Origin of the sequence: Micromonospora profundi, assembly GCF_011927785.1 — a bacterium.
GTDB lineage: Bacteria > Actinomycetota > Actinomycetes > Mycobacteriales > Micromonosporaceae > Micromonospora > Micromonospora profundi.
In genome coordinates this window covers 5,277,738-5,332,267 of the sequence record NZ_JAATJK010000001.1, presented here as the reverse complement: position 1 = coordinate 5,332,267, position 54,530 = coordinate 5,277,738, and the positions used below count along the sequence as shown (strand labels likewise).

Sequence of the window (54,530 nt, the reverse complement as noted above, 5' to 3'; positions counted from 1 at the left end):
TCTTGAGCATGTCCCGCCGGGTGTCCCAGATCGCGCGTCCCTCGCCGTCGGTGCGCACGGTGGAGATGCCGGTCCCCGCGCCGGTGGTGATGGCGTCGTCCCGATAGGTGACGTACAGGTTCCCGCCGCCCACGAACGGGTTGGCGTCGAGCGCCCACCGGCCCGCGTCGGGGCACGCCCATTCGCCCTGGTTCTGGAAGGGGCCACGGGCGCTGTCGGCGACGGCCCGCCCGATGCACTTCTGGCCGGAGCCCTTCCGGGACGCCGTGTAGAACATGAAGAACCGGTCGCCGAAGCGTGCGACGCCGGGTGCCCAGACCGACCCGCCGGGCTCCGCCCAGCCACCCGGGCCGGAGGGCAGGGCGTCGTGCGACGCGCAGTTGGTCATGCCGACGCTGTTGCCGGAGCCGTGGACGAGGACGGGCACGTACAGCTTGCCGGTGGCGCCGCAGCGCGCGCCGGTCCCGGCGCCGACCGTGGTGCCGTAGGTGACGTACGAGCCGTCCTTCGCCAGCACGGTGTCGGGGTCGGCGAGCGGGAACGTGGACGTGCTCGCCAGGGTGGCGAAGTCGTCCTGGGGCACCGCGCCGGCGGGCGGCGCTCCCGTGGTCGCGACCAGTGCGGCCGCCGCGAAGGCGACGATCGCCCCGCGCTTTCGGAGAGATTTCATCATCGGGCAGCCTTCTTCGAGATGGGTGGGTTCGCTGGGGCGGTTCCACCGGTCCGCCAGCAGCACCGCAGTGCCGAAGGCCCTCCGGCCGTTAGTCCGGGTCACGATGACCCTGGTTCGCTCCGCGCCGGCCGCTCGGGCGGTGCCCGCGTCGGCTTAGCCGAGGAATTTCGCCGTCACCGCGTCGGTGACCGGTGCCGGCTCTGCCGTGGGAGGTGCGGTCGCATGGAACCTCCCTATCGACGATCATCGCTGTTGTTTGGAGGCTATCGAAGGGTGTGAAAATTGTCTACGAACCTCGGTGACTTGATGAAGGATCTGTGCATCGAGACGTACCCGGAACCGACCTTCCGGCGGTCGGCGGGCGGCGATTCATCCGACATGGCGCTGTTCTTCGGCGCCCGCAAGCTCGCCGCCGCGCTGGCCGAGATCGCCGCGCTCAACGCGTCCAACCTGGTGTTGCTCGGCCGCGCCGCGCGTGCGGACCGCCTGGCCGGTGCCGCACTGGCTCCGTACGCCGCATGGACCCTCTTCGCCACAGTGCTCAACGGCACCATCGTGGGCCTCAACAGAGGCAGGTGAGCCGGCCGCCGGACGGCATTCCGCCGGCCCGGCGCGAGCGCCACGTCGCGCTTGGCGCGAGCCATGACGTCAACGACCGTCGCTTCCGTTGCGACGTACCCGCACACCTTGGCAGCGGGGCGCGCCTCCGCTACCGTCCATGGAAACGCTCCCATGAACTTAGATACATCGATGTGATCAGGAGGAAACACGTCGTGGCTACCCTGTCCTCGCTACGCCGCAGATCGGTGGCCGCCAGCGTGGCTGCCGTCGCGGGTGCCGCCGTCGTCGGGGCCTGCCTCGCCGTCGGCAGCGCCTCCGCAGGAACGCTGTCCGGATCGCTCTACCGTGACCCCACGTCGGCTGTCGTCCGCTGGGTCGCCGCCAACCCTGGCGACTCGCGTACCGCCGTGATCCGCGACAAGATCGCGAGTCAGCCGCAGGCCCGATGGTTCGCCAACTTCAACCCGTCGACAGTGCAGGCCGAGGTCTCCGAGCACATCAGCGCCGCCAACGCGGCCCAGCAGATCCCGGTGCTGGCGGTATACGAGATCACCAACCGGGACTGCGGCGGGGCCAGCGCGGGCGGGGCACCGGACCTCAACCAGTACCAGACGTGGGTGTCCAACTTCTCCAGAGGGCTGGGCAACCAGACCGTCATCATCATCCTGGAGACCGATTCGCTCGCCCTGCTGACCTGCCTGAGCAGCGCTGAGATCAACGCGCGCAACCAGGCGATCACGACTGCCACCCGGACCATCAAGTCGGGCAACCCCAACGCCAAGGTGTACCTCGACGGCGGCCACTCCACCTGGAACAGCGCAGGTGAGACGGCAAACCGGCTCCGCGCGGCCGGCGTGCAGTACGCCGACGGCTTCTTCACGAACGTGTCGAACTACAACTCCACCTCCAGCGAGGCGAACTTCGGCCGGGCCGTCATCTCCGCCCTCAACGGCATGGGCCTCTCGGGCAAGCGCCAGGTCATCGACACCAGCCGCAACGGTGGCGCCAGCGGTGACTGGTGCGGCGACGACAACACCGACCGGCGCATCGGGCAGTACCCGACGACGAACACCGGCGACAGCAACATCGACGCGTACCTCTGGGTGAAGCCGCCGGGTGAGGCGGACGGCTGCCGCTACACGGCCGGCTCGTTCCAGCCCGACCTGGCCTTCAGCCTGGCCAACGGCGCGCCCAACCCGCCGCCGACGACCGCTCCTCCGACGACCCCGCCGCCGACCACCGCTGCCCCCACCACCCCGCCGCCGACGACGGCTCCCCCCACCACGCCGCCTCCCACCACGCCGCCGCCGACCGGTAACGGCTGCTCCGCTTCGGTGGTGCTCAACCAGTGGCCCGGCGGCTTCACCGCGAGCGTGACGGTCACCGCAGGCTCCGCGGCCATCAACGGCTGGACCGTGACCATCACGCTGCCCGGCGGCGCTGCGGTCACCAGCACCTGGAGCGCCCAGGCCAGCGGTAACAGCGGAACCGTGCGGTTCACGAACGTGAGCTACAACGGACAGGTCGGCGCCGGCCAGTCGACCAACTTCGGCTTCCAGGGCACCGGCACCGGCCCGGGTGCGGCCACCTGCGCGGCCGCCTGACCCCACACCACGGCGGGCCCGGCGCGGAGGAGCACCCTCCGCGCCGGGCCCGCTCCCGTCCCGAGGTACGTCTGCCCCGCCAAGGGCAGGATTGGCCATACTTTTTCGGCGGCTCGTCCAGCCGGGCGGCGCGGGGCCGGTGCCGGTAGGTTCGGGTTTCGAGCACCTTCACTGTCGTCGTCTGGGGGCGCTGGCCACGTGTCGCAGATCGAGAAGATCACCGGTGAACTCCGCGCCTTGATGGCGGGGGTCGAACGCGCGCAGGGGCTGGTGGCCGCCGCCGACAGCCAGGCGCAGGAGGTGGCGTTGCGAGCGGCGGGCGCGGGCTTCGTCGCCGTGGCGGCAGGTGTGACCCGGATACGCAACGCGATCGCGGGCGTCCAGGGCGGCCTGGGAAGTCTTGCCGGGTCGATCGGTGAGGCGACGAAGGCCACCGCGGCGGTGCCGAACGAGGCCAGCGCGCAGGAGACGGTCGCCGGGCTGGCGCCGGTGCGGAGTGCAGTGGATGCCGCCCGTGAGGCGGCGGCCGGGGCCATCACCCAGATCGGCGAGGCGCAGCAGCTCGTCACAGTGGTCCTGCAGGGCGGGCAGCCCGGGCCGCTGTTGCAGGCGCTGGATGCCGTCAAGCAGGTCCTGATGCAGGTCGTTGCGCGTACCGGAGGGGCCGGGCAGGCCATCGACGTGGCGATCGCGCAGGCGCGGCAGTTGGGGGCGTCGGGAAACTGACGAGGCTGGCGGTCATCCATCGGCCAACTCCACCCCTTCCGAGCACGGTGATCCGCCTTCGACAGCGGCTGAAGGAACTGGCGGCCGTAATGCGCGACGGTGCGATCATTCAGCTCGTTCGGCGAGACTGATGAAGGGGCGCAGATGGCTGTCGAGTACCAGCTGACGCTGGCGGGCGACATCCCACTCGATCAGGTGGCGGAGCTGGCTGCTCCCGGAGCGGTCGAGACGTCCACGGCGTCCGGCGGCAGGATGCTCAGCGCCGACCTGAACGACGAGGACGGGTACGTCGTGGACATCACCGGCGGCCGGCACGGCTACTACGGTGCCCAGGACGACGGTGGCGCTCTGTGGCAGTGGGAGCCGGAGACCTACGTCGACGTCAGCTTCTACATGCGCAAGGACACTCTTGTCGACAAGGGCAAGCCCCACATGTTGGCGACAGTGGCCAGGGTCCTCGCCGCCAGGGCCGAGGATGCGGCCCTGACCTTCAACTACGACGTGCTGATGCTGACCCGCGTCGCGGGAGTCATCCAGAAGCACAACATGGACGGCTGGTACGACGACGACTACGACCGGATTCTTCACGTCTGACGGTCGTACGTCCTCGGCGGGCCCCACCGCGGCGAGGCTGCTCGACACGTCGCGCTGTCGCGCGGCGTCACCTCATAATCACGGGCCTCGCTCGTTTCAGGTTGGCGACCAACTCTTCGCGGCTCTGCCCGGGCACGGAATGGTTCCACGCGGTGTGCCGGGAGCGGAGCGCCACGTCTCGCTCAGCGGGCTGTTGTCCACGGTGTCGAACCCGAACTGGTCGTACAGGCAGGTGACGAGGGCGACGACTTCGAGGTAGTCGCTCCGATCAGCGTGAGTACCTCCCGTTCCCGCTCGGTCACCCCGTCCAGCCGTCGCGGCAGCGGCCGGGCAAGCCGAGAGGACCACGACGGCGAGCAGGAGCCACCCGGTTCGAGTGCTTCTGGATACTGTTACGGGCCGCGCACGTCCTGCAGTCCGGTCAGGGTGCCCTCGTAGGCCGAATGTTTGGCTGACCAGCAATCCCAACTGCGGCAACCAGGGGAAACAATGCGGGAAGACGAACTGCGGGACCTGGTCCAGCGCAGCCCCTGGCTGATCCGGGCGCTGGGCGCCGTCCGGGACTCCGGCCTGCCTGACGCATGGATCGGCGCCGGCGCCATCCGCGACCTGGTCTGGGGCGAGCGGTACGGCGATGGATTCGACCCCTCGCTGGTGCGGGACATCGACGTCGTCTTCCACGACCCGACGGACCTGAGCCGCGACAACGATGACCGGGCAACCCAGCAGCTGGTGATGGCCTGGCCGGAGCCGCCATGGGAGGCGAAGAACCAAGCCGCCGTGCACACCTGGTACCCGGCCAAGTTCGGCGGCGGCCCGGTGACGCCGTTGCGCACCATCGCCGACGCGGTCGCCACCTGGCCGGAGTACGCCACCGCCGTGGCGATCCGCCTCGACGCGTACGACCAGATCGCGGTGTGTGCGCCGCACGGCCTCGACGACCTGCTCGACGGAGTGTGGCGGCGCAACCCGACCAGGGTCAGCCCCGAGATCTCCCGGCAGCGACTGGCCCGCCATCGCCCCGCCGAACACTGGCCCGGCGTCCGCGTCGTGATGTGAGCCGGCGTTCGAAGCCCGCTGCCCCTGTCGATCCGCTGCTCGCAGGAGTGCCGTCATGGCGGCAGATGCGTGCGCCTGGCCCCATCTTTCCTCGACACGAGGTGAGCAGCGCCGGCCGGCGATCAGAGCTGCATTGCAATGTCGATCACCTGGATCGGTTCCTGCTTCCAGGCCGCCAGCAGACCGTTGACCACCTCGACCGTGTCTGTCCAGCCGGCACGGCCACTCAGGCCGGCGGCCAGCAGGCTCGGAGGGACCTGCCCGGCACGCAGCAGTTGCTGCCAGCCCGCGACGTCGAGCCGCAGGTATTCCAGCGCGGGCAGCTCGCTGACGGCCGGAAGATTGGCGACGACGGCGGATTCGGTGACCACGGTGCGCAGCCGACGGTGGCCGGCCAGCGCGGACAGGTCAGCGGGCGCCGTTCCGGCCCTGACGTACAGCACCTCGGTCTCCGGCCGGACATCGGCGAGCGTCTTGCTGGTGCGCGATCCGACCCGTAAGAGCAGCCCGCCTTCCGGACCCAGCTTCGCCAGGGTGGCGGGCCGCTCGGTGAGCAGCTCAGTCAGCGAGGGCGCCAGCCAGCGGGCGCCGGCCGACTCTTCGTGGTCGACGAACAGCACCTGGCCGAACGTCCCCTGCGGCCCGGGGGCGAGGTCGATGACGTAGAGGTTTCCGCCGCCGTCGTCTCCGACGACGAACCATGCAGGCGAGGCCGCCAGCGGCTGCACCCGGCCGTGCGGGTCGGGTGCGACGACCTCGGTCGCGCCGTACGTCCAGGACAGGTATCGGGCCTGCGGTTCCAGGTAGGCTCGGGCGGCGGCGTCGGCCAGCGGCACGATTCGCATTCCATAAAAGCGTTCCTGGTCGGCAGGCTGCAGGACGAGGGTGCCCTCGGCTGCGGCGAAATAGAGCGCTCGGACGTCGTCAGGCAGCGCGACGCCGAGGTCCGCCTCCGCCCCGGCCACCTCCGACGGTTCGGCCGGCCGTGCGTCCGGCAGCAGATGTCGGACCAGCGCGTTGACGGTCGCCGCGTCGGCGCCGGCGGAAACGGCCACGTCGTAGCGGGTCGGCTCGCGGCGGTACGGCTCCGGGTGTGCTCCGGCGACCAGGTGCACGTTCTCCAGAAGATCGCTGCCCATCCCGAACGAAACCTGCGGCGCGCTCGGGACGATGCTCACCACCGCCGCCCCGGAGCGGGTCGTGACGCCGCGCACCGCGACGGCCTGTCCGCCGGTCAGCCCGGCCAGCGATCTGAGCATGTCCGTCGGCCGCTCACCTCGCTCCAGGCCCAGCCCGTGGAGGCGGTGGTCGCCGTCGTAGGTGATAGATCCGCCGAACGCGCCCGGGGCCATCGTGCCGCGGAACTCGGCCTCTGCTGCCTCGGGCGGCATGCTGCTGCGCAGCGCGGTGACGAACGGACGCCAGGCACCGGCCTGAAGCAACGTAGCGTCGATCATCGCCTGATCGTAGGCATCGGGTCGGACAACCCGACAGATTCTCCGGTTCGTTTCTCGTAGTCCCACCGCCCCTCACCCGCAGAACCTGCTCCGGGTGTGGTCCTGGGCTGGGAGAACAGGGATGCGGCTAGCGTGGGTGAACGCGGGGCCACCCCTTGCCACCCCAGGTCGCGAGACTGTGCCCTCGCGCCTCGTAGCTCAGGGGATAGAGCATCGGTTTCCTAACCCGACGCCCCGCGTGTAGCCGCAGGCTGATGACCTGCGGCTTCTCTCTTTTCGGGCCTCCTGCCCAGTCGCACGCGCGCGCCGCTGTGATCGCCTGCTGAAGATCAGCAGAGGGGTATAAACGCTGCTCAGTGCCACTTCTGCATGGCTCGCGGCCTCGCTGCTTCGGCGACGTCCGAGTGCCCCGCCGGCTCATGGCAGCCTCATGTCAGGTGTGGTCTCCGACCGAGCTTGTTGCCGAGAGTTGGCAACTGATCGACGGCGCGTCTGGCACTGGTCAGCGGGTCTTTTTCGTTGCTCGCGTGCGGGGTGGGGTCAGCAGGTCGGCGATCGCGGCGATGGCGGACGGCACGAGGCGGTAGTAGGCCCAGACGCCGCGCTTGTCACGCTCGAGCAGGCCGGCCTCGGTGAGGATCCGCAGGTGGTGGCTGACGGTCGGCTGGGAGAGTCCGAGGGGCGCGGTGAGGTCGCTGACGGATGCCTCCCCCTGCGGTGCGGACTGGATCAGGCTGAGCAGTCGCAGCCGGGCCGGGTCGGCGAACGCCTTGAGCACTCCCGCGAGCCGTTCGGCATCGGCGCGATCGATCGGCTCGCCGGCGAGGGGCGAGATGGCGGGCGTCGCACTCTTCATAGTTCCCACGTCGTGCATCGTTGCAGCTGACACCGTCGATCGGCTGGTGAACGAGGGCAGGATCACGGTGAGTTCGTGTGCGGGTCCACCGCTTCTGTCGTCTCGGCATGATGATCTACGGGTCGAGGGAGGTGTCTCGGGTCGCCGAGACCACATGGGTCACCCTGCGTCCGGTGCGGTTCATGCCGGACGACGTCGACGGTCGGGTGCTGTTCGGTGTGGACACCCGTAAGGCCGCCGGCGGTGCCGGTGAGGGTGTGGCGGCAGACTGGCCGGCCCGCTCCCGGCTGAGGTCGTCGGGCGATGAGCCGGCCGCCCGCCAGAGCGAGAGTCCCCCGTCCCCGGGTCGGTCCTGGTAGCCCGTACTCCTGCTTGTCGCATCTCTTCGCATCCCGGCCGTCGGCCGGGATGTTGCTGTTCGTGGCCGGCCGCCGGTGCCCGCGCGCGCGGGCACCGGCGGCCGGCAGGGTCCGACCATGGGCAGCGGCGGACGGACGACGTGGGTGCCGGGTGGCGCACCGCTCGTGGCGCCGACGACGTGGCGTTGTTGTCGGAAAAGATCACCGCTGCACGGGTGACCGCGCTGCGACACGCGGTCGCCGCGGCAGCCCGTTCGGCGCGGCCGGTGCCGGTTGCGGTGTGGAGGGCGTCGAGGACGGTGAGGAGGCCGCGCATCTCGTCGAGGGGAGCGGCGTCACCCACTGTGAGCGCGTCCACGATCGCCAGGCGTGCCGGGTTCGCCGAGCGCGGAGTGGATCCCGGCGCGCCTCCGCAGGGAAGCAAACTCAGTGGCCAGGTCCACACACCGCATCGGATCGACGACGGATCATGTGCTACGGTAACCGAGTTGCAGTTTTGATTTCCGTAGACGTTTTCCGGCGCCTGATGGGGCATCTGAAACCCATCCAGGCGCTTTTCGTTTTTCGTGTCGTTTCGACGCGGGTGATCAACGCGGCGGCGTAAGGGTCCGCACAGTGCGGCCTTTAACAGCCTGCGAAGGAGCAGACATGACCACAGGCACCGTGAAGTGGTTCAACGCCGACAAGGGCTTCGGCTTCATCAGCCCGGACGACGGCGGCGCCGACGTCTTCGCCCACTTCTCCGCGATCTCGGCGAGCGGCTTCCGCAGCCTCGACGAGAATCAGAAGGTGGAGTTCGACGTCACCCAGGGCCAGAAGGGCCCGCAGGCGGAGAACATCCGCCCGCTCTGATCCACATTCTGTGAGCGGCGGCCCGACTGGTTCAGCGGGCCGCCGTTCGGCGTCTCATGCGCTCACCACGCCATCGCGAAAACCGTCTGATCAGCAGAAGGCCGGTCATCTCGGTGTGGAGCCAGCTCAGCATTGGCCCCGTGCTCTCCTCCCTGGATCGATTCGGACCTCGGGCGCTAGTCTGCCAAGCATCGACCCTTATCTCTAACGAGCCGGATTCCGCCTCGCCGCCGGGCTGACGGTCGAGGCACGTACGGTCGCGGTCAGGTGGAGCACGCCATGATCGGACTCGACGCCTTACCTCCTGATGACGTTCAGACAGTCGGGACCCGGGGTGTACGGCGTTACATCCTGAAGGGTTGATGACTATGACGACGACCTACTCCGGTCCTGCGAGGCTGATCCTGGTCGACGGTGCCTGCATCTCCGGCATGGCTTCCCTCAGTACCAACTACCGCGGTGGACTCAACGGCTGGGGCGGCACGTTCCGTCCGGACGAGATCACGACAGACCTTCGCAACGCAGTCCAGGGGCTGCAATTGGAGCTGCCCTACGATCGGGTGGGGACAGTCGACGTCACCGGCATACGCAAGCTACTCGCCACGCAGGTATTGATGTCGTTGGTAGGCCGCGGACCCGCACCATTCTGATCGTACGCCGCTATATCGCCGCCCCGACGCGGTCAATCGGCACGGGGGCGCGGAGACCCTGGTCGAGACGCTGGTCGACGTGTTCCTGCACGGCGTGGTCGATCCTGCGTCCGCTGCCGCGTGAACCGCGGCCACCGAATCTGGGGTGTGGTCGGAGCCGTTGGCATGGCCGCAGCACTGTGGATGGTCGCCGTCCCGCAGCTGGGGCACCGGCTGACCGTCACCGGTGGGCCGCCCGGGCGGGAAAGACTGGAAATCGGTCTTACTCCGGTCGTGATCGCCGCGCTCGCCGCCGCCCTGGCTGGCTGGGCGCTGCTCGCTCTCCTGGAGCGGGTGCTGCCCCGGTCCGCGCGGCTCGTCTGGACGATCACCGCGCTCGGGGTCCCTGCTGGTGTCTTTTGCGCCCCTAACGGCCTCCGGTATGGACGTCGCGACCCGGGTCATCCTCGGTGCTCTGCACGTGGCGGTAGCGACCGTGCTGCTTGCGATCATGACCCGCACCGCCGCCCGCACCGCCCTCAGTACGGTCACCGACGCGTCGGACACGGACGAGATCAGCGCTGATGGCAAAGCGGGCATGGCTCACTTCGGACGATCGACAAAGCGTAGAAACCTCGATGATCATCTGAACGGGTCAGGCCCGCCCTGCTACCACCAGCAAGGGCGCGTCTCTACACCAACCAAATCAAGCCGGGCACCCCACGACTTTGCCGGGGCCCTGCGCCTGGCACACCCGCCAGGCCCGGCAACCGGGCCAGATATCGTCACCCCTGCCCGGCCAGCGGCAGGTAATCACCGCTCCGTCAAAGCGGGAAGCTCACATCGATGATGTGTGACCTGGCCCATCCTGTCTGGGTCGCCGCAGTGTGAACCATGCTGTCGAGTCCGCGTCGCAACAGGTGTCCACAAAGGAAGCGATCGTGTGATCGCTGGGTGGAACCGCCGGTTTCATTCTGGGCACCTTGGGAGATCGAACTTATGACAGTGACGTTGTCACGCGGCCGGAAGCCTGTCGCAATTGCGGCAGTCTTGACCGCGTTAGCCCTGACCACCGCGTTGGCCGTGCTCCCGGCTACCGCCAGCGAGGGCGAGGGCCAGGTTAAGGGCACCGGTACCGTTGCCGATAGCAGAGAATCAGATGGTTCAACGGCGGGTCTCGAGCACATGCGGCGGCAGCACCCGCTGGTTGAGGCGGCCAAAGCCATACGAATCGAGGTTGAGCGTCGCGGGTACGCTTCGCAGTACGCCAGCATCGTATTGCGCGATACCGACCATGTCGACCTGTATTGGAAGGGTGCGGTGCCGGCGACCGTGCGCCGCGTCGTGAACAAGGCGTCGGAGACAGCGCCAGTGCAGGTTCACTCGGCCGCGTACTCGATCGCCGAGCTGCGCAACGCCTCACGGCAGATCGAGGCGAACTGGCGGGGCGAACCCGAAGACCTGTACGCGATCAAGGCGCAGCCCGACGGCAGCGGCCTGATCGTTTCCGCCGCCGCGTCGGCGACCGCCGACCGTGCAGCTTCACTGCCGGACGTCGGTGTGTCACTTACGATCGTCGACGAGGGGCCCATCAAACAAACGATCGACCGCGGAACCGATATCCCTCCGTGGGCTGGAGGCGCAAGGATCGTAAACGCATACCGGGGGAATGGTAGTTGCACGTCCGGATTCGGTGTCCGCAACTCCGCGGGCGCCCAGTACATCCTGACCGCAGCACATTGTGGAATTCCCGGAGATCGATTCCAAAGTGGCACCGGCGCTCTCATCGGTTACATGGGGCCATGGCAACACGTGCACGACGTAGCACTGGTACCGACCTCGAGGGCCGACGCCTACATCTACTCCGGCTGCTACAACTGTGGTGACTCCAGGCCGGTCGGCCGCTGGGAGCACACCTTCGTAGGGGAGTACCTCTGCCAGTCCGGCCAGGCAACTGCCCGAGACACCGGCGACGAACTCTGCGACCTCATCGTGAGGGGTTTTCACACAGATGGCCGGGGTGCTGTCGAGGCGCAGCAGCGATCTGGCTTGCAAGGCTCTCGTCCCGGCGACAGCGGCGGGCCGGTGTACTCGATTCATGAGAACCAGGCGATCGCCAAGGGTACTACGATCGGCGTCGGAGTGAATCGCCCTTCTTTGATGATCTTCCAGGACTTCGCGACCGCATTCGAGGACTTTGGTGGCATCGTTCCAGTCACGTTTTAGGTCGCCCGCGATAACGGCCTGACCATTGGCCGAGCACTGAATGCCGTCGCCCGGGCGCATCCTGGGCGACGGCATTTCTTGTACCGCCGACGCAGGCTGCCCTGTTCTTCCGCGCCAGTTACACGCTGGTGATAACGGGGGGCGCGCGTCCGTCGAGCAAGGTGCATCGAGCCAGGTGTGGGCGATGCCGGCGCGAGCCGATGGGTGCCAGCGCAGCATCTGGCCACATGGCCTCCCGTAGCGCCGCGGCCCAGCCCAGCCGGTACCAGGATCAGGCGATTCGGGAGTAGGCCAGGGCCCCGGCAAAGTCGTGATCATATCCGGCTTGGGTTGACCAGAGTAGAAGCGCCTCGGTTGGCGGCAGCAAGACGGGCATCGCGTGTGGTCATCGGCCACCCCGGCCGGCCGAGACAGCGCAGGTCAACGCGGGCCACTCCCTGCCACCCCGGGTCAACCCGCAGGTCGCTAGACTAGGCCCTCGCGCCCTCGTAGCTCAGGGGATAGAGCATCGGTTTCCTAAACCGTGTGTCGCAGGTTCGAATCCTGCCGGGGGCACCAGTTCAGAGCCGTGACTAACGATCACTATCCCGCCTCCCGGGGCTTGCGTGCCCGATCGCGCCGCCGCTGACCTGCTCACGTCAACGCGGCCCGCAAACCGCCGCGCCGGCCCGGCCCGGCGCCGGCCTGCTGGTGACCTCCGGCTATCAGCCTCGACCGTCATCGTGGGACGTAGCCGGTTGCGGAGTGGACCAACAGGCGGAAGCTCATCGGAACGCGCCATGCCGCAGCGGAGCCAGCATCAGCCCTCCATCGGGAACAGGACAACGATGAACGTGGAGCAGCCCCGTACGTCGTCACCTCACCGTTGAACCTGCTCCATGCCCGGCCACCGGCGCAGCGCCCGCTCGGCCTCGTCGGTCATCGGCACCACCCAAGCGTCCCGTGGCCGGGTCACCGCCCGCCGATGCTGCTTGGTGGCGTCCGCCGAGATGGACAGGTCGATGCTGTCCACTCCCATCCGGTACGCCCACGCGATCGGCTGGTGGAAGACGGTCCCGAAGTACACGGGCGCGCCGTCGCTGGCGACCGCGTCGAAGCCGCCCTGCCGGATGTACGCCGACCGGCCGTGCCGGACGATGGAGGCGAAGGCGACGAGGCGGCCGTCGAGGTGTGCCCTTACCAGTAGGGCGTCCTCGCCGAGGTGCCGCAGGTAGGCCTCGTGCAGCGCCCGCGCCTCGGTGTGTCGGTAGTGGTGCCCGTACTTCTCGTACTGGTCGAGTTCCAGCGGCAGGATCTCGTCGAGATCGTCGGAGGTGAGGGGGCGCAGTTCGATGGTGACGCCCGCGTGGGCGAGTTTGCGTCGCTCGGCGTTGACGTTGGTGCGCCGCCGGTTGGGCATCGACGCCAGCCAGTCGTCGAAGCTGGTGCCCGGTAGGTGCAGCACGTTGAGGCCTGGGGAGGGGAGGCGGACGGCGCCGTGCGCGCGGAACGCGGCGGCCAGGTCCTCGTCGTCGCGATCGCAGTAGAGGGCAGCGAGGGTGGCCGCGCCGGCTGCGGCGGCGGCCTGCGCGGCGGCACCCACCACCTGGGTCAGCAGTGTCCGGCGACGCGGCGCGGGGGCGTCGCAGAGGATCTGGCTGTGCCCGGGCCGCCGGCCGCCGAGCAGGTAGTTGGGGAGTACGGCGGGACCGGTCTCCAGGTCGGCGTGGGCGGCGAGGAACAAATCGAGCCGGCTGGCGGCCCACGGGTTGTCGTCGGCGTCGAAACGGTAGGCGGGAGCGTACGCGGCGTGGCCTTCGTCCTGCGTCCAGGCGTGGAAGGAGGCGTTCGGGTGCGCGTCCTGCTCCACCCGCAGCCACCGTTCGTGCAGGTAGAGATCCTGGCTGGTGCGGATCAGCGCCCACACCGAGGGCGGCAGGTCGGCAAGGGAAGTGGTCGTGGTGGGGGGAGCCAACTGGTCGGTGGTCATGTCGCGGGCACCTTCTCTCGTGGGGTGGCCAGGGTCATGGCGGCCCCGGCGACCACGACGAGGGCGCCGGCGACCGGGAAGACGAGGCGGGACGAGCCGAACCCGCCGATGAGGCCGGCGAGCCCCGACCCCAGCGGCAGGCCGCCGAACGCGAACATCCGGTAGGCGGCCGTCACCCGGCCGAGCATCTCGTCGGGCACGGCGCGCTGCCGGTACGAAACGGTGACGACGCTGATCAGCACCACGGCGCCGGTGGCGACGACACCGAGGGCGACCAGCGGGACCTGATCGGTCACGGCGGGCACGGCGAGCCCGGCCGCCAGCAGCACTGCCGAGGCGGCGATGCAGCGGCGTACGGGATACCGACGGGCCAGAGCCGGCGAAGCCATGCTTGTGAGCAGGCCGCCGATGCCGCCGACGGCCAGCAGCAGGCCGTACCCGCCGGCGGTCAGGCCCAGCCCGCCCGGTTCCAGCGCCAGGATCGGCAGGGCCACGTAGTAGGCGGCGAAGCCGCAGTTCACGGCGCAGCCACCGAGGGCGTACGACAGCAGGGGCCGGTCCCGCCACAACACTGTCAGTCCGGTGCGCAATGCCCGGCCGACGCTCTCCCGGGCCGCCGGCGGCGGCACGTGCGGGATCCGCAGGCCGAGCAGGGCGGTGAACGCGGCGAGGTACAGCGCGCCGACGGCGCCGAAGGCGGCGGCCGTGGCCGCGCCGGCGAGCACGCCGCCCAGGGCTGGGCCGAGGAACCGGTTGGCGACCGTCTCGGTCGCCTGCAACCGGCTGTTCGCCGCCTCCAGCCGTTCACCGGGCACCACCCGGGGGGTGCTGCTGTGCAACGCCGTATCGAAGATCGTCTCGCAGACGCCCAGGGTCAGTGCCACCGCGGCGAGCGCCGCGATGCTGCCCCAGCCCGCGGTGAGCAGCACGGCGAGCAACGCGAGGACGGCGAAGCGTACGCCGCTGACCAGCAGCAGCAGGCGACGTCGGTCGACCCGGTCGACGAGCACGCCGACATGCAGGGAGGCGACCAGCCATGGCGCGCGGGCGGCCATCAGCACCAGGGCGACGCTGCCCGCGCCGCCGCCCAGGTGCAGGGCGGCGACGGGCAGGGCGACCTGGTAGATCCCGTCGGCGAGGGTGCCGGCGCCGAACGCGCCCCACAGCCTGGTGAACGGCCGGTTCCCCGTCGCCGTCGAGGGGGGCAGGGACGCCACCGCGGTGCTGCTCATCGCGCCACCGGCCCGGCGAGTGCCTTGCTGTCCAGCCGCTCGACGAAGCGGGCACGGTCCACCACCGCGCGGATGTGCTCGCCGGTGAAGACGACGTCCCGGTCGTCCTCGGCGGTCACCTCGAAGTGCAGCAGCTTTTTGTCGACCCGGGTGAGGCGGGCGTGCAGGCGTACCGTCCAGCCCTGTGGGGTGGCGGCCAGGTGGGTGGCGGTGTGGCCGTACCCGACGGTCATCTCGCCCTCGGCCAGGTGGTCCTCGACCACCCGCATGGCGGTGATCTCGGCCAGCCAGAGCAGCACCGGCGTGGCCAGTACCGGCAGGTCGTTACCCCAGTTCGTCGCGCAGTCGGCGGCCTGCACCACGTGGGTGTGGGTGGCGCTCGTCCCGACGTCGATCGGTCGCATCGTTCACCGCCCCCGGTTGCTCAGCATCTGGTTCAGGATGTTCTTGCGCTGCATCTCGGACGTCCCGCCCGCGATCAGGGTGCCCAGGGCGTCCTGGAGGTCGCGGGTGGTGTCGCCCCGCATGTAGCCGAGGTGCCCCCGCAGCCGCATCAGGTTCTGCGCGGACTCGACGAGCCCTTCGGAGCCGAGCAGCTTCGCCACCGAGCAGCGCAGCGAGGCCTGCGGGTCGCGGCGCACCAGAGCCTCGATGCCGGCGAGGGCGAGGGCCCGGGACACCTCGATCGCGATGCGGATGTCGGTGAGCCGGCCTTGCACGTACTGGTGGTCGATGATCGGACTGCCGAATGCCTGCCGCTCCCGGGTGTAGCGCACCACCTCGTCCAGGCGGGGCTCCAGGTACGCGGCGGCGACCAGGCCGTACAGCGCGCGGTCGAAGCTGATGATGTCGTACAGGGTGGACAGTCCGTCGCCGGGCCGGCCGAGCACCGCTTCCGCCGGCAGGCGCACGTCGTCGAGGTGCAGCGCCCCGGTGGGGCTGGTCCGCAGCCCCAGCAGCCGCTCCGGGTCACCCCGGCGTACACCGGGGCTGTGCAGGTTCAGCACGAACAGGGTGATGTCCCGGCGACCCAGTTCCGGTACCCGGGCCAGGATGAGGGCCCGGTCGGCGACGGGGGCGTTGGTGATGTGGTCCTTCGAACCGGACAGCACCCAGCCGTCGCCGTCGGCTTGGGCCTGGGTTCGGATCCGGGCGACGTCCGAGCCGCCCTGGGTCTCGGTGAGCGCTGTCGCGCCGACCGCGCCGTTGAGCAGCGACGGCAACACGGTGCGGTGGTGCCAGGCGGTGCCGTGCTCCACCAGGGCGCGGACGAAGCCGGCGTGGGCGATCAGCGAGAGGGTGAAGCCCAGGTCGCGGCCGCCCCGGGCGATGTCGGCCAGGGCCTCGGCGAGGTCGAGCCAGCTACCGCCGTCGCCGCCGAGCGAGGGCGGTACGCCGATCCGCCACAGCCCGTGGTCGGCCATGTCCCGCCAGGAGACGCGGTCGAGGATCTCGGCGTCGTACGCGTAGGCGGCGCGCGGTGACACGCATCGGGCGGCGATCCGGTTGAAGTCGACGGCTGGGCGTGGGGTTGCCGGCTCCTGGCGTACGCCGGGGGTGGCCTCGGGCATGAGGGTGATGGTCATCGGGACTCCGGTCGGTTGTGGATGGTCAGTACCAGCGCAGGACGACGGTTCCCGCGGTCATGCCGCCGCCGACGGAGGCGAGGACGACGATGTCGCCACGGCGCAGCCGGCCCGCTGCCACCGCCTCGTCGAGGGTGATCGGTACGGAGGCGGCGGCGGTGTTGCCGTACCGTTCGACGGTCGTCGGCACCTTCTCGCGGGGCATGCCGAGGCTGTGGGCGACCGCGTCGATGAGCCGGGCGTTCGCCTGGTGGGTGATGAGCAGGTCGACGTCGGCCACACCGAGTCCGGCCACCGCCAGCGCCTGCTTGATGGAGACCGGCAACGCGGTGGTGGCGAAGTCCCAGACCCGTGGCCCGTCCATCCGGAAGTAGTGCCGGCGGGCGGCGACCGTCTCGGCGCTGGCCGGTTCGGTCGTACCTCCGGCGGGGATGCCCACGACGTCCCGTTGGGTCCCGTCGGTGGTCAGGTGCGAGCCGAGGATGCCGTACCTGTCCGGCACCTGGCCGAGGACGACGGCGCCGGCACCGTCGCCGAAGAACACGCACGAGGTGCGGTCCTGGTAGTCCAGGATCTTGCTGTAGACCTCGCAGCCGGTGACGAGCATCCGCCGGTACTGGGCGGAGGCGCACATCAGGCCATGGGCGACGGCCACCCCGTAGACGAACCCGGCGCAGACCGCCGAGACGTCGAACGCCGGCCCGGTCATCAGACCCAGTTCCGCCTGCACCCGGCACGCGGTGGCCGGCTGAACCTGGTCGGGCGAGGAGGTGGCGACGACGAGGCCGTCGATCTGTTCGGTGCTCAGACCAGCCGCCGACACGGCACGCCGGGCGGCCAGGATGCCCAGGTCGGAACTGCTGGTGTCGGTCGTGGCGCGGCGGCGTTGCCGGATGCCGGTGTGCGAGACGATCCATTCGTCGCTGGTGTCGACGATTCGCGCCAGGTCGTCGTTGGTGACGACCTGCTCGGGCAGGTACGCGCCCGTGCCCAGGATGCCGATGCCCATGCCCGCCCCTACTCCGCCGCACCCGCGGGCTCGACGTGGCGGGCCCGGCGGAACCGCTCGTACGCGGTGGCCAGCCGGTCGACCATGCGTTCCAGTTCGTCGTCGGAGCTGATCAGCGGCGGGGCGAAGACCATGGTGTCGCCCATGGCCCGCAGCAGCACCCCTTCGGCGGCGGCGGCCTCCAACAGCGCCGGCCCGACCTGCCCGGTGCCGAGGCCGAAGAACGCCGGATCGACCTCGACGGCGCCGAGCAGCCCGTACGCACGGACGTCGCGGATGCCGTCGGCGCCCCGGAACTTGTCCAGCGCGTTGGCCAGGACCGTGCCGGCGGCCCGGACCCGGCCGGGGATGTCCCGCTCGCGGAGGATGGCGATCGTCTCCCGGGCGACGGCCGCGGCGACCGGGTGGCCGGAGTAGGTGAAGCCATGCCCGAAGGATTGGAACTCCTGCGAGCCTTCGGCGAGCGCGGCGCAGACCCGCTCGCCGACCAGCACCGCCGAGATCGGCAGGTACGCCGAGGAGAGCCCTTTGGCTACGGTGATCAGGTCCGGGCGCAGGTCGAACTCGGTGGTGGCGAACATCGAGCCGGTACGGCCGAAGCCGGTGATCACCTCGTCGGCGATGAACAGGATGTCGTGGCGGGCGAGGACCTCCTGTACCCGCTGGTAGTAGCCGGCCGGGGGGATGATCAGGCCGCCCGCGCCGAGGATGGGCTCGCCGATGAACGCGGCGATGGTCTCCGGTCCCTCCTCGGCGATCAGCTCCTCGAGCTCCTGGACCAGCCAGTCGACGTGGCGTTCCGGGCCGAGGTCCCGGGCGACCGGCGAGAGCGGGTCCGGGCAGTGCACCCGGAGGAAGCCGGGAATCGGGGTGCCGAATCCGGCGTGGATGTGGCTGAGCCCGGTGGCGGAGGCGGCGGCCGTGGTGGTGCCGTGGTAGCCGCACCGGTGCGACAGGATCTTGCGGCGTTGCCGCCGTCCCAACGCCTGGTGGTAGTACCAGGCGAACTTGATGGCGCTGTCGTTGGCCTCGGATCCGGAGTTGGCGAAGAAGGTGCGTCCCATCGGGATCGGGGCGATGTCGGCGATGTCCTCGGCGAGGGCGAGCGCGACGTCGTTGGTGCGGTGGTTGAACGAGCCGTAGAAGGGGAGTCGGGACAACTGCCGGGTGGCGGCCTCCACGAGCCGCGGCTCGCTGTAGCCCAGCGTCACGCACCACAGGCCGGCGACGCCGTCGAGGTATGCGCGGCCGTCGGTGTCCCAGACGGTGACGCCCTCGCCGCGGGTGATGACGTGGGGTGCGGAGGGCAGGTGCACGGGGGTGTGCGGTTCCAGCATGGTGGCACCGAAGGATTCGCTCATGACACTCCTGTCGGGAGGCGGGAGTCGGCGGGCGGTCAGCGACCTCCGCCGACCTCCAGCACGGAACCGGTGATGTACGAAGAGGCGTCGGAGAGGAGGAACCAGACCGCCTCGGCTACCTCGTCCGGTGTGCCGATGCGGCCCAGGGGCACGGTCGGGCGCAGCAGTTCCGGCCGCTGCGGCACACCGTTGTCCCGGTGCAGGTCGGTGTCGATCAGGCCGGGGGCGACCGCGTTGATCCGGATCCGTTCCTCGGCGAGTTCCCGCGCCGCACCCCAGGTGTGTGCGTTGACGGCCGCCTTGAGTGCGGCGTAGTGGACCCATTCCCCCGTTCCACCGGTACGGGCGCCGGTGGAGGAGACGTTGACGATGCGGCCGCCGACACCACCTCGGCTGACGGCCATCCGGCGGGCCGCCTCACGGGTGCACAGCAGCACGCTGCGCAGCACGGTGCGGTACGCCAGGTCGGCCTGGTCCATCGTCAGGTCCATCACGGTGGCCAGGCCACCGGTGCTGGAAGCGTTGTTGACGAGCGCAGTCAGCGGCCCGAGCCGGTCGACGGCGGTGTCGAAGAGCCGGCGTACGTCCTCTTCGACGGAGACGTCGCCGCGGACCGCGACGGCGTCGCCACCCTTGTCCCGGATCTCGGCGGCCAGCGCCTCGGCGGCCCCACTACTACGCAGGTAGTTGATGCAGACGGGCATTCCCGCGCTCGCGGCCCGCCGGGCCACGGCTGCGCCGATCCCGCGCCCAGCACCGGTGACGATGAGCATGGTTGGCCTCACTCACCCGTTCACGACGCCGTACCGGTCCTCCAGGAAGAACTCCTCGAAGGCCTGCAGGCTGTAGACGTTGTGGGTCTTGAGCAGCCACCGGTGCCGCAGCGACTCGACGTCGCGGATCTCGCGTACCTCGCGGCCGTGGATGACGTGGTGGTTGGAGAAGGTGACCGAGTCGCCGGGCCGGGACACCCGCAGCTTCTTGCGCCGGTGCAGCGCGGCGACGAATGCGTCAAGCGCTGCCTGCGCCTCCTCGTCCAGGCCCTCGGTACGCCCTTCGAAGACCTTGGCGCCCTGTCCCTCGATCAGCACCGGGTGGTCCTTGGCTCGGCCGAGCCGGACGTTCGCGCTGTGCTTGGAGACGTCGTCGAAGGGGGTGTAGAAGCGCGGCGAGGAAAGGATCTCGACCTGCCTGTCGGTCAGCTCCTCGACAGCGTGTCGGGTGACGGTGAAGGTGGAGTAGACCTCGTTCTCCGGGGTGTCCCGCAGGGTCAACGTGTTGACGAAGTCGGGGCAGACGAAGTGGTTGGTGAAGTCGCGGTGGAATCGCAGGGTGCCCAGCGTCTTCTGCGACTGGGTGTCGTACATGGACTGCTTGGGGTAGATGTCGTGGAACAGGTCGCCGTCGTTGACGCTGAGGTGACCGATGATCTCGGTGCGGGTGAGCACGGCGTACAGGCCCAGGAAGCCCTCCGCGACAAATGTCTTCTTGCGGCTGCGCTTCTCGGACACCGGGTCGTCGGAGGTGAAGACCGGCAGGTCCCTGTCGATCGGCGCGTTCCCGAGCACGACGAACGGCTCGCGGGAGAAGTCGCGCAGCATGGACATTTCACAGAATTCGACGAATCGGGCGGGCAGCCGGGTGTCGTCCTTGAGCCGGGCAAGCTCGTCGAGGTAGGTGGTGATGTCGCCGTACGGGCTGGCCGTCACGTCGCGCAGGGCGTCGTGCAGGCCGGCCGACTCGGCCGGGGTGAAGACGAAGTCGTAGTCGATGAATTCGGGCTCGGCCATGGTGTTCTCCCAGTCAGGTGTCGGCCTCGGCGGCCGGGTCGGGTGGGGTCGGCTCTTCGGGCGGTCAAGCCGCAGTGGTGAGAGGCTGGTGTTTGTCCAGGCGATACAAGTCCTTCCGCAGTTCCTCGATGTCGTCGTTCCAGAGCAGGACGGAGGCGGCGAAGTCACGGATGTCGCTGGCGGCCGTGGTGAGCTCGCCCACCTCGACATTCCACGTCCAGCGGTGATCGGAGCCCAGGTCGACGGCAGTCCTGTCGACCACCCGCCCACCGGGCTTCGGGAAGTACACGTAGGCGGCGTACGGGCCGCGGCGCGTCGGCACATTGAGCTGCTCGCCGCGTTGCAGGCGGAACAGCGCCTCCTCGACGTTGACGCCGTAGCGGATCTCACTGGTGAAGGGGATGAGGGCCGCGGGGGCCCGGGCTGCGATCTCGAGGAAGACCAGCTCGCCGTCGGGCTGCCGGAACACCTCGTGGTGGAACACGCCCCGGGCGGGCTTGTCGGGCAGCGCGTCGAGGACCCGGCGGTTGAATGCCAGCAGCGGCTCGTACGCCGGGTCGTCCTCGGGCAGGGTGAAGCTGCAGCTCAGTTTGCCGGCGATGTAGTCGTAGCAGGGGTAGAGGTTCTCGTTGACCCCGACGTGCAGGATGCGGCCGTCCTGGACCAGGCTGTCCAGGTGGTAGAGGGTCCCGGTGACGAACTCGTCGATTTCCCACCCGCCGGGGGCGTCGTCGCCGAGCCGTTCGGTGGCCCACTGGGCGAGGTCGGCGCGGGTGTCGATCCGGCGGGTGCCGACGCTGCCGGACTCGTTCGTGGGCTTGACGAAGGCGGGCAGACCCACCTGGTTGACGATGTGGTCGAGGTGGGCCTGCGGGTCAGCCCGGTGTGCCTCGGCGTCCCAGGCCACATGCCGGGGCAGGCGTACGCCGGCGTCGCGGAGCGCGGCCTTCATGGCGAGCTTGTCGACGAAGGGCTGGACGTTGTGCGGGAGATCGCCGGGGATGCCGAGCCGGGCCCGGACCTGCGCGACGGTGCCAAGTGAGTACTCGTCATGGCAGAGCAGGCGAATGTCGTCCCGTTCGGAGGGTGCCAGCGCGTCGCGGATAGTGGTGACGGCCTCGGTCAGACCGTCGGTGTCGAACCGTTCGGGTACGACGATGTGGGCGAAGACGTCCGATCGGTTGCGGCGGCGCAGCCGGTCGAGGTTGACCGGGCTGGTGATCAGCGCGAGACGCCGGTGCGGGCGGGCCAGCAACGCCGGATCGATGCGGAAGGACGCCACGTCCTGGACGACGATGTCTGTTCGCACGGGAACTCCTCATCCGTGACGATCGCGTGGTGGATCACGCGATTGCGGGTGACCGCATCGATCGGCGGTCGTCTCTTCGGATAGGAAGCTAGGCCCCGTCGCTTCGCCTTGTCAACATTTGGCAATGAGCAAGTCAAGACGAGTCAAGATTCTTTTCGTTCCGGCTTGCCGGACACGGGGGGTGGACTTACGGTGGCGCTTGGCAACCCCCGGTCGGGCCGGCAGATCCGCCGGCCTGTTGTCCCGCCGACCCACATTGCGAGGAGCACATGACACCGAAACTGCCGATCGGCCTTATGTTCTGCCTCCTTCTGCTGCTGGCAGCCGCAGGCCCTGCCGCCGCCGCCCACGCGGTGCGGCCCGCGCCCGCCGCGTCCGTCGATGTGGTGCAGATCCATCCAGGCGTCGACGGCGTCGCCGACGGCGACATCGACTGGCCTTGATCGACTTCGGGGCCGGCCGCTTCGGAAATGTGCGGTATGGTGCGGCCGGCCCTTCGCTCGACCCGTCCTGGTGGCAGACCTTTGACAAGGTCTTTCCAATTAGGCAACACTTCAAGCACGAGAGCGGCAGGGGGAGACGCCAGGTAGAAGCAGGTGAGACGTTGACTGACCCACTGGAGCAACCGGAGTTCGGCCAGCGGCTGCGCGCGCTGCGCCGGGAACGCGGCCTGTCCCAGGCCGACGTGGTCGGGCCGGGGATGTCGGCGGCGTACCTCTCGCGGCTGGAGTCCGGCGCCCGACCGCCGACCGCCCGGGCCATCCAGTACCTCGCCGAGAAGCTGAAGGTGCCGTCGTCGGCGTTCGGCGCCGAGCAGTCCGACGACCTCAGCACGGTGCTGGCGACCGTCACCTCCAGCGAGGACGGCAACACCGTGGAGCCGATCATGTCGGCGGTACAGGCGGACGGCCAGGCCCAGGCAGCCACCCGCTGGCACGCCCTGTGGATCCTCGCCCGGCTCCAGATCAAGCAGGGACGGCGCGCCGAGGCCCTCAAGACCCTGGAGGCCCTGGCCGAGCTCAGCACCGAGGTGGCGTCACCGGAACTGGAGATCCGGGCCCGCAACCAGTTGGCCCGCTGTCACCGCTCCCTCGGCGACGTCGCCGCGGCCCGTGCCAACGCGCTCCAGGCACACGCCCTGGTCGCCGCGCACGAGGTCCCCGCCTCCGACATGGCCCGTACGCTGATGACCCTGGTGTCGATCGAGGCCGAGTCCGGCCACTCGGCCGAGGCCCACGTCCACATCACCATGCTGGAGTCGATCATCCCGGAGCTGCCGGTGGTGTTGCGCGTGGAGGCGTTGTGGACCACGGCCTCGGCCCTCACCAGGGAGGGCGACCACAAGGGATCCGCCGAGCTGATCGAGCGGGCCCTCGACGAACTCGACAGCCGCGACGACCTCACCCTGTGGCTGCGGCTGCGACTGGCCGCGGCTTCCCTCTACCTGCAGATGCGCCAGCCCGCCACCCAGGAGGCGCAGTGCCGGCTGGCCCAGGCGGAGAGCGCCCTCGACCTGGTCGGCACCCCCCGCCTCGCGGAGGAGTTCGCCTTCCTCCAGGCGCTGCTCGCCTTCCATCAGGGCGACCTGGAGGTGGCGGGGGAGCGCAGCGAGGAACTGGCCGGCCGGACCCGCTACCTGTCCTTCCGTGACCGGATCCGGCTCGACCTGCTGCGTAACCAGGTGCGGCTGATCCGCGGAGACCGGGCCGCCGCCATCACTGAACTCCGCAGCCTGGCCACGCAGGCGCAGGACGCGGGCTATCGCGACCTGGCCACCGAGATCTGGCGTACGCTCGCCGACCTGCTCTGATTCCCGCCGGGGCGCCCGACGGGGACGGCCCCGCGCCCGGCCGAAGCGGGAGCGCGGGGCCGGCGGGTCAGCGGACCAGCGCTGTCACCAGCGTCCCGATGCAGGCGACGATGGCGGCGATGATCGGACTGAGCGTCTTGACGTACGCCAGGATGATCCGGTGCCTGTCGGACTGCTCGGCAACGGGTTCGTCCTCGTCCCCTGGTGTCTCGAAGTCTGACCCGCGAGGGATTACAGTCAACGTGACTCCTTCCGTTGCAGCGGTGGAGTCGAATGCGGCGTCCGGTGGCAGCCGGGCGCCGCCCTCTGTGTGAGGCGGCGCAGTACCGTTCGACGATTCGAGCATCCTCTCGGCGGACGGCTAGCACAAGAGTCGACATTTCACTGTCGGGTACCTGACAAGCAGATGCATCATATCGAGAAAATTTCGGTGCTACCTCTTGCCAAATGCAATTTTCCGTGAAGCTGTTCTACCGAGCGTGACTGCACTGAAGCGGATGGTGAGCAGGCGGACGGTCCGGTCCGGCGGACAGCTAGCCGCGTTGCGGGTAGTACTGGATCCTGATCGGATGAGCCAGGAGCAAGCGCGGGTGCTGACCCGTGGTGTCAACTGTGCAGTCGTGCAGCTGGTGGGCCGAACATTTCCCGGCATCCATCTGCAGGGCGACACGTTCGCAGGGATCTGGACGCAGCTGGCCGACGCAGCTCGTACCCTGCGCGAGGACCCCGGTAACGGCGAGGCTCTCGACGACCTGGACTACGCCATCGAAGAGCTGAAGGGCTTCCTCGGCTATTACGAGGCGACGCTCTCGGAGCGAGGGATCCGGCGGCCGTATTGACGAGGGCGGTCACCGTGGCACGGTTCCCGGCGCAAACACGAAACGACCCCCGCCGAACACAGCGCCCGGCCCACGAAGCATCGGGCCGGGCGCTGTCGATCGGGCTATGCCACGAAGCGGGAACGGCGTCGGCGTCCGATGAGGTAGCCCGCCCCTCCGAGGAGCAGAAGCGCGCCGCCAACGCTGGCCACGGTCGCGGTGTCGGCACCGGTCACAGGCAGCCCACCGCCATCGCCGCCCGAGGCGCCCGCGCTGTCGGAGGACGAGGGGGTCGGTGCGACGGTCGTCGTGGCGCTCGGTGAGGCGGATGGCGTCGGCGTCGGCTGGGACGTCGGCGTTGGCGTCGGCTGAGCCGCGCAGTCAAGCGCACGTGCGGCGTACACGCCGTCGTTCAGGTAAGCCAGGAAGGCCTCGACGGTGCCCGTGTCGAGCGTCTTCTGCGCGGCTGCCCGCACGTTGACGCCAGCGCCCGTCATCGTCTGGCCCACACCGATCCGCAGATCCGTTGTCCAGATCCTCTGCGCGTCCGTCTTGAGGAACGCGCGGAGATCATCTGAGGTGCCGTTGAGTCGCTCCTGCAGTGCTCCAGGCAGAACGGTCAACTTGTTGGTGTCTGCCTCGTGCAGGATTCGGGCGGCCAACAGCCGCACCTCCACGATGGCGGCGGTGTCCAGGTCGATTGTGTAAAGCGAGCGGATGTCCTTGTACACCTTGCGCTCGACCGTCTGGCAGGCCGCATCCAGCCCGGGCGATTGGGCTTGAGCCACCGCCGGTGCCGCCGGAATCAGAAAGGCCAGCGCTAATAAGGCGCTGGCCGGGGTCTTCCATCGCATGTGTGTTTCCTCCCCCGCTACAGATCAAAACATGGGGATATTACAGGCCGTGGGATGAAAAGCAAGATGGATTGACGTCCTGGAACGCGGCCGTGACCGTCCACTGCCGACTGAGCATTCTCGGAGATGCACGGGAATCGCTTTGAGTGACATCATCACCGCGCACAGTCATCAGGGGGCTGACAAAGGAGAGATGGATGACGGAAACGCGCACCACAGCAAGCCAACAGGTTTCGAGCGTCTCCGGTGATCCTCGACCCCAGCGCAACGGCGTCATCATCGCGGCCAGCGTCGCGGCTGGTGTCCTGCTGGCGGTGCTGTGGTCCTACGAGTTCGTCGACTCGGTCATCGGTGACAACGTCGCCAGCGGCCTTCTCGGTCACGACGCGAAGGAGACCGCGATCGCCGGTACCGCCGCCGGCCTGATCTTCGCGTTCGTGTCGGGCCTGGCGGGCACGTTCACCGCCTGCAACATCGCGATGATCGCGTCGATCGGGCCGCTCAGCGCGGCCAGTAGCGGCACCAGCGCCCGGCTCCGTCTGCTGTTGCGGCCGGTCGCCTACCTCACCCTGGGGATGGTCGTCGTCGCCGCGGTGTACGGGTTCGTCGGAGTCCTGCTGGGGGACAGGCTTCCGCAGTTGTCGACCGAGACCGCAGGCGGGGTGCCGGTTCGCATCATCCAGTCGTCGGTGGTGTTCGGCCTCATCGGGTTGGCCCTCATCTACCTCGGGTTGGCCGCGATCAAGGTGGTGCCCGACCTGTTCGCCGATCGTCCGGTCGCGCGGGTGGTGACCCTCGGCGCGCTCATCGGCGGGTTCCTCATCGGCCGGCCCTATCCGTTGTTCAACAAGCTCTTCCACTGGGCGGTCGACAGCGGCAACCCGTTGTACGGCTCAGCCGCGTTCGTCCTCCAGTCCCTCGGCAACATCGTCGTGGTCACCGCGCTGTTCGCGCTGCTGATCCTCCTCACCCGGGGTCGGTTCATCACCTGGCTCGCCTCCGACGTACGGCGCAGCACGGCGCTCAGCGCAGCCCTGCTCATCGCCCTCGGCGTCTTCACCGTCGTGTACTGGGACATCCGGGTGCCTGCCATCTTCGGCTTCGGCTGGTTCCCGACCATGTTCTACAACTGACACCTGCGCCATCAGGGGCACAAGCGATGAAGCGAGGGCTCGATGTTGTTCGACGTGACTGGCGCAGGCGCTGCGGACAGGTGGCGCCTGGCCCACACGGCACTGCGGGCGGCCACCGATCGGTTCACCGATTTGGTGGCCGCCGCGCCGTCGCCAGAGCTCATGGTGACCGCCGACTGGACGGTGGCGGACACGGCGGCGCACGTGGTGTCGATAGCGGTGCTGTACGTGGCAAGGCTGGAGGACGCCGAGGTCCCCATCCCGGTGCCGGGCCTGGAGGACATGCTGGCCGTCACGAACGTCGACACGGTGGCCGACGTCAACACCCACGTGCTCGCCCATTTCCGTGAGCGCGACCCGGCGGTACTGCTGGCGCGGTTGAACGCGGCGGTCGACGGTCTGCTGGCCACGACTGCTGACCCGCAGTCGACGGTGAGCTGGCTGGGCAACGCGCGGGTGACGGTCGGTGGTCTGTTCGCCCACCTGACGAACGAGCTGCTCGTGCACGGCTGGGACATCGCACGGGCATTGCGTCGGCAGTGGCCGATGCCGGACGAGCACGCCGCGCTCTACTGGGATCTGTTCATGTTCGACATGCTGCGTGACACGTACGGGGTGTTGCTCAACACCGAGCTGCCGATGCCTCGCCACCACGTGTCCGTGCAGTTCCGTTCGCCGTACACGACGACCACGACGCTGACGCTTGGCGACCGTAGGGTGTGGATCGCGCCGGCCGATGGCCCGTTCGACGCGCGTGTGACATTCCGTCCCGCCAGGTTCAACCTGATGATGTTCGGCCGGATCAGCATCGCGCAGGCGGTGCTGCGGCGCGACGTCGTCATCGGTGGGCCGAGGCCGTGGCGGCTGCCCGCGTTCCTCCGGGTGGTGCACATGCCCAATGGGCGGCTCGCGCCCAAGCCAGCAGATCGGCGCGGTTGATCGCGCCTCGACAGCCTGCTGACGCGACGGTGCCCTCCGGAGTGAGATCCGGAGGGCACCATTTCCGTCTGATCAGAGGAACTTGTACATCTCCTCGGAGGCCGCCTCGGTCTCGTTGGCCGGCGGGGCCTTCACGGTGACCGGTTCGCCGAAGCCACTCATCTTCATCTCGGTGACGAGGTCACCGACGCTCTTCGTGGCGATGGTGTAGGACAGCGCGGTGAGCCGGCCCTCGCTGTCGAGGGTCGCCTCGAACGGGATCGCCGCCGGGTCCTTGGCCAGTTTGGCGGTCGCCTCGAGGCCCTCGCGCATCCCGCCGTCCGAGCCTGCCGTTTCGGCTGCCTTGTTCAGGTCGGCGACACCGGTGTAGCGGCCGGGGCTGACCTCCTGGGCGCTCACGACGCCGCCGATGATGCCGGTCTGCGCCTTGAGGTCGAACGACTGGCGCATGGTGCTGGTCGGCTTGAGCTTGTTGAGGTCGATCTTCATCCACGGCTTGCTGCCGTCCAGCGAGTCCGACTTGATGTAGGCGACGTCGCCGATCAGGCGGGCCTCGACCGGCTCGGGGGCGTTCCCGGTGACCTGGATCGCCTTGGCGGTGGGGTCCATCTTTCCGCTGAGGGTGATGTTCTGGTTGCCAGCCTTGACCGAGGCGTCCATGGTGACCGTGTTGGTGAGGCTGCGGTCCATTCCCTGCCGGATGGCAGCGACGGGCTCGACCTTCGACGTCTCGGGGGCGGCGGCGGAAGGCGCGGACCCTCCGGTGTCACTGGAAGTCGTGCCGCAGCCGGCCACGAGGGCGGCGGTGATGGCAATCGAGAGGGTTGGGATCAGTCGACGCATAGACGTGACCCTAACGGGGCGGTGCCACAGGATTTTCGCGGGTCCGGCGCCTGAGGTGTCGTGGCTGCGGGATCGCGGGCCGGATCGGCGGTGCCTCTCGCATTTGTGTTCGTGCGTGTAACGGGAATTTGCGGAAATGCGCTGCGGCTCGATGGCAGGCCCCATTCCCGCCGCTGGGAATAGGGTCGTCGGTATCGAGGGCCCGGCGGCGAAGGCCTGTCAGTAGCTGTTGGACGCGGATCGAGGGGGTCGCGTCCGGCATCGGCGACGCTCACCGTCGTACCTTCCGGGTTGGGTGCCAGGCCCGCGTTGACCTGCCGTGACCGGTGCGGGTTGCTTGTCGCGGTGGCGGCCGGCGGGACCATCGCCGGCCGCCACCGCGAGTCAGAGCGCCGACATCTGATCAGCTCTGGTGATCACCTGGTCGATGAGGCCGTACTCGCGGGCCTGAGCGGCAGTGAACCAGCGGTCCCGGTCCCAGTCGCGTTGGATGTCGTCGAGGGGCCGTCCACTGTGCTGGGCGATCAGCTCCTGCATGGTCCGCTTCACGTGCAGCATGTTCTCCGCCTGGATGGTGATGTCCGAGGCGGTGCCACCCATCCCGCCGGACGGCTGGTGCATCATGATCCGCGAGTGTGGCAGCGCGTACCGTTTGCCGGCCGCGCCCGCGCAGAGCAGGAACTGCCCCATCGAGCCGGCGAAACCAAGCGCCAGCGTGGCGACGTCGTTGCGGACGTAGCGCATCGTGTCGTAAACGGCCATCCCGGCACTCACCGACCCGCCCGGCGAGTTGATGTAGAGGAAGATGTCCCGGTCGGCGTCCTCGGCGGCGAGCAGCAGGATCTGCGCGCAGACCCGGTTGGCCGACTCCTCGGTCACCTCGGTGCCGAGGAAGATGATCCGCTCCCGCAGCAGCCGCTCGAACACCTGATCACCGAAGGACGGTTGCGCACCGTCCAGCATTCGCACGCCGTACCCCATCATTGGCCGCCGCCTTTCGCCGCTGCCGGCGGGCGGCGGGACCGCCCGGTGGACCGGCCCCTCCAGCGTGCGACCGGGCACCGTCGTGGCCCAGGGATTCTGCCGCCGGCAGATGCGCCGACGGCAGAACGACGCGGCCTACGCGACGGTCAGCCGCCGCGAGCCAGCCCCGGCGCACGCCCAACCCAACCGAGCGGGGGTACGCGGGCCGGGGCGCAAGCCGCCAGCGGAGGCGGTCGGCCCGACACGCAGGGTCGGCCCGTTCGCCCCGGGCCCGTGCTCCACGATCGGCCTGCCCGTCCGCACTGTGTGCTGGCCTGCGGCGCGTCGGGCCACCTCGACGCGGCCCTGGCGCGTCAGCGCGGCCCGTGGTGCGGTCGGGATGCGCGGCTCGACCCGGCGCAGGTCGTCGCGGGCCTGCTCCAGCAGGTCGGACAAGCGGATGCCGAGCGCTCGGCAGATCGCCGCGAGCACCTCGGAGGAGGCTTCCTTGCGGCCCCGCTCGACCTCGGACAGGTAGGGCACCGAGACGCCGGCGGACGCGGCCACCTCGCGCAGCGTGCGGCCCTGGCTCTGGCGTAGGCGGCGGAGCACCCCGCCAATCACTCGTCGCAGCAACGACATGCCGGCCTCACTTCCGCGGTCGTCGTCGGGGAACAGACCCCATTCTGCCCGTCCGCGGCCGTCTCGACCGCCCCGTGCGGGTTCGTCGAGCGCGCCCGGTTGCGCGCTGCGCAGCCGGGGCGTGCGGATCACGACATAACCGCTATGTTGTGGTCGTGCAGGCGACGGTGGTGGAGCAGGTTCGACGGTGATCCATTTTCCCGCTCAGCGGCGGGGCCCGCTCAGTGCGCTGAGCCTGCGGCTCGCTGCCGCCCTGGGCCTCGTCTTCGCCGTGGTCGCCGCCGTCTATCTGGACCGGGACGGCTACCGCGACATCAACGAGGACGGCCTCACCCTGCTCGACTCGTTCTACTACGCGGTCGTGTCGCTCTCCACCACCGGCTACGGCGACATCACGCCGGCGTCGCCGTCGGCCCGGCTGGTCAACGTCCTCTTCATCACCCCGGCCCGAGTGCTCTTCCTGATCATCCTGGTCGGCACCACTCTGGAAGTCCTGACCGAGCAGTACCGGACCGGCCGTCGCCTGTCGCGGTGGAGGAGAACCGTGAAGGACCACGTCATCATCTGCGGCTACGGCACCAAGGGCCGCAGCGCGGTCAACGCCCTGATGGAGAACGGGCTGGACCGGTCGAGGATCGTGGTGGTGGAGCGCAACGGCGCCGCCCTGCGGCAGGCCACCTCCGCCGGGTTGGTGGCCATCGAGGGGTCGGCCACCCGCTCGTCGGTGCTCAACGAGGCGCACGTCCGCAACGCGAAGGCAGTGATCATCGCGACCGACAGCGATGACGCCTCCGTGCTCGTGGCGCTTACCGTACGGCAGCTCACCGCCGGTCAGGTCCGGATCATCGCGGCGGCCCGGGAGGCGGAGAACGCCCCGCTGCTCAAGCAGAGCGGCGCCCACCATGTGATCGTCTCCTCGGCGACCGCGGGCCGGCTGCTCGGCCTGTCCACCTCGGCGCCGCCGCTTATCGACGTGGTGGAGGATCTGCTAACCCCGGGCCAGGGCATGGCGCTGGCGATGCGCTCGGCGGAGCGGAGCGAGGTGGGCCGCTCGCCGCGCGAGCTGGAGTCGTTGGTGATCGCCCTGGTGCGCCGGGGCAAGGTGGTGAGCCTGGCCGACCAGGCGGGCGCCGTGATCGAGACCGGCGACATGCTTGTGCACGTGCGCGACGATCGCCCTCAGGCCAGCACCACGGCCTGACCGCCGCCGTCAGCAGGCGTCGAGGTCTCTCTGGAGCGTTTCGGTGCAGATGGCCGACGAGGTGTTGGCGGCTCGCCGGAGCAACTCGTAGAGCGTCTTCCGCTCGGCGGGATCCAGTGCTCCCAGCACCTCGTCCTCGGCGCTCGCCAGGGCGCATTCCGCCTCGTTGAGGCGTTTCATCCCATCCTCGGTGAGGTCGACGACGTGCCGGCGGCGGTCCTCGGGTGAGCGGCGTCGCTCGACCAGGTGCTCGGCTTCGAGATCGTTGAGCAGCCCGACGATGTTCGTGCTGTCCATCGCGAGGATGGTGGCCAGTGCCTGCTGACTGGTGCCGCCGCCGTCGCGCAACACGGTGAGCGCGACGAGGTGCCGGGGGCGCAGGCCCAACGGTGCCAGCACCGACTCCGACCGCAGCCGCATCCGCCGGGCCAGATGGTCCAGCAGGGCACCCGAACGGTGCTCTGCGGGATCAAGGGGCGGGGCGGACATGTGAGCCAGTCTACCGACATGAGGGAGCATCGACCTGCTATAAATGGTTGACGTAACACAGACGATCCTTGAAAGGGAAGCCATGCATCTGTTGCATATCGATTCGAGCATTCAGGGTGAACGCTCGATCAGCCGGCGGCTCACCGCCCGTGCCGCCGCCGTCTGGCGTGCGGCTCACCCGGACGGAACGCTGACCTACCGCGATATTGGGGCCGAGCCGCTGCCACACCTGGACCCGGTGGCCTTCCAGGCCCAGACCACGCCGCCGGACCAGCACACCCCGGCGCAGCGCGAAATCTGGGAGATCAGCCAGCGACTTGTCGACGAGGTGAAGCAGGCCGACGTCGTGCTGCTCGGGCTGCCGCTCTACAACTACGGCGCACCAAGCAGCGTCAAGGCATGGGTCGACCACTTGACCGTGGCCGGCCTGTCCTACGACCTGGCGACCGGGCAGAGCCTGCTCGGCGACCACGATTTCATCGTGCTGGCCAGCCGGGGCGGCGGCTACGGCGAGGGCACCCCGCGCAACGGTTGGGACCACGCCGAGCCCTGGCTCCCGCACGGCCTGTCCCTGACCGGCATGAAGCCGCGCTTCATCACCACCGAGCTGTGCCTGGCCCCCGTGGTCCCCGCCTTGGCCGAGCTGATCCCGCTGCACGAGGCGAGCCTCGCGGCGGCCGAGAAGGAGATCGACAACCTCTGGGCGCCCGCCTCCGCCCAGCGCTGACCACAACGAAACGGCCGCCCCGCTTCCGGGGACGGCCGTTTCGTTGTGCCGTACGGGTCAGACGATCGTCCAGGTGTCGCCGCTGCCCAGCAGGCCGGCGAGCTGCTGCTCGGGAGTCTCGGTGACCTTCGCCTTCGCGGCTGCCAACTGGTCCTGCACGACGCTGTCGTAGGACGGCCGGGCCACGGAACGGAACACACCGATCGGGGTGTTGCGCAGGTCCAGAGCGGGCAGCCGGGACAGGGCGAAGGCGTACGCCGGGTCGGTGACCGTCGCGTCGTGCACGACGATCTCCTCCGGGCGGACCGAGCTGGTCTCCCGGACCTCCAGGCCGAAAGCGCCCGGCGGGTGCACCACGCAGAACCGCCCGTCGGCGCCGAACGTGATCGGCTGCCCGTGCTCCAGGCGGATCAGGTAGTCGTCCCGGGTGGAGGGGTCCTTGAGCTGGTCGAACGCGCCATCGTTGAAGATGTTGCAGTTCTGGTAGATCTCCACGAAGGCCGAACCCTCGTGCTCGGCGGCGGCCCGCAGCACCGACTGCAGGTGCTTGCGGTCGGAGTCGATGGTCCGACCCACGAAGCTGGCCTCCGCGCCGAGGGCGAGCGAGAGCGGGTTGAACGGGGCGTCCGCCGAACCGGCAGGGGTCGACTTGGTGATCTTGCCGACCTCGGAGGTGGGCGAGTACTGACCCTTCGTCAGACCGTAGATCCGGTTGTTGAACAGCAGGATCTTGAGGTTGACGTTGCGCCGCAGCGCGTGGATCAGGTGGTTGCCGCCGATGGAGAGCGCGTCGCCGTCGCCGGTGACCACCCAGACCGACAGGTCCGGACGGGACACCGACAGGCCGGTCGCGATCGCCGGCGCGCGGCCGTGGATCGAGTGCATCCCGTACGTGTTCATGTAGTACGGGAAGCGCGACGAGCAGCCGATACCGGAGACGAAGACGGTCCGCTCCCGGGGGATGTTCAGTTCCGGCATGAACTGCTGGATGGCCGCCAGGATCGCGTAGTCACCGCAGCCGGGGCACCAGCGCACCTCCTGGTCGGACTTGAAGTCCTTCGCGGTGAGCTTGAGGGCGACGGGCTCAGACATTCTTCAGGACCTCTTCCAGCGTCGTCTCCAGCTCGTTGGCCGTGAACGGCAGGCCGCGGACCTGGTTGTAGCTGATGGCGTCGACCAGGTAGCGGGCCCGGATGACGTGGGCGAGCTGGCCCAGGTTCATCTCCGGGATGACCACCCGGTCGTAGGAGCGCAGCACCTCGCCGAGGTTGGCAGGCATCGGAGCCAGGTGCCGCAGGTGCGCCTGGGCGATGGACAGGCCGCGCTGGCGGACGCCACGGCACGCCGCCCCGATCGGCCCGTACGTCGAGCCCCAGCCGAGCACCAGCACCCGGGCGTCGCCGTCCGGGTCCTCCACCTCGATGTCCGGCACCGGGATCGTCTCGATCCGGGCCGCCCGGGTACGCACCATGAAGTCGTGGTTCGCCGGGTCGTACGAGATGTCGCCGGTCTTGTCGGCCTTCTCCAGACCGCCGATCCGGTGCTCCAGCCCCGCCGTGCCGGGAATGGCCCACGGCCGGGCCAGGGTCTCCGGGTCACGCAGGTAGGGCAGGAAGGTGGTGCCGTCGTCGCCGTTGGGCTTTGTGGCGAACTCGACCCGCAGGTCGGGCAGCGACTCCACGTCGGGCAGCAGCCACGGCTCCGAGCCGTTGGCGACGTAGTTGTCCGACAGCAGGATCACCGGGGTGCGGTAGGTGAGCGCGATCCGTGCCGCCTCCAGCGCGGCGAAGAAGCAGTCCGACGGTGACCGGGGCGCGATCACCGCGACGGGTGCCTCGCCGTGCCGGCCGTACAGCGCCATGTTGAGGTCGGCCTGCTCGGTCTTGGTGGGCATACCTGTCGACGGGCCGGCGCGCTGCACGTCCACGATCACCAGCGGCAGCTCCAGGGCCACGGCCAGGGAGATCGTCTCGCTCTTGAGCGCCACACCCGGGCCGCTGGTGGTGGTCACGCCGAGCGACCCACCGTACGACGCGCCCAGCGCCGCCCCGACCGCGGCGATCTCGTCCTCGGCCTGCATGGTGAGCACGCCGAAGCGCTTGTGCTTGCTCAGCTCGTGCAGGATGTCCGACGCCGGCGTGATCGGGTACGCGCCGAGGAAGACGGGCAGCCCGGAGCGGACCCCGGCGGCGACCAGACCCAGCGAGAGCGCGGCGTTGCCGGTGATGTTGCGGTAGGTGCCCGGCTGCATCTTCGCCGGCTTGACTTCGTAGCGGACCGCGAAGTCCTCGGTGGTCTCGCCGAAGTTCCAGCCGGCCCGGAACGCGGCCACGTTCGCGGCGACCAGTTCGGGCCGGGACGCGAACTTGCGCTCCAGGAAGCGCATCGTCGACTCGTAGGGCCGGGAGTACATCCAGGAGAGCAGGCCGAGGGCGAACATGTTCTTCGACCGCTCGGCGTCCTTCTTGGGCACCGCCAGGTCGGCGAGCGCGCCGACGGTCATGGAGGTCAGCGCCACCGGGTGCACGACGTAGCCGGCCAGCGAGTCGTCGTCGAGCGGGCTGCTCTGGTAGCCGACCTTGGCCAGGTTGCGCTTGGTGAACTCGTCGGTGTTGACGATGATGTCCGCGCCGCGCGGCAGGTCGGCCAGGTTGGCCTTGAGCGCCGCCGGGTTCATCGCCACCAGCACGTTCGGCGCGTCACCCGGGGTGAGGATGTCGTAGTCGGCGAAGTGCACCTGGAAGCTGGACACGCCGGGCAGGGTGCCGGCGGGTGCCCGGATCTCGGCGGGGAAGTTGGGCAGCGTGGATATGTCGTTGCCCAGCTGCGCCGTTTCGGAGGTGAACCGGTCGCCGGTCAACTGCATGCCGTCGCCCGAGTCACCGGCGAACCGGATGACCACCCGGTCGAGTTGACGGATCTGCTTGGTCACTGTGCCACCTTCGTTCGCGACTGCGGAGCTCGCAGAACCGGCTCGTTCCTCGCACTCACGCCTGCACCTCGCTTCGCTGCGCGCGGTCGCGCGTGCGGCTGAACATGATGGTGGCCTCGCCTTGCCCGGTCACGGGACCTCCTTGACGCAACGCTGAACCGCACCGCCCGGGCGGGCTCGGTCCGCTGTCGTTCCTCACCGAGAGCCTACGTCCAACGCGCCCTCGGGCCTTCCTGTAGATAGGCCAACTGGGACCGGATCGGGGGATGAAATGAGCTGATTCATGTGCTTTCGCACCGCCCGCCGTAATTCAGATCACCAGACGAGGCGCCCCGGCCGGACGTCGCTTCGGGGTCGTCGCTGATCGATCAGTCGACGGACTCGGCGGCGGGCCCGGACGCCGGCTCGCTGAACCGCCGACGCAGGGAGGTGGTGGCCAGCACGAGGGCCAGCACCACCAGCAGCGCGGAGACCGCCACCAGAAGAGCCGCGGTGCGCTGCACCGAGGTCATCTTTGTGTCGTCCCCGGCGGCGCCCGCCGGGAGTACGCCCTGGGAGCCGGTCGGCGCGGGAGGCGACACCACGGGTGTGGCCAGCGCGGCAGCGGCGGTGATGCGGAAGCTCATCTGCACCCGACGGGTCGGACCGCTGCGCGGGTCGAGCTGACCGATCGCCGCCCCCGACAGCGGCGCGTTTCTCTGCGCCTGCGGCGTCGCCTCCACCGGCAGCCGCACTTCGCCGGTCTCGCCCGCGGGCAGCGGCCCCACGTCACACCTGGTGCGGCCCGCGTCGGCCGCCGCGCAGCCGGCCGGTGGGTTCGGCACACTCACCCCGGCCGGCAGGACCACCTCGACCAAGCCGGCGGCGTCCACCTTGCCGGTGTTGCCCAGCCGGACCACGAGGGAACTCGCCCCGCCGCTGATGTCGAACGCCACCTCGTCGGCCGACAGCGCGATTCCAGGCACCGGCGGGCCGGGCGGAAAGAGCACCGCGAAGCCCTGGTCGTCGGTCGCCTCTCCGGGCACGTCCGGAGCGTCCCCGATGACCCGCACGGAGCCGCTGAGCGGCATGCGCTCCCAGGCGGTGCCGGCGACCCGCAACCGGAGCACACTGCTGAACCGGACGCCCGCCTCGACGGTCCAGGCTCCACAGCGGTACGCGTCGCCCGCGCTGACGCACCCCTTCGTGCCGGCGTCGGTCACACCGGGCGGCAGGGTGTACGAGAGTCGGACCCGCTGCGTGGCGGTGCCGGTGTTTGCCACCGTCACCCGCAGCGTGGTGGTCGTGCTGGCCGCGTTCCAGTACGCCCCGGGCAGGACGACGTCCTCGGTGGTGACCTGCACGCCGAGCGGGCTCGGTGGCGCTGCCGGGGTGTCGCCCGGCGCCGACGGCCGTACCGGGGGCACCGGCGGGCCGGCCGTCTCGGGCCGGGTGGTGCCTCCCGGCACGGGAGCCGTGGTCGCTGCGGGCGGAGGTACGTCGGGTGCTGTGGTCTGCGGTGCCGGCGGCGTCGTCATCGGCGGCGGCGCCGTCGTCTCCGGGGCCGGGATGACCGGGCTGGGGGCGCCGCTCGGCTCCTCGGTCGGGGTGGGTTCCTCCGCCGGGCTGGTCTCCGGAGCCGGCCCGGGTTCGGCGGTCGGGTCGGTGACGGCGGCGACCGGCAGCACGGCAGGTGTCGCCGCGCCGGCCCACGCCGGTGCCAAGGCCAGCGCCGCGAGCAGGCCGACCGCGAGAGAGGTCGCCAGCAGGGGAAGGGGACGCCGTCCCGCAGCCCGTTGCCTGGGCGAAACCTTCACGCGGGCCATCTGACCTCCGGTGTCATGGGTGGAAGTCCAATATTCGGTAACAGTTGCCCTGGTGCACTAGTCCCAGCTGGAAACAAATCCGTAACGTGTTTGGGACGTGCCTTCCGGCCGAGCGGTAGGCTCCCGGCGTGACCGGTTACCTCGGCTCGTACGCGACGCTCGGTCTCCTGCTGCTCGTCAGCGTCCTGTTCTTCGTAACGGCGTTCTCGGCCAACCGAGTGTTACGTCCGGCTCGTCCCGCCGACCCGATCGGCAAGCGGGCCACCTACGAATGTGGGCTCGACCCGGTCGGCGCGGACTGGGCGCAGATGCAGATCCGCTACTACGTGTACGCCTATCTGTACGTGCTGTTCGCGGTCGAGGCGGTGTTCCTCTTCCCGTGGGCGGTGGTCTTCGACCGGCCGGGCTTCGGCCTCGTGACGGTGGTGGAGATGGCGGTGTTCGTGGCGGTGCTCGCGCTCGGCATCCTCTACGCCTGGCGTAGGAACATCCTGCGCTGGACCTGACCGCCACGACCTCCGGCGATCGTGTCGGTCCGCCGGCCGGTAACGGTCGGTCGCTCCAACGACCGGACAGTCAGGCCAGGCCCCGGCGGGTCGCCGTGGGTGGCCGGTCGCCACGAATCGACGCCACCATGTCCAGCACCCGGCGGGTCGGGCCGACCTGGTGGGCCCGGAACACACGGGCACCCAGCCAGGCGGAGAGCGCCGTGGCGGCGAGCGTGCCCTCCAACCGCTCGGCCACCGGCAGGTCCAACGTCTCGCCGATGAAGTCCTTGTTGGAGAGCGCCACGAGCACCGGCCAGCCGGTATCTGTCAACTCGCCGAGCCGACGGGTGATCTCCAGGGAGTGCCTGGTGTTCTTGCCGAAGTCGTGGGCCGGGTCGATGAGGATGCCGTCGGGGCGTACCCCTGCGGCCACCGCACTGTCGGCGAGCCCGGTCACCGTCGCGACCACGTCGGCCACGACGTCGTCGAACGCGGCCCGGTGCGGCCGGGTCCGGGGGACCAGCCCTCCGGCGTGCGAACAGACCAGCCCGGCGCCGGTGGCCGCCGCCACCCGGGCCAGCGCCGGGTCGGCACCCGACCAGGTGTCGTTGAGCAGGTCCGCGCCGGCCGCGACAGCCTCCGTCGCCACCTCGGCACGCCAGGTGTCGATGGAGATCACCACCTCCGGGAACGCGGCCCGTACGGCGGCGATGGTGTCCACCGTGCGTCGGATCTCCTCGGCGACGTCCACCTCGGCACCGGGGCCGGCCTTCACTCCACCGATGTCGATGATCTCCGCACCTTCGTGCACCGCCCGCTCGACCGCACGCAACGCGCTGTCGGCGGCGAACGTGGCGCCACGGTCGTAGAACGAGTCGGGAGTGCGGTTGACGATGGCCATCACGACCAGCTCACCGGGCCTGAACGTCCGCCCGCCCAGCCGAAGTGCCCCGGCCATGCCGCCTCCTGAGGGTCCGCACCGCCGCCGCCGCGCCGGCCGCTCCCGACGCTAGCCGGTCGATCGACAGGTACGCGGAGCGGGCGTGGACGTCGATCGTGATCGGGGTGTGGGGTCGCTCCGGGCCGAAGCTCGTGCCACGATCAGTGCATGGGTCAGCTTCTGCTCCTCCTGGTTGTCGCGTTGACCGTCGCGGCGGTGGTGTTCGGCGTGACGGTGCTGATCAGCGGCCGCGATCCCGGCCTGGTGCCGGCCGAGCCGGATTCGCAGGCCGTGCCCCTGCCGGGCACCCGGCCGCTGCGCGAATCCGATGTGGGTGCGGTTCGCTTCGACACCGCGCTGCGGGGGTATCGAATGGCCCAGGTCGATCAGGCGCTGCGCCGTGCCGCCTACGACATCGGCTACAAGTCGGAGCTGATCGGCGTACTGGAGTCGGAGGTCATCGCGTTGCGTGAGGGGCGCACCGACGACGCGGACGTGCTGCGCCAGGCCCGCGAGCAGGCCGCCGCGGCGGTGCCGGGCGCTGCCGACGCGGGCGTCGAAGTGCCGCCGGCCGGCTCGACCGACGCGAGCCCGTTGCCGGATGCCACCTCCTCGCCGGACGCCACCTCCTCGCCGGCGGACGCCGACGGCGCGGCCCCGGCCGCCGGTGTGACCCCGGCCAACGACGTGTCCCCGTCGAACGACATGACCCGGACCGACGACGTGACCCCGCCGAACGACGTGACCCGGACCGGCGACGCGACCCCGGGCGACGACGCGGCACCGGCCGGCAACGCCGCACCAGCCGACGGTGAGCCGGCTGACGTCGACGCGGCCGACAGTGCCGCACAGCGCGGGCCGGCGGTCCGGTCGGAGTCGGCGTGACCGACCCGCAGGGCGCCAGCGATCTCGGGGACGTCGCTCAACCCGGTGCCGGCGAGGTGACCGCCACCGTGATCGTCGACGCACCTGCGGAGCGGGTCTTCGCCGCGTTGCTCGCCTGGGAACGACAGTCCGACTGGATTCCGTTCACCCGCGTACGGGTGGTCGAGGGCGACGGGCGGGAGGGCAGCCGGATCGAGGCGGTCACCGCCCTCGGCCCGGCCGTGCTGCGCGACGAGATGCGGGTCGTCCGGGTCGACGAGCCGTACGAGATCGGTGTGGTGCACTGCGGCCAACTGCTGCGGGGTCCCGGCGTGCTGCGCTGCACCCAGCTGGATCGGGCGCGTACCCAGGTGGTCTGGCACGAGTGGTTCCACCTGCCCGGCGGCCGGGCCGGCCGGCTGGCCTGGCCGGTGCTCTGGCCCGGCTCCAAGGTCGGCCTCACGCAGGCGCTGAAGAGGTTCGGCAGGCTTGTCGAGCAGGGCCGGCTGCCCTGACCACGCCGGCCGTCCGGCGGCGGTGGGCTGTCGGTGTGATGGCCTAGCGTGTACTGAGTGACTGACCTGCTGATCGGTGCCGACGGGCTGGCCCGCTGCGCCTGGGGGGCCAGCACCCCCGACTACGCCGTCTACCACGACACCGAGTGGGGACGGCCGCTGCACGGCGACGACGCGCTCTACGAGCGGATGACGCTTGAGGCGTTCCAGTCCGGCCTGTCCTGGCTGACCATCCTGCGCAAGCGTCCGGCGTTCCGGCTCGCCTTCGACGAGTTCCGGATCCCGACCGTCGCGGAGTACGGCGACGGCGACGTGACGCGGCTGCTCGCCGACGCCGGCATCGTCCGCAACCGGGCCAAGATCGAAGCGGCGATCGCCAACGCCCGCGCCGCGCTGGAGTTGCCCGACGGGCTGTCCGCGCTGCTCTGGTCCTTCGCGCCGCCGCCCCGGCCGAGCCGCCCTGCCTCGTTCGCCGGGGTGCCGCCGATCACCCCCGAGTCGACGGCAATGGCCAAGGCGCTCAAGAAGCGCGGCTTCCGGTTCGTCGGGCCGACCACCGCGTACGCGCTCATGCAGGCAACGGGGATGGTCGACGATCACATCGTCGGCTGTCACGTCCCGCCCGCGACGGCGTCGTGATGGGATGGCAGGCATGACCACCGAGACCGCGCACCGGGCCGGCGGGACCGGCCACGCCGACGGGCCTGGCACGTGGGCCGTTCTGCTGCCCGCCGAGCGTTACGAGGCCGAGCGTCTCGTGCACCACGACACGCTGGAGTTGACGGGGCTCACCGACGTCGGTCAGCCGCGCCCGGGCGACCAGGTGGCGGTGCTCGCAGACGAGCCACCCCGACTGGTCGCCCTCGGCAGGGTCACCACGCCGTCGCTGCGGCACCGGGAGGACCCGGACGACCCGCAGTCCCCGGTCGAGCCCGGGACGCTCGTCGTGGCGTACACCCGGCGGGCCTTCGACGAGCCGGTGCCGGCCGACCTGTTGACTGTCGACGGGCCGCTCACCGCGCTCGCCCCGGCGGACTTCCGGGCGCTCGCCGACCAGCTCGGTCCACCTCCGGCGCGGCGCACCTGGCTGGTGAGCCTGGACCTGCCGATCGAAGCGGGCACGCCAGCCGAGGCGGTCCGGCTGTTCTGGGCCTACGTGCAGGAGTTGGGGCCGCGTGAGCTGCCCGCGTTCGTGTCGCCGTCCGGGGACGAGCTGGCCATGCAGGCGTTCGTGCTGGGTGCGGAGGCCAACCAGGATCCGGAGGAGGACGACTAGCTCAGCGGCCCTCGAAGACCGGCTTCTGCTTGGCCACGAACGCCTCGGTGGCCGCCCTGTGGTCCGCAGTGGCGCCGCAGATCGCCTGCGCCTGCGCCTCCGCCGCCAGGGCGTCGGCGAGGGTGCCGGCGTCGGCGATGGAGAGCTGCCGCTTGATCGCCCCGTACGCGACTGTGGGGCCGGCGGCGAGCCGTGTGGCCAGCTCCTGCGCGGCCGGCAGCACCTGCTCGTCGTCGTCCGTCAGCCGGGTGATCAGCCCCAGCCGGCAGGCCTCCTCGGCACGGACCGGCTCGGCCAGCATCAGCAGCTCCACGGCCTTGGCGTGGCCGACCAGCCGGGGCAGCGTCCAGGACGCTCCGGTGTCGGCGGCGAGACCGACCTTGGCGAAGGCCATCAGGAAGCTGGTACCCGGCCCGCCGACCCGGATGTCGGCGAGGAAGGCCAGCGACGCGCCCGCACCGGCGGCCATCCCACGGACCGCTGCCACGACCGGCTTGGGCAGGTTGGCCAGCCGGGCGGCGATCGGGTTGTAGTGCGCCCGAACCGTGTCCAGCGGCGGGGCGGACGAGTTGTCCAGCGTCGCCACGTGCTCGCGCAGGTCCTGGCCGGCGCTGAACGCCCCACCCGCCCCGGTCAGCACGACCGCCCGGCAGGACCTGTCGGTCTCCAACTCGGCAAGCGTGTCCCGCAGCGCCTCCTTGAGCGCCAGGTCCAGCGCGTTCATCGCGTGCGGCCGGTTCAGGGTGAGGGTGACGACGGCGTCGGTCCGGTCGACGAGCAACGGCTCGGTCACTGTCTAACGACCCTTCTGTCGGACGATGCGGCTGCTGGCGTCGAGGCACTGCTCGACGTACCGGTCGGCGGCCGGACGCAGGCGTGCCGCGTGCCGGTCGAAGAAGCTGGCCGCGGCGGTGCCGGGCCAACGCTCGGGCAGCAGCGCCGGCGGCAGCTGCGGGTCCCGGAACAGGAAGGTACGCCACGCGTGCACGAGCCGGAACCGGGCCGCGTACGCCTCCTCGTCGCTGCTGCGCACGGTGACAGTGGCGAGCAGGGGGCGTTGGTCGGCGACGAACTGTTCGTAGGCCTGGCCGATCTCCGCAAGGTTCCAGGCGCGGCGGACCACACCCATCGCCCCAGGGGTGCCGGCGAAGTGTGCGGCGGTGAACCGCTCGAACCGGATGCCCGCCTCGGCGAGCAGCAGGTCGACGTCCTCGGCGGGCCGGGTGGCCACCCAGGTCTGCTCGTCGAGGGTGCCGTAGCCGAGGAAGCTGAGGTTCGAGGCGAGGCGCTGCCGGTCCCGCCGGGAGCCCGGGGCCTCCAGGACGAGCAGATCGAATCGCCCGTCCCAGGTGACCCGGCCCGTCCGGTAGATCCGGGCCGCCGCCTCGTCGAGTCGCCGAGCAGCTTTTGGTGTGATCGAATATCCCGGTCCGGAGGCCAGCCGGAGCGGGTCGAGCCAGCCTTGACGCACCATCCGGGACACGGCGGTGCGAACGGCGGGCGGCGCGATTCCCAACGGTGCCAGTAGCTTGACCAGGGCGGCAACGGGTGCGCGGCCACCTCTCGGTCGGAGGTGGTCGCCGTACAGGTCGAAGAGTGCCGACCGTGCCTGCATGACCGCACATTGTGACAGGCCTTCTCAAGATAAGCTAGATGCTGTTACATCAATGCTGCTCCGGTTTGGGTCCGGCGGTGTTCATCAGGGAAAATCGTTGGTCGACACCCCCGCGACGGTTGCGGGTGGCGTGAGAAGTGGCTGTGGGGCAACCCACCGACCCTGGTGTAGGTCTGAGGGGAGACAACATGGCGGCGATGAAGCCGCGGACGGGCGACGGTCCGCTGGAAGTCACCAAGGAGGGCCGGGGCATCGTCATGCGGGTCCCGCTGGAAGGCGGTGGCCGGCTCGTTGTCGAGATGACTCCCGACGAGGCCAACGCGCTCGGTGACGCGCTGAAGGCAGCCGCCGGCTGAGTGAGGAGCGACCCGGGCGGCGTACGTCGTCCGGACCGTTCCCTGACCCTGAGCCACCGGCAGTGCCGGTGGCTCAGGGTCTTCATCCGTGCGATCGGCGGGCCCGGCTCCCGCTCCACGACACTTCCTGGAGGTACGGTTCCGCGTGCTCGACATCTGCCCGATCGCCGAGCCCGACCGGCTCGACGTCCTCGTCCTGCCCGTCCGCCCCTCCGATGAGGCACCGGGCGGCGATGCCTCGGCGACACCGGCGCCCACCGCCGTGGCGCCTCCGGACGGCACCGCCGAGGAGGCCGCCGCGCTGGTGCCGGCCGCCCGGCTCAGTGGCCGGGCCGGCGAGATCCGCACCCAGTTGCGTCCGGGTCGCAGCCCTGGCCGACTGTTCCTGCTCGGAATCGGTGACGGCAGCGAGTCGGCGTGGCGGTCCGCGGGTGCGGCACTGGCCCGGTCCGCCTCAGATGAGACACACATCACTATCGCGCTGCCGACCGACAGTGGCCCCGAAGCGGTTCGCGGGCTGACCGAGGGCCTGCTGCTCGCCTCGTACCGGTTCCGGCTCGCCCAGACCGACAACGCGCCCGCGCTCAGCTCTGTCGACCTGCTGGTCGCCGACCCGACCGCCCACGAGGCCACCGTCGCCACGGCCCGGACCACCGCCGCCATGACGCGCCTCGCCCGCGACCTCACCAACACCCCCTCGTCGCAGAAGACCCCGCAGTGGTTCGCCGACCAAGTGATCTCCGCCACAGCTGATCTGCCCGACCTTCGCCTCCGGGTCCGTGGCCCGGACGAGCTGGCAGCCGAGGGCTTCGGCGGGATCCTCGCAGTGGGCGGCGGCTCGGCCAGCGCTCCGCGACTGCTCGAGTTGGACTGGCACCCGGCCGACGCGCGTACCCACGTGGTGTTGATCGGCAAGGGCATCACGTTCGACACCGGCGGCATCTCGATCAAGCCGGTTCCGGCGATGAAACTGATGCGCAAGGACATGGCCGGCGCTGCCGCCGTCGTCGCGGCCACCCTCGGCGCTGCGGCGCTGCGTCTTCCGGTCCGGGTCACCACGCTGACCCCGCTCGCCGAGAACATGCTCAGCGGCTCCGCGTTCCGCCCGGGCGACGTCATCCGGCACTACGGCGGCACGACAAGCGAGACGACCAACTCCGACGCCGAGGGCCGCCTGGTCCTCGCCGACGCGCTGGCGTACGCGGTGCGGCAGCTCAAGCCCGACCTGCTGATCGACCTGGCCACCCTCACCGGTGCCAACGCCGTCGCGCTGGGCAAGCGCACCGCCGCCCTGTACAGCGAGAACGACGCCCTGGCCGCCGATGTCCTCGCCGCGGTCGAGGCCGCCGGCGAGGCGGCCTGGCGGATGCCGCTGAACAACGACTACGTCGAGTACCTGGGCAGCGAGATCGCGGACCTCTACAGCGCGCCCACCCAGGGCGCCGGATCGGTGCTCGCCGCGCTCTACCTGCGGGAGTTCGCAGGCGAGATGCGGGACCGCTGGCTGCACCTGGACATGTCGGCACCGTCCTGGGCCGACGGCGACCACGCGGAACTCACCCGGGGGGCGACCGGCTGGGGCGTACGCTCGCTGCTGCGCTGGCTGGCCAGCATCGACTGACCGCGGGTCAGCACTTCACGGCGGCGAGCACCCCGTGCCCGACCGGGAGCAGCGCGGGGATCCAGTGCTCCGACTCCCGGACCGCCTTGATCGTCTCGCGGACCGTCACCGTCTCCGCGTCCCGGGCGGCCGGGTCGGCGATCCGGCCGCCGGCCAGCATGCCGTTGAGTGCCAGTACGCCCCCGGGACGCAGCAGCCGCAGCGCTGCCTCGACACAGGCGTGGAATCCGGTCGCCTCGGCGTCCACGAAGACGAGGTCGTACGCCCCGTCGGCGAGCCGGGGCAGGACGTCCAGCGCGCGACCCGTGATGATTCGGGTACGGCCCGCGGCGAAGCCCGCCTCGGTGAAGATCCGGCGGGCGATCCGCTGGTGCTCCACCTCCAGGTCGATGGTGGTGAGCACACCGTCGGCACGCATGCCGCGCAGCAGCCAGACACCACTCACCCCGGTGCCGGTGCCGATCTCCACCACCGCGCGGGCGTTGCCGGCCGCAGCCAGCAGCCGCAGCGCCGCGCCCGCGCCGGGCGTGACCGCCTCGAGGCCCACCTCGTGAGCCAGGCTGCGGGCGGTACGCAGGACGAGATCCTCGGTCACGTACGACTCGGCGAACTGCTGAGCCTGGGCCGTCGAACTGCCGGAACCGGCGACCGTGGCGATGGGGCACCTCCGGGCGGTGCGTGGTGCGGGGGCGGGTTGGCACTGTGAGCGTAGAGGCGACCGCCGAGAGGCGCAGCCGCGCCTCCGTCCCTTTCGATCACCGGCGGCAACCGCTGACTGCACCGCGCGCATCCGTGCAATCCTGGAAGCGGTATTCCGTGAGCCTCGACCGCGCCGAGCCGTGGCCGGGCGCCGCCGCCACGGGATCCGGGGACGGACTGGGAGGCACCGACGTGACCGACGGCTGGGATTGGCGCCGGGGCGGTGAAACTCCGGCTCCGGCGCGACCGCCCGGGGCAGGAGTCCCGTCGGCGGGGCCGCCGGCCAGGCCGGGGAGCGGCTACACGCCTCCGGCAGGGCCACCGCCAGGAGCCTCACGGCCCGGTGTGCCGTACGCCGGGCCGGCGCCGCCCGCGGGCGGCGCCGGCGCGACCGGCGCCTCGCCCTGGTGGTCCGACGCCCTCGGCGACCCGTGGCGCGACCCGGCGGCACCGGCTGCCGTGGTGGTGCCCGGAGTGGTCGCCGCCGGCACCGAGCCCGAGCCGGTCATCGACCCGGACGCGCCCGGCCGGCCGTCGCTGCGCCACCTGCTGCTCATCCCGGTGATCACCGCGCTGCTGGCCGGAACCCTGGGTGGCGCCCTGGGCTACGCGTTCGCGGTTCGCGGCGGTGCCGGCGGCGGCACGGTGCTCGGCGCCGAGCCGGTGGATCCGCCAGCGCTTGCCCAGCGCAAGCCGGAGTCACTGGCCGGGGTCGCCGGCCGGGTCCTGCCCAGCGTGGTCACCGTGCGGGTGAGCAGCCTCGGCGGGACCAGCGAGGGCTCGGGCTTCATCGCCAGCGCCGACGGGCACGTGATCACCAACGATCACGTGGTGGCCGGCGGCAGCGGCAAAGCCTCGGTGGTCTTCAACGACGGCTCGACCGCTCCGGCGACTGTCATCGGTCAGGACCCGGAGTCGGACATCGCGGTGATCAAGGTCAACCGGACCGGGCTACGGCCTGTGGAGTTCGGCGACTCCGAGGGGCTGGCCGTCGGTGACCCGGTGCTCGCCATCGGCTCACCGCTCTCGCTGGCCAACACGGTCACCGCAGGCATCGTGAGCGCCCTGGACCGGACGATGCAGGCTGGAGAGCCGGGCGGCCCGGTGCGCTACTACGCGGCCATCCAGACCGACGCCGCTGTCAACCACGGCAACTCCGGCGGGCCGCTTGTCGACGGCGCCGGGCGGGTGGTCGGGGTCAACTCCACGATCAAGTCGCTGGTCGCCGAGGGGCAGGAGGCCGGCAACATCGGGCTCGCCTTCGCCATCCCGATCAACCAGGCCAAGCGGGTGACCCAGGACATCATCGGCACCGGTAAGGCCCGGCGTACGGTGATCGGCGCCCAGGTCGGTGGCCCGGGCGCGGGAGCCGGCGGGGGCGTACGCCTGGCCGCCGTGGAACCTTCCGGCCCAGCGGCTGATGCCGGGCTGAAGGCCGGCGACGTGATCATGAAGCTCAACGGCCGACCGATGACCGAACCGACGGACCTGATCGCCCTGGTTCGCAAGTTCGCACCCGGCTCGGTGGTGACTGTCGAGTTCCGGCGAGGTGCCGACCGGCAGAACACGTCGGTCACCCTCGCGGCGGACGCCAAGTGAACTGCGGGTCACCCCCTGCCCGAAAGCCGGTTCACGTGCGTAGTCTTGCTGCTGACGGCGAGAGGGGGCCTGCGGAATGTTAGACAACCTGAACTGGTGGGAGATCGGTGCGCTGCTGCTCCTGGCGCTGTTGATCTTCGGGGACCGGTTGCCCAACGTGATCAACGATGGTCTGCGGATGGTCCGTAATCTGCGCAACATGGCCCGCAACGCCACGGGCGACCTCAGCAGGGAGTTGGGCACCGACATCCAGCTCGAGGATCTGCACCCGAAGGCCTTCATCCGCAAGCACCTCCTCAGCGAGGAGGACGAGGCGGCGATCCGCAAGCCGTTGCAGGGCGTCTACGACGATCTGCGCGCCGACGTCAACGGCGTGCACAACGAGCTGAAGGACGTGGCCAACGCCGCGGACCTCCGGTCGAACGGCTCCCGGCCGACCAGCACCGCCACCAGCGCCTCACCGGCACCGGCCCCGCGGGCCAGCTACGACGACGCCACCTGATCCGCCCTGCGGGCAGCGATCAGGCGTAGCGCTAGCGCTCGGACCGTGCGGCGGCACTCGGGCCTGTGTCAGCCTCGCTCAGGCTCAGGCTCCATCCCTTGGGCCCTTGCCTGTAGCCCCGGCCCCTGGCCTCGCTCAGCTCGGTGACCCCGGATCACACCGCTCGGCTGCCCTTCGGAGCTGGATCGCCGACGTCCTCCCGGCCGGGGCCGGGAGATCCGTGCGACATCAGCTCCAAAGGGCAGCACGGGCTGTGCGTGTCAGGGCCAGCTCAACCCCCGCCGGGCTGCCGGTTCGACCGCTCAGCGGCCGGCGGGCTTGAGGCCGAGGGGCTTGCCGAGCAGCGACTCACGGCGCAGCGCGAGCCGGTCGGCGATCGTGCCGAGCGCCTGGGCGGCCGGGGAATCCGGCTCGGCCAGCACGATCGGGTTGCCGGCGTCGCCGGCCTCGCGGACGCGGGTGTCCAGCGGGATCTGCCCGAGCAGCGGCACCTGCGCGCCGATCGTCCGGCTCAGCGACTCGGCGACGGCCGTACCGCCGCCGGAGCCGAAGATCTCCATGCGGGAGCCGTCCGGCAGTTCGAGCCAGGACATGTTCTCGATGACGCCGACCACCCGCTGGTGGGTCTGCAGGGCGATCGCACCGGCCCGCTCCGCGACCTCGGCGGCTGCGGTCTGCGGGGTGGTGACCAGCAGGATCTCCGAGTTGGGCAGCAGTTGGGCCAGCGAGATGGCCACGTCGCCGGTGCCCGGGGGCAGGTCGAGCAGGAGTACGTCGAGGTCGCCCCAGTAGACGTCGGCCAAAAACTGCTGCAACGCCCGGTGCAGCATCGGGCCACGCCACACCACAGCCGCGTTGCCCGAGGTGAACATGCCGATCGAGATCACCTTCACGCCGTGCGACTGCGGCGGCATGATCATGTCTTCGACGCGGGTCGGTCGACCGTCCGCGCCGAGCATCCGGGGCACCGAGTGACCGTAGATGTCGGCGTCGACCACGCCGACGGAGAGCCCACGGGCGGCGAGCGCCGCCGCCAGGTTGACAGTCACGCTGGACTTGCCGACACCGCCCTTGCCGCTGGCCACCGCGTACACACGGGTGCGGGAGCCCGGCTGGGCGAACGGGATGACCGGCTCCTCGCTGGCGCCGCCGCCGCGCAGCTGCGCCTGCAACGACTGCCGCTGCTCGGGGCTCATCACACCGAAGTCGATCTCCACGCCGGTGACACCGGGCACCGCGGCCACGGCGGCGGTGATGTCCGTACGCAGCTTGTCCTTGAGCGGGCAGCCGGCGACGGTGAGCAGCAGCTCGACCCGTACGACGCCGTCGGCGCCGATCGTGGCGGAGCGGACCATGCCCAGATCGGTGATGGGCCGGCGGATCTCCGGGTCGTTGACGGTGGCCAGGGCGGCCTGGATCGCGTCCTCGACGGTGCTGACGGGTGCTGACATGCCCGCAATGCTACGTCGCGGGGCATCCGCTCCGACCGTTGACCGGGACCGGTGTGAGCCAATCGATCCGGCTCATCAGCCGTCCTGGCCGCGGGGGCCGGTGCCGTCCGAGCGGGCGCTCCGGGAGAAGTCGCCGTCCAGGTCGTCGCGCGGCTCGTCAAGCGCTCCGCCGTCGGTCGCCCGCTGGGTGCGCTTCTCCTGCCGGCTGTCCCGCTCCTGCTGGCGGCGCTCCAGCCGCTGCCGCCGCTGCCCCGCCTCGTCCAGCTCCTCGGCCAGTCGGGTCAGTTCGGAGCGGAGGAAGTCGCGGGTGGCCACCTCGCCCAACGCGATCCGCAGGGCGGCGATCTCCCGTGCCAGGTACTCGGTGTCCGCCTTCTGCGCCGTGGCGCGCCGCCGGTCCTCCTCCAACGCCACCCGGTCGCGATCCGCCTGCCGGTTCTGCGCCAGCAGGATCAGCGGCGCCGCGTAGCTGGCCTGCAACGACAGCACCAGCGTGAGGAACGTGAAGGTGTACGGGTCGAAACGCATCTCGGCCGGGGCGAGAGTGTTCCAGCCGAACCAGATGGCGATCACCACAGTCATGACGACCAGGAAGTTCGCGGTGCCCATGCCCCGGGCGATGCCCTCCGACCAGCGGCCGAACGCCTCCGCGTCGAATCGGGGCAGCTTGATTCCCCGGGGCTCGCGCGGCTGGTCGAGACGCTCCGTACGCCGCTGCTCAGCCATCAGCGCCGTCCAGCACCGCGTCGGTGGTGCCCGCGGCACCGAGGACACCCCGGTCCCGCCAGTCCCGGGGCAACGAGTGGTCCAGTACGTCGTCGACCGTCACGGCACCGACCAGCCGGTTGTTCCTGTCGATCACGGGCATGGCGACCAGATCGTAGGTGGCCATCCGGCGGGTGATCTCTGGCAACGGCGTGGTGGGGCGCAGCGGGTCGATGTCGTTGACCACCACCTTGCCCAGCAGATCGGCAGGCGATTCACGCAGTAACGCCTGGAAGTGCACCATGCCCAGGTACCGCCCGGTCGGGGTGTTCTGCGGCGCCCGGGTCACGAAGACCTGCGCGGCGACGGCGGGGGAGAGCTGCGGCTCCCGGATCCGGGCCAACGCCTCGGCGACTGTCGCGTCCGGCGGCAGGATGACCGGCTCGGACGTCATCACGCTGCCCGCCGTGCCGGGGGTGTAGTTGAGCAACTGCCGCACCGGGTCGGCCTCGTCCGGCTCCATGAGGTCCAGCAGCACGTCCTGTTCCGGCGGCGGCAGTTCGTTGAGCAGGTCCGCAGCGTCGTCCGGGTCCATCTCCTCCAACACGTCAGCGGCCCGCTCCCGGTCCAGCGCGGCGAGGATCTCCACCTGGTCGTGTTCGGGCAGCTCACTGAGCACGTCGGCCAGCCGCTCGTCGTTCAGCGCCGCAGCGACCTCGTTGCGCCGCGTGTCGGGCAGGTCCTGGAGGGCGTTGGCAAGGTCCGCCGGGCGCATGTCCTCCAGGACGGCGAGCAGATTCGCCGTACCCCGGTTGTCGGCGATGCCGCTGAGCCCGCGCACGCGGTCCCACTCGACCTGGTGCAGATGGCCCCGCCGGGTGATCCGGCCGGTCTGCTCGCGGACCGCGACGCGGGTGAGTGACCACTCGCCGCCGCGAGCGCACTCCATGGCGACGTCCACCACGGTGCCGGGCTGGCCGCCGGGTTCGAGCTGCACCCGCCGGTCCAGGAGTTCCTGGAGCACAAGCAGCTCGTTCAGGCGCTTCTCGAAGCGCCGCAGGTTGAGGGTGCCGGAGCCGAGCACGACAGCGTCCGCGTCGATCGAGGTGATCCGGTTGATGGACAGGAAGATCCTCCGGCGCATCGGCATCTCGGCGACCAGACCCACGACCTCCGGCGGACGGCCGGTCGCCCGCAGCCGGGCCACCGCGTCACGGACACGGCCCACCTGGTCACCGTTTGGATCGAAAACGGCCACTCCGGCGAGGCGGGCGATGTAGATCCGGGTCGGCGTGCTCACGGGCACCAGCCTAAGCGCCTAGTGTTTAGCAACATGTCGACCTTGGCCTACGAGATCGTGGACGTCTTCACCGACCGCCCGTTCAGTGGCAACCCGCTGGCCGTGGTGTTCGGCGCGGAGGCGCTGGCCACCGAGCAGATGCAGGCGCTCGCACTGGAGTTCAACCTGTCCGAGACGGTGTTCGTGCTGCCACCTACCCAGGTCGGCGCGACGTACCGGGCCCGCATCTTCACCCCTGCCGAGGAGTTGCCGTTCGCCGGGCACCCGAGCGTCGGCGCGGCGGTCACCGCCAGTCGGCGCGGGATGTTCGACGTGGGGCAGGTCACCCAGGAGTGCGGTGCCGGGGTGCTGCCGATCGACGTGACCGCAACCGGCGCGACGCTCACCGGCAGCAGCCCCACGCTCGGCCCCGAGTTGGACCCGGAGCCGCTGCTGGAGATCGCCGGGCTGGTCGAGGCCGACTACGACAGCAGTGGGCCGGCGCCTCGGGTGGCGGGCTGCGGGCTGGAGTTCCCGTACCTGCCGGTGTTCCCGGATTCGGTGGCCCGGGCCCGGCTGAACCCGGTGGCGGCGGAGCGGTACGGCGTGGATCACGTGAGCGTCTTCTCCTGGGACCCCGCCACGCAAACCGCGCACGCTCGGGTTTTCGTGCCGGGGCTCGGTGTCCCGGAGGATCCGGCGACCGGTTCGGCGGCGCTCGGGCTGGGCGTCTGGCTGGTGGCCACGGGCCTGCTGCCGGGGGACGGACTGTCCCGGTACGCGGTGCGCCAGGGTGTGGAGATGGGCCGTCCCTCTGCGTTGACCTGCACTGTGACGGCGGAGAGCGGCACGGCCGTCGGCGCTACCGTCGCCGGCCAGGTGATGCCGGTGGCCCGGGGCGAGATCGCCGTGCCGCCCTTCGTGGGCTGAGCCGCGCAGGCCCTGGGTGGACGGGCGGCAGGCGATCGACCGGCGGTCCACGCGTCGCCGGTCGACGTACGGGAGGATACGAGGGTGACTGACGACGCGCACACCTCGACGCCGCTTGTCGACGAGGCGATGAAGAAGGCCGCCGTGGCCTGGGTCAGCGTGTCCGGCGGGCCGGCGCTCGCGCTCTGGTGCGCCCCGCTGGAAGGCGCGCTCTACGTGGTGAGCGGGCCGGGCGAGCAGGCCGCTCCCGGGTTGGCCGACGCCACCGAGGCGCAGGTCACGCTGCGCGGTGATCACGGCGGCCGCATCGTCACCTGGCCGGCCCGGGTGACCAGGCTGTCGCCGGGCAGCGAGGCGTGGGAGACCACGGCGCCGCTTGTGGCGGGCAAGCGCCTGAACGCGCCCGGCCCGACGGCGGACCTGGTGGCGCGGTGGGCCGCCGACGGCTGTGCGGTGAATCGGCTCGCCCCCGCGGGCGAGCCGCTCTCCGGCGCCGACCTGCCGTCCGACGCGCAGACGGAGGAGCCCCGGGAGACCCCGGCGGTCCGCGCCACCCGCAAGCCGTTCCGCCTGCACCGGGTCCGCCGCCGCTGATCCGTCGGCCGCCCGTGCGCCGCCGCTGACCCGCCGACCGCCCGTTGGTCAGCCCGCCGGACCGCCCGCCCTGCCGGCCGCGCACATCCCGCCGACCCCGGTGCGCGCCAGATCGGCGTCCGCGAGGTTCGTTGCGCTCACGACGTCGAGCACCTCGCGCAGGCTGCCCACGGTCCGGCCGCGCCATTCCCGGTCGGCGTTGAACACCATGTGCTCGGCCAGATCGGGTGCGGCCAGCCGGACCGCTGTCATCCCGGCCCGCTCGGCGCCGGTCAGCTCCTGGCTGCCACCGTCGCCGACGTACAGGCAGTCGGCCGGTGCGAGCCCCAGCCGCTGACAGGCGGTCAGGTAGAGCTCCGGTTCGGGCTTGCATCGTCCGACCTGGACGGAGAAGACCCGCACGTCGAGCAGTGGGGCGATCGGGAGCTGCGGCAGGAAGGCCGGCAGTTCGTGCGTACAGTCGCTGATCACGCCGGTGCGCAGGCCGCAGTGGCGCAGCGCCGCGAGCACCGGCACCGCGTCGGCCCGCAGCCGGGTGTCCGCGCGGACCGCCCGGTGCCGGGATGCCACGGCCGCCCGCAGCGCATGGTCGCTGGGGTGTACGCCCGCCAGGGCGCAGACCCAGCGCAGTGTCGCCTCCGCGCTGCCGAGCCGACCGGTGGCACGCGCGTAGTAGGTGCGATTGAGCACCTCGTTGAGCGTGTCGATGGGGCAGCCGAGCAGTTCGGCGGTGCGGAGGTGCGCGGCGCCGCGTTGGACCGAGTGGGTGAGCGTGCCGAAGAAGTCGAACAGCACAGCCTGGTAGCTGGGCATCTGGCGCGCCTCCGGGCGATCGACGGCCGCTGGCGCGACGCTGCCCGATCGTAACGGAGTGATGACGTTCTGTGTCCATGGTGATCGTGTGAAGATTGCTTCCCGTGCCCCCTGATTCGCGCCGCCCGACGTTGGATCCGCTGACCACCGGCGCGGTGGGCCTCGCCGTGGTCGCGGTGTCGTCGTCAGCGCCGCTGATCGCGTACGCGGCCGCACCGGCGCTGGCCATCGCGTTCTGGCGCAACGTGCTGGCGGTGGCCGTGCTGAGCCCGTTCTCGCTGGCCCGACGTCGCGCCGAGTTCCGCGCCCTGGTCGGGCTGGCAGGTCGGCGGGAGGGGCTGTTCTGCGTCCTCTCCGGTGTGGCGCTGGCCGCGCACTTCGCCGCCTGGATGCCGAGCGTCCAGCTCACATCGGTGGCTGCGGCAACGGCTCTGGTCGCCACCCAGCCGGTCTGGCAGGGGCTGATCGCCCGAGCGCAGGGTCGCAGGCTCCCACCGGTGGTCTGGGTCGGCATCGCGGTGACGGTCGGCGGCGCGGTGATCGCCACGGGCGCGGACGTGGGCATCTCCGCGAGGGCGGTAGTCGGTGACCTGCTGGCGGTGGCCGGTGGCGTGTTCGGCGCCGTCTACACCGCGTTCGGTGAGCGTGCGCGGGCCAGCATCAGCACCACCACCTACACGACCATCTGCTACGGGATCTGCGCGCTGATCCTGCTGGTGATCTGCCTGCTCGGCGGGGTGCGGCTTACCGGCTTCGACGGGCGTACCTGGCTGGCCATCCTGGCGTTGGTGGCTGGCGCGCAACTGCTCGGGCACTCGATGTTCAACTACGTCCTGCACCGGATCCCGGCGACGACGGTAAGCGTGTTGATCCTGCTGGAGGTGCCCGGCGCCGCCCTGCTGGCCTGGGTCTGGCTGGGCCAGGTGCCTCGCGCGTACGCGCTGCTGGGCATGTCGTTGCTGCTGGTCGGGGTGGCAGTGGTGGTGCTCGGCGGCGCCCGCGCCGGCCGTCGCGCCACGACCACGGCGTTGCCGGCCGACCCGGCGCCGCTGACCGACTGACGCTCAGACCTCGTGCACCTCGATGACGCGGGTGGTCGGTGCGGCTTCGCCGAGGGCGGTACGCAGTGCCGCCCGCTGCGGGTCGACGAGGAACGACTCGTAGCCGGCCCGATCCGCGAACCGGATCACGTGCACCTCGCTTCGCCCAGCGGTGCTGCGCAGCCGTCGTTCCAGTTCGCCGCCGTGCCTGTCGAGCAGGGCAAGGACGTCGTCC

Annotated in this window: 59 protein-coding genes and 1 tRNA gene (2 of these 60 cut by a window edge); 30 read left to right on the top strand and 30 right to left on the bottom strand. The window is 70.5% G+C overall.

Annotation, left to right across the window (positions count from 1 at the left end; all coding sequences use genetic code 11):
* Positions 1 to 670 carry the 5' portion of a family 43 glycosylhydrolase gene (locus tag F4558_RS23580; protein ID WP_231640171.1) on the bottom strand. Its footprint begins 413 nt before the window's first position, so only the first 670 of its 1,083 coding nucleotides appear in the window; it begins with the start codon at positions 668 to 670; its stop codon lies off the left edge, out of view.
* Between the two features lie 309 nt (positions 671 to 979).
* On the opposite strand from F4558_RS23580, the gene F4558_RS23575 reads away from it, so the two are divergent.
* From F4558_RS23575 to F4558_RS23550, 5 genes are all read left to right on the top strand, one after another.
* The gene (locus tag F4558_RS23575; protein ID WP_245241354.1) at positions 980 to 1,252 is read left to right on the top strand and encodes a tryptophan-rich sensory protein; all 273 of its coding nucleotides are present in this window, start codon (positions 980 to 982) and stop codon (positions 1,250 to 1,252) included.
* 194 nt (positions 1,253 to 1,446) lie between these two features.
* Positions 1,447 to 2,838 (top strand): glycoside hydrolase family 6 protein, encoded by a 1,392-nt coding sequence (locus F4558_RS23570; RefSeq protein WP_167946002.1) that lies wholly within the window; start codon positions 1,447 to 1,449, stop codon positions 2,836 to 2,838.
* A 198-nt stretch (positions 2,839 to 3,036) separates the two neighbouring features.
* Entirely contained in the window at positions 3,037 to 3,564 is a 528-nt protein-coding gene (locus F4558_RS23565; protein ID WP_167946001.1) for a DUF6244 family protein, read from the top strand.
* Positions 3,565 to 3,708: 144 nt separating this feature from the next.
* The gene (locus F4558_RS23560) at positions 3,709 to 4,158 is read left to right on the top strand and encodes a SitI3 family protein (RefSeq protein ID WP_167946000.1); all 450 of its coding nucleotides are present in this window, start codon (positions 3,709 to 3,711) and stop codon (positions 4,156 to 4,158) included.
* A 489-nt stretch (positions 4,159 to 4,647) separates the two neighbouring features.
* A complete protein-coding gene (locus F4558_RS23550) occupies positions 4,648 to 5,217 on the top strand; it encodes a nucleotidyltransferase family protein (protein WP_167945999.1) in 570 nt (189 codons plus the stop codon).
* A gap of 122 nt (positions 5,218 to 5,339) precedes the next feature.
* Here F4558_RS23550 and F4558_RS23545 read toward each other — a convergent pair whose 3' ends face one another.
* The gene (locus F4558_RS23545) at positions 5,340 to 6,674 is read right to left on the bottom strand and encodes an SMI1/KNR4 family protein (protein ID WP_167945998.1); all 1,335 of its coding nucleotides are present in this window, start codon (positions 6,672 to 6,674) and stop codon (positions 5,340 to 5,342) included.
* Between the two features lie 502 nt (positions 6,675 to 7,176).
* Positions 7,177 to 7,548, bottom strand: coding sequence for an ArsR/SmtB family transcription factor (locus F4558_RS23540; protein ID WP_053659088.1), 372 nt, complete (start codon positions 7,546 to 7,548; stop codon positions 7,177 to 7,179).
* A 155-nt stretch (positions 7,549 to 7,703) separates the two neighbouring features.
* Here F4558_RS23540 and F4558_RS31315 point away from each other — a divergent pair, with 155 nt between their 5' ends.
* The 6 genes from F4558_RS31315 to F4558_RS23510 all read left to right on the top strand — a co-directional run bounded on the left by F4558_RS31315 (position 7,704) and on the right by F4558_RS23510 (position 12,154).
* A complete protein-coding gene (locus F4558_RS31315) occupies positions 7,704 to 7,889 on the top strand; it encodes a hypothetical protein (RefSeq protein ID WP_197281625.1) in 186 nt (61 codons plus the stop codon).
* A 648-nt stretch (positions 7,890 to 8,537) separates the two neighbouring features.
* Positions 8,538 to 8,741 (top strand): transcription antiterminator/RNA stability regulator CspE, encoded by a 204-nt coding sequence (cspE, locus tag F4558_RS23525; protein ID WP_043326981.1) that lies wholly within the window; start codon positions 8,538 to 8,540, stop codon positions 8,739 to 8,741.
* A 368-nt stretch (positions 8,742 to 9,109) separates the two neighbouring features.
* The gene (locus F4558_RS23520) at positions 9,110 to 9,391 is read left to right on the top strand and encodes a hypothetical protein (protein WP_245241353.1); all 282 of its coding nucleotides are present in this window, start codon (positions 9,110 to 9,112) and stop codon (positions 9,389 to 9,391) included.
* A gap of 120 nt (positions 9,392 to 9,511) precedes the next feature.
* On the top strand, positions 9,512 to 9,955 hold the full coding sequence (locus F4558_RS31775; protein WP_376767567.1) for a DUF6069 family protein: 444 nt from the start codon (positions 9,512 to 9,514) through the stop codon (positions 9,953 to 9,955).
* Positions 9,956 to 10,369: 414 nt separating this feature from the next.
* Positions 10,370 to 11,596 (top strand): chymotrypsin family serine protease, encoded by a 1,227-nt coding sequence (locus tag F4558_RS23515; RefSeq protein ID WP_167945996.1) that lies wholly within the window; start codon positions 10,370 to 10,372, stop codon positions 11,594 to 11,596.
* Positions 11,597 to 12,078: 482 nt separating this feature from the next.
* Positions 12,079 to 12,154, top strand: a tRNA-Arg gene (locus tag F4558_RS23510).
* 301 nt (positions 12,155 to 12,455) lie between these two features.
* On the opposite strand, the gene F4558_RS23505 is transcribed toward F4558_RS23510, so the two are convergent.
* The 9 genes from F4558_RS23505 to F4558_RS23465 form a co-directional block, all read right to left on the bottom strand.
* On the bottom strand, positions 12,456 to 13,565 hold the full coding sequence (locus F4558_RS23505) for a GNAT family N-acetyltransferase (RefSeq protein WP_167945995.1): 1,110 nt from the start codon (positions 13,563 to 13,565) through the stop codon (positions 12,456 to 12,458).
* Positions 13,562 to 14,797, bottom strand: a complete 1,236-nt coding sequence (locus F4558_RS23500) for an MFS transporter (protein ID WP_053659100.1) — start codon at positions 14,795 to 14,797, stop codon at positions 13,562 to 13,564. The genes F4558_RS23505 and F4558_RS23500 overlap by 4 nt, the downstream gene beginning before the upstream one ends.
* Positions 14,794 to 15,201, bottom strand: coding sequence for a thioesterase family protein (locus F4558_RS23495; RefSeq protein ID WP_167945994.1), 408 nt, complete (start codon positions 15,199 to 15,201; stop codon positions 14,794 to 14,796). The genes F4558_RS23500 and F4558_RS23495 overlap by 4 nt, the downstream gene beginning before the upstream one ends.
* A gap of 3 nt (positions 15,202 to 15,204) precedes the next feature.
* On the bottom strand, positions 15,205 to 16,383 hold the full coding sequence (locus F4558_RS23490) for an acyl-CoA dehydrogenase family protein (protein WP_082377635.1): 1,179 nt from the start codon (positions 16,381 to 16,383) through the stop codon (positions 15,205 to 15,207).
* Between the two features lie 25 nt (positions 16,384 to 16,408).
* Positions 16,409 to 17,392: a 3-oxoacyl-ACP synthase III family protein gene (locus F4558_RS23485; protein ID WP_167945993.1), complete on the bottom strand. Its 984-nt coding sequence runs from the start codon at positions 17,390 to 17,392 to the stop codon at positions 16,409 to 16,411.
* 8 nt (positions 17,393 to 17,400) lie between these two features.
* Positions 17,401 to 18,753: an aminotransferase gene (locus tag F4558_RS23480; RefSeq protein ID WP_209273375.1), complete on the bottom strand. Its 1,353-nt coding sequence runs from the start codon at positions 18,751 to 18,753 to the stop codon at positions 17,401 to 17,403.
* A 35-nt stretch (positions 18,754 to 18,788) separates the two neighbouring features.
* On the bottom strand, positions 18,789 to 19,526 hold the full coding sequence (locus tag F4558_RS23475; RefSeq protein ID WP_167945992.1) for an SDR family NAD(P)-dependent oxidoreductase: 738 nt from the start codon (positions 19,524 to 19,526) through the stop codon (positions 18,789 to 18,791).
* A gap of 12 nt (positions 19,527 to 19,538) precedes the next feature.
* On the bottom strand, positions 19,539 to 20,543 hold the full coding sequence (locus tag F4558_RS23470; RefSeq protein ID WP_053659109.1) for a Fe(II)-2OG oxygenase family protein: 1,005 nt from the start codon (positions 20,541 to 20,543) through the stop codon (positions 19,539 to 19,541).
* 64 nt (positions 20,544 to 20,607) lie between these two features.
* Entirely contained in the window at positions 20,608 to 21,852 is a 1,245-nt protein-coding gene (locus tag F4558_RS23465; protein ID WP_053659111.1) for an ATP-grasp domain-containing protein, read from the bottom strand.
* A gap of 269 nt (positions 21,853 to 22,121) precedes the next feature.
* Here F4558_RS23465 and F4558_RS31770 point away from each other — a divergent pair, with 269 nt between their 5' ends.
* Together F4558_RS31770 and F4558_RS32005 are read left to right on the top strand one after the other, a co-directional pair.
* Positions 22,122 to 22,295 (top strand): hypothetical protein, encoded by a 174-nt coding sequence (locus F4558_RS31770; protein ID WP_167945991.1) that lies wholly within the window; start codon positions 22,122 to 22,124, stop codon positions 22,293 to 22,295.
* A 161-nt stretch (positions 22,296 to 22,456) separates the two neighbouring features.
* On the top strand, positions 22,457 to 23,662 hold the full coding sequence (locus F4558_RS32005) for a helix-turn-helix domain-containing protein (protein ID WP_053659113.1): 1,206 nt from the start codon (positions 22,457 to 22,459) through the stop codon (positions 23,660 to 23,662).
* A gap of 67 nt (positions 23,663 to 23,729) precedes the next feature.
* Here F4558_RS32005 and F4558_RS23450 read toward each other — a convergent pair whose 3' ends face one another.
* Positions 23,730 to 23,903: a hypothetical protein gene (locus F4558_RS23450; RefSeq protein WP_167945990.1), complete on the bottom strand. Its 174-nt coding sequence runs from the start codon at positions 23,901 to 23,903 to the stop codon at positions 23,730 to 23,732.
* 328 nt (positions 23,904 to 24,231) lie between these two features.
* Here F4558_RS23450 and F4558_RS23445 point away from each other — a divergent pair, with 328 nt between their 5' ends.
* A complete protein-coding gene (locus F4558_RS23445) occupies positions 24,232 to 24,501 on the top strand; it encodes a DUF6959 family protein (RefSeq protein WP_167945989.1) in 270 nt (89 codons plus the stop codon).
* 104 nt (positions 24,502 to 24,605) lie between these two features.
* Here the strand turns inward: F4558_RS23445 and F4558_RS23440 are convergent, their stop codons facing one another.
* A complete protein-coding gene (locus F4558_RS23440) occupies positions 24,606 to 25,334 on the bottom strand; it encodes an LPXTG cell wall anchor domain-containing protein (protein ID WP_167945988.1) in 729 nt (242 codons plus the stop codon).
* Positions 25,335 to 25,531: 197 nt separating this feature from the next.
* Here F4558_RS23440 and F4558_RS23435 point away from each other — a divergent pair, with 197 nt between their 5' ends.
* Positions 25,532 to 26,467 carry a hypothetical protein gene (locus F4558_RS23435; RefSeq protein WP_167945987.1) on the top strand — a complete coding sequence of 312 codons (936 nt, stop codon included), beginning with the start codon at positions 25,532 to 25,534 and terminating at the stop codon, positions 26,465 to 26,467.
* A 42-nt stretch (positions 26,468 to 26,509) separates the two neighbouring features.
* Positions 26,510 to 27,406, top strand: a complete 897-nt coding sequence (locus F4558_RS23430) for a maleylpyruvate isomerase family mycothiol-dependent enzyme (RefSeq protein ID WP_053659121.1) — start codon at positions 26,510 to 26,512, stop codon at positions 27,404 to 27,406.
* A 72-nt stretch (positions 27,407 to 27,478) separates the two neighbouring features.
* Here the strand turns inward: F4558_RS23430 and F4558_RS23425 are convergent, their stop codons facing one another.
* The 3 genes from F4558_RS23425 to F4558_RS23415 all read right to left on the bottom strand — a co-directional run bounded on the left by F4558_RS23425 (position 27,479) and on the right by F4558_RS23415 (position 29,986).
* Positions 27,479 to 28,249, bottom strand: a complete 771-nt coding sequence (locus F4558_RS23425) for a hypothetical protein (protein ID WP_053659123.1) — start codon at positions 28,247 to 28,249, stop codon at positions 27,479 to 27,481.
* A 384-nt stretch (positions 28,250 to 28,633) separates the two neighbouring features.
* Positions 28,634 to 29,233 (bottom strand): ClpP family protease, encoded by a 600-nt coding sequence (locus F4558_RS23420; protein ID WP_369814822.1) that lies wholly within the window; start codon positions 29,231 to 29,233, stop codon positions 28,634 to 28,636.
* Between the two features lie 135 nt (positions 29,234 to 29,368).
* Positions 29,369 to 29,986 (bottom strand): helix-turn-helix domain-containing protein, encoded by a 618-nt coding sequence (locus tag F4558_RS23415; RefSeq protein WP_376767564.1) that lies wholly within the window; start codon positions 29,984 to 29,986, stop codon positions 29,369 to 29,371.
* Between the two features lie 55 nt (positions 29,987 to 30,041).
* Between F4558_RS23415 and F4558_RS23410 the strand changes: the two genes are divergently transcribed.
* Positions 30,042 to 31,055 (top strand): potassium channel family protein, encoded by a 1,014-nt coding sequence (locus F4558_RS23410; protein WP_053659128.1) that lies wholly within the window; start codon positions 30,042 to 30,044, stop codon positions 31,053 to 31,055.
* A gap of 9 nt (positions 31,056 to 31,064) precedes the next feature.
* On the opposite strand, the gene F4558_RS23405 is transcribed toward F4558_RS23410, so the two are convergent.
* Positions 31,065 to 31,544, bottom strand: a complete 480-nt coding sequence (locus F4558_RS23405; RefSeq protein WP_167945986.1) for a MarR family winged helix-turn-helix transcriptional regulator — start codon at positions 31,542 to 31,544, stop codon at positions 31,065 to 31,067.
* Positions 31,545 to 31,626: 82 nt separating this feature from the next.
* On the opposite strand from F4558_RS23405, the gene F4558_RS23400 reads away from it, so the two are divergent.
* Complete coding sequence (locus tag F4558_RS23400) at positions 31,627 to 32,271, top strand: FMN-dependent NADH-azoreductase (protein WP_053659131.1); 645 nt, start codon at positions 31,627 to 31,629, stop codon at positions 32,269 to 32,271.
* A gap of 57 nt (positions 32,272 to 32,328) precedes the next feature.
* On the opposite strand, the gene F4558_RS23395 is transcribed toward F4558_RS23400, so the two are convergent.
* From F4558_RS23395 to F4558_RS23385, 3 genes are all read right to left on the bottom strand, one after another.
* The gene (locus F4558_RS23395; RefSeq protein WP_053659133.1) at positions 32,329 to 33,363 is read right to left on the bottom strand and encodes a 2-oxoacid:ferredoxin oxidoreductase subunit beta; all 1,035 of its coding nucleotides are present in this window, start codon (positions 33,361 to 33,363) and stop codon (positions 32,329 to 32,331) included.
* On the bottom strand, positions 33,356 to 35,203 hold the full coding sequence (locus F4558_RS23390) for a 2-oxoacid:acceptor oxidoreductase subunit alpha (RefSeq protein WP_053659135.1): 1,848 nt from the start codon (positions 35,201 to 35,203) through the stop codon (positions 33,356 to 33,358). The genes F4558_RS23395 and F4558_RS23390 overlap by 8 nt, the downstream gene beginning before the upstream one ends.
* Positions 35,204 to 35,571: 368 nt before the next feature.
* Entirely contained in the window at positions 35,572 to 37,008 is a 1,437-nt protein-coding gene (locus F4558_RS23385) for a hypothetical protein (protein WP_053659137.1), read from the bottom strand.
* Positions 37,009 to 37,136: 128 nt separating this feature from the next.
* On the opposite strand from F4558_RS23385, the gene ndhC reads away from it, so the two are divergent.
* Positions 37,137 to 37,514 carry an NADH-quinone oxidoreductase subunit A gene (gene ndhC / locus F4558_RS23380; RefSeq protein ID WP_053659139.1) on the top strand — a complete coding sequence of 126 codons (378 nt, stop codon included), beginning with the start codon at positions 37,137 to 37,139 and terminating at the stop codon, positions 37,512 to 37,514.
* A gap of 70 nt (positions 37,515 to 37,584) precedes the next feature.
* Here the strand turns inward: ndhC and folP are convergent, their stop codons facing one another.
* Positions 37,585 to 38,454, bottom strand: a complete 870-nt coding sequence (folP, locus tag F4558_RS23375) for a dihydropteroate synthase (RefSeq protein WP_053659142.1) — start codon at positions 38,452 to 38,454, stop codon at positions 37,585 to 37,587.
* Positions 38,455 to 38,604: 150 nt separating this feature from the next.
* On the opposite strand from folP, the gene F4558_RS23370 reads away from it, so the two are divergent.
* The 4 genes from F4558_RS23370 to F4558_RS23355 are packed head-to-tail and all read left to right on the top strand — an operon-like array spanning position 38,605 to position 41,091.
* Complete coding sequence (locus F4558_RS23370; protein ID WP_053659144.1) at positions 38,605 to 39,321, top strand: DivIVA domain-containing protein; 717 nt, start codon at positions 38,605 to 38,607, stop codon at positions 39,319 to 39,321.
* Positions 39,318 to 39,815 carry an SRPBCC family protein gene (locus tag F4558_RS23365; protein ID WP_053659146.1) on the top strand — a complete coding sequence of 166 codons (498 nt, stop codon included), beginning with the start codon at positions 39,318 to 39,320 and terminating at the stop codon, positions 39,813 to 39,815. The genes F4558_RS23370 and F4558_RS23365 overlap by 4 nt, the downstream gene beginning before the upstream one ends.
* A 57-nt stretch (positions 39,816 to 39,872) precedes the next feature.
* Entirely contained in the window at positions 39,873 to 40,454 is a 582-nt protein-coding gene (locus tag F4558_RS23360) for a DNA-3-methyladenine glycosylase I (protein ID WP_053659148.1), read from the top strand.
* Between the two features lie 13 nt (positions 40,455 to 40,467).
* Positions 40,468 to 41,091: a hypothetical protein gene (locus F4558_RS23355; protein WP_167945985.1), complete on the top strand. Its 624-nt coding sequence runs from the start codon at positions 40,468 to 40,470 to the stop codon at positions 41,089 to 41,091.
* 1 nt (position 41,092) lies between these two features.
* Here F4558_RS23355 and F4558_RS23350 read toward each other — a convergent pair whose 3' ends face one another.
* Both F4558_RS23350 and F4558_RS23345 read right to left on the bottom strand, forming a co-directional pair.
* Complete coding sequence (locus tag F4558_RS23350; RefSeq protein ID WP_053659152.1) at positions 41,093 to 41,884, bottom strand: enoyl-CoA hydratase/isomerase family protein; 792 nt, start codon at positions 41,882 to 41,884, stop codon at positions 41,093 to 41,095.
* A 3-nt stretch (positions 41,885 to 41,887) separates the two neighbouring features.
* Positions 41,888 to 42,706, bottom strand: coding sequence for a PaaX family transcriptional regulator (locus F4558_RS23345; protein ID WP_053659154.1), 819 nt, complete (start codon positions 42,704 to 42,706; stop codon positions 41,888 to 41,890).
* Positions 42,707 to 42,894: 188 nt separating this feature from the next.
* Here F4558_RS23345 and F4558_RS23340 point away from each other — a divergent pair, with 188 nt between their 5' ends.
* Both F4558_RS23340 and F4558_RS23335 read left to right on the top strand, forming a co-directional pair.
* Positions 42,895 to 43,062, top strand: coding sequence for a DUF3117 domain-containing protein (locus F4558_RS23340; RefSeq protein ID WP_007455245.1), 168 nt, complete (start codon positions 42,895 to 42,897; stop codon positions 43,060 to 43,062).
* 145 nt (positions 43,063 to 43,207) lie between these two features.
* A complete protein-coding gene (locus F4558_RS23335; protein ID WP_167947615.1) occupies positions 43,208 to 44,683 on the top strand; it encodes a leucyl aminopeptidase family protein in 1,476 nt (491 codons plus the stop codon).
* Between the two features lie 7 nt (positions 44,684 to 44,690).
* Here F4558_RS23335 and F4558_RS23330 read toward each other — a convergent pair whose 3' ends face one another.
* Positions 44,691 to 45,278 carry an O-methyltransferase gene (locus F4558_RS23330; RefSeq protein WP_053659157.1) on the bottom strand — a complete coding sequence of 196 codons (588 nt, stop codon included), beginning with the start codon at positions 45,276 to 45,278 and terminating at the stop codon, positions 44,691 to 44,693.
* A 281-nt stretch (positions 45,279 to 45,559) separates the two neighbouring features.
* Here F4558_RS23330 and F4558_RS23325 point away from each other — a divergent pair, with 281 nt between their 5' ends.
* The gene (locus F4558_RS23325) at positions 45,560 to 46,981 is read left to right on the top strand and encodes a S1C family serine protease (protein ID WP_167947613.1); all 1,422 of its coding nucleotides are present in this window, start codon (positions 45,560 to 45,562) and stop codon (positions 46,979 to 46,981) included.
* Positions 46,982 to 47,057: 76 nt separating this feature from the next.
* The gene (locus tag F4558_RS23320) at positions 47,058 to 47,483 is read left to right on the top strand and encodes a twin-arginine translocase TatA/TatE family subunit (protein ID WP_167945984.1); all 426 of its coding nucleotides are present in this window, start codon (positions 47,058 to 47,060) and stop codon (positions 47,481 to 47,483) included.
* Positions 47,484 to 47,785: 302 nt separating this feature from the next.
* Here the strand turns inward: F4558_RS23320 and F4558_RS23315 are convergent, their stop codons facing one another.
* From F4558_RS23315 to F4558_RS23305, 3 genes are all read right to left on the bottom strand, one after another.
* Positions 47,786 to 48,934 carry an Mrp/NBP35 family ATP-binding protein gene (locus F4558_RS23315; RefSeq protein WP_053659160.1) on the bottom strand — a complete coding sequence of 383 codons (1,149 nt, stop codon included), beginning with the start codon at positions 48,932 to 48,934 and terminating at the stop codon, positions 47,786 to 47,788.
* 75 nt (positions 48,935 to 49,009) lie between these two features.
* Complete coding sequence (locus tag F4558_RS23310; RefSeq protein WP_053659162.1) at positions 49,010 to 49,660, bottom strand: DUF1003 domain-containing protein; 651 nt, start codon at positions 49,658 to 49,660, stop codon at positions 49,010 to 49,012.
* On the bottom strand, positions 49,653 to 50,939 hold the full coding sequence (locus tag F4558_RS23305) for a magnesium transporter MgtE N-terminal domain-containing protein (RefSeq protein WP_053659456.1): 1,287 nt from the start codon (positions 50,937 to 50,939) through the stop codon (positions 49,653 to 49,655). The genes F4558_RS23310 and F4558_RS23305 overlap by 8 nt, the downstream gene beginning before the upstream one ends.
* Positions 50,940 to 50,972: 33 nt before the next feature.
* Here F4558_RS23305 and F4558_RS23300 point away from each other — a divergent pair, with 33 nt between their 5' ends.
* A complete protein-coding gene (locus F4558_RS23300; RefSeq protein ID WP_053659164.1) occupies positions 50,973 to 51,848 on the top strand; it encodes a PhzF family protein in 876 nt (291 codons plus the stop codon).
* A gap of 129 nt (positions 51,849 to 51,977) precedes the next feature.
* Positions 51,978 to 52,442, top strand: coding sequence for a hypothetical protein (locus F4558_RS23295; protein ID WP_157552910.1), 465 nt, complete (start codon positions 51,978 to 51,980; stop codon positions 52,440 to 52,442).
* 48 nt (positions 52,443 to 52,490) lie between these two features.
* Here F4558_RS23295 and F4558_RS23290 read toward each other — a convergent pair whose 3' ends face one another.
* On the bottom strand, positions 52,491 to 53,255 hold the full coding sequence (locus tag F4558_RS23290) for an HAD family hydrolase (protein WP_082377637.1): 765 nt from the start codon (positions 53,253 to 53,255) through the stop codon (positions 52,491 to 52,493).
* A 104-nt stretch (positions 53,256 to 53,359) separates the two neighbouring features.
* Here F4558_RS23290 and F4558_RS23285 point away from each other — a divergent pair, with 104 nt between their 5' ends.
* On the top strand, positions 53,360 to 54,316 hold the full coding sequence (locus F4558_RS23285) for a DMT family transporter (protein WP_053659168.1): 957 nt from the start codon (positions 53,360 to 53,362) through the stop codon (positions 54,314 to 54,316).
* A gap of 3 nt (positions 54,317 to 54,319) precedes the next feature.
* Here F4558_RS23285 and F4558_RS23280 read toward each other — a convergent pair whose 3' ends face one another.
* Positions 54,320 to 54,530: the 3' portion of a hypothetical protein gene (locus tag F4558_RS23280; protein ID WP_053659170.1), read on the bottom strand. 65 nt of this gene lie beyond the right edge of the window; only the last 211 of its 276 coding nucleotides appear in the window; the start codon falls outside the window, past its right edge; the stop codon is at positions 54,320 to 54,322.

Excerpts from the sequence above, each read along its gene's own strand:
- F4558_RS23440 (WP_167945988.1), bottom strand. The coding sequence starts at position 25,334 with ATGCGATGGAAGACCCCGGCCAGCGCCTTATTAGCGCTGGCCTTTCTG.
- F4558_RS23310 (WP_053659162.1), bottom strand. The coding sequence starts at position 49,660 with ATGGCTGAGCAGCGGCGTACGGAGCGTCTCGACCAGCCGCGCGAGCCC.
- F4558_RS23560 (WP_167946000.1), top strand. The coding sequence starts at position 3,709 with ATGGCTGTCGAGTACCAGCTGACGCTGGCGGGCGACATCCCACTCGAT.
- F4558_RS23290 (WP_082377637.1), bottom strand. The coding sequence starts at position 53,255 with ATGCCCAGCTACCAGGCTGTGCTGTTCGACTTCTTCGGCACGCTCACC.
- F4558_RS23485 (WP_167945993.1), bottom strand. The coding sequence starts at position 17,392 with ATGGGCATCGGCATCCTGGGCACGGGCGCGTACCTGCCCGAGCAGGTC.
- F4558_RS23515 (WP_167945996.1), top strand. The coding sequence starts at position 10,370 with ATGACAGTGACGTTGTCACGCGGCCGGAAGCCTGTCGCAATTGCGGCA.
- F4558_RS23395 (WP_053659133.1), bottom strand. The coding sequence starts at position 33,363 with ATGTCTGAGCCCGTCGCCCTCAAGCTCACCGCGAAGGACTTCAAGTCC.
- F4558_RS23435 (WP_167945987.1), top strand. The coding sequence starts at position 25,532 with ATGACGGAAACGCGCACCACAGCAAGCCAACAGGTTTCGAGCGTCTCC.
- F4558_RS23315 (WP_053659160.1), bottom strand. The coding sequence starts at position 48,934 with ATGTCAGCACCCGTCAGCACCGTCGAGGACGCGATCCAGGCCGCCCTG.
- F4558_RS23340 (WP_007455245.1), top strand. The coding sequence starts at position 42,895 with ATGGCGGCGATGAAGCCGCGGACGGGCGACGGTCCGCTGGAAGTCACC.
- F4558_RS23445 (WP_167945989.1), top strand. The coding sequence starts at position 24,232 with ATGAGCCAGGAGCAAGCGCGGGTGCTGACCCGTGGTGTCAACTGTGCA.
- F4558_RS23345 (WP_053659154.1), bottom strand. The coding sequence starts at position 42,706 with ATGCAGGCACGGTCGGCACTCTTCGACCTGTACGGCGACCACCTCCGA.
- F4558_RS23355 (WP_167945985.1), top strand. The coding sequence starts at position 40,468 with ATGACCACCGAGACCGCGCACCGGGCCGGCGGGACCGGCCACGCCGAC.
- F4558_RS23520 (WP_245241353.1), top strand. The coding sequence starts at position 9,110 with ATGACGACGACCTACTCCGGTCCTGCGAGGCTGATCCTGGTCGACGGT.
- F4558_RS23420 (WP_369814822.1), bottom strand. The coding sequence starts at position 29,233 with ATGATGGGGTACGGCGTGCGAATGCTGGACGGTGCGCAACCGTCCTTC.
- folP (WP_053659142.1), bottom strand. The coding sequence starts at position 38,454 with ATGGCCGGGGCACTTCGGCTGGGCGGGCGGACGTTCAGGCCCGGTGAG.
- F4558_RS23405 (WP_167945986.1), bottom strand. The coding sequence starts at position 31,544 with ATGTCCGCCCCGCCCCTTGATCCCGCAGAGCACCGTTCGGGTGCCCTG.
- F4558_RS23470 (WP_053659109.1), bottom strand. The coding sequence starts at position 20,543 with ATGGCCGAGCCCGAATTCATCGACTACGACTTCGTCTTCACCCCGGCC.
- F4558_RS23425 (WP_053659123.1), bottom strand. The coding sequence starts at position 28,249 with ATGCGTCGACTGATCCCAACCCTCTCGATTGCCATCACCGCCGCCCTC.
- F4558_RS23300 (WP_053659164.1), top strand. The coding sequence starts at position 50,973 with ATGTCGACCTTGGCCTACGAGATCGTGGACGTCTTCACCGACCGCCCG.
- F4558_RS23400 (WP_053659131.1), top strand. The coding sequence starts at position 31,627 with ATGCATCTGTTGCATATCGATTCGAGCATTCAGGGTGAACGCTCGATC.
- F4558_RS23370 (WP_053659144.1), top strand. The coding sequence starts at position 38,605 with ATGGGTCAGCTTCTGCTCCTCCTGGTTGTCGCGTTGACCGTCGCGGCG.
- F4558_RS23475 (WP_167945992.1), bottom strand. The coding sequence starts at position 19,526 with ATGCTCATCGTCACCGGTGCTGGGCGCGGGATCGGCGCAGCCGTGGCC.
- F4558_RS23430 (WP_053659121.1), top strand. The coding sequence starts at position 26,510 with ATGTTGTTCGACGTGACTGGCGCAGGCGCTGCGGACAGGTGGCGCCTG.
- F4558_RS23480 (WP_209273375.1), bottom strand. The coding sequence starts at position 18,753 with ATGAGCGAATCCTTCGGTGCCACCATGCTGGAACCGCACACCCCCGTG.
- F4558_RS23575 (WP_245241354.1), top strand. The coding sequence starts at position 980 with ATGAAGGATCTGTGCATCGAGACGTACCCGGAACCGACCTTCCGGCGG.
- F4558_RS23490 (WP_082377635.1), bottom strand. The coding sequence starts at position 16,383 with ATGACCATCACCCTCATGCCCGAGGCCACCCCCGGCGTACGCCAGGAG.
- F4558_RS23500 (WP_053659100.1), bottom strand. The coding sequence starts at position 14,797 with ATGAGCAGCACCGCGGTGGCGTCCCTGCCCCCCTCGACGGCGACGGGG.
- F4558_RS23505 (WP_167945995.1), bottom strand. The coding sequence starts at position 13,565 with ATGACCACCGACCAGTTGGCTCCCCCCACCACGACCACTTCCCTTGCC.
- F4558_RS23385 (WP_053659137.1), bottom strand. The coding sequence starts at position 37,008 with ATGGCCCGCGTGAAGGTTTCGCCCAGGCAACGGGCTGCGGGACGGCGT.
- cspE (WP_043326981.1), top strand. The coding sequence starts at position 8,538 with ATGACCACAGGCACCGTGAAGTGGTTCAACGCCGACAAGGGCTTCGGC.
- F4558_RS23545 (WP_167945998.1), bottom strand. The coding sequence starts at position 6,674 with ATGATCGACGCTACGTTGCTTCAGGCCGGTGCCTGGCGTCCGTTCGTC.
- F4558_RS23540 (WP_053659088.1), bottom strand. The coding sequence starts at position 7,548 with ATGCACGACGTGGGAACTATGAAGAGTGCGACGCCCGCCATCTCGCCC.
- F4558_RS23550 (WP_167945999.1), top strand. The coding sequence starts at position 4,648 with ATGCGGGAAGACGAACTGCGGGACCTGGTCCAGCGCAGCCCCTGGCTG.
- F4558_RS23320 (WP_167945984.1), top strand. The coding sequence starts at position 47,058 with ATGTTAGACAACCTGAACTGGTGGGAGATCGGTGCGCTGCTGCTCCTG.
- F4558_RS31770 (WP_167945991.1), top strand. The coding sequence starts at position 22,122 with ATGACACCGAAACTGCCGATCGGCCTTATGTTCTGCCTCCTTCTGCTG.
- F4558_RS23295 (WP_157552910.1), top strand. The coding sequence starts at position 51,978 with ATGAAGAAGGCCGCCGTGGCCTGGGTCAGCGTGTCCGGCGGGCCGGCG.
- F4558_RS23495 (WP_167945994.1), bottom strand. The coding sequence starts at position 15,201 with ATGCGACCGATCGACGTCGGGACGAGCGCCACCCACACCCACGTGGTG.